We start from the raw sequence: 57,671 nt of genomic DNA, 5'->3' as shown, positions 1-57,671 counted from the left end.
AACGAATGGATCAAGTATTCTTTAATTTAATATCAAATGCAATTAAGAATACAAATAAAGGGAATGGAACAATTAGTGTGAGTGCTAGATTAGACACAGAAAGGAGCGCTGTAACGATTAAAGTACAAGATAATGGCTTTGGAATAAGCTCAAAAAATTTACCGCTAATTTTTGAGCGATTTTATAAAGGGCCACAAGATGAAAAGCATGACTTTCCAGAGGGAACTGGATTAGGGTTAGCCATTGTTAAGGAAGTTGTGCAAAGTCATAATGGGGAGATTTGGGTTAATAGTGAAATAAATAAAGGAACAACCTTTCATATTATTCTTCCAGTGTGGTTGCAAAAACGCTGAATAGCTATTATTAATTTTTTTATAAAAAAATCCGTAAAGTTGGAAATTTCTAAACTGAGAAATTCCCAACTTTTTATTTTGTAAATTTTAAAAGTATGAATTTGTTGATTAGTTATTTGCTAATAGTAGCCACGCAAGTTGCAGTGTCTACATCTGATTGCTTTTTTACTTAAAAGAGTGGAGCAAGTCGATTCTATCCGGAAAAGATTTTTCCATTCTTTACCTCGAATTAACCTTCGTTTTTTAACATGAAAAGACAACTGTAGTGTAACTGAAAAGCTAAATATAGGAGGGTGGTAGTAATGAAGTAAATAAGTATGGCCATAAGGGGAGGACATTTAGTTTTACAGGGGATGAATGGCTGGAATCAAAAAGAACGATTAATTTAGAATTAAGAGGTGTAGAAATGCCGAGAAAAAAACCACGAAAAAGCAAACTTTCAAAGAAGGCAGTTATTTTCTTCAGTATCATTTTACTCGTAGGATCAATACTTCCTTCTCTACAAGGGTTGTTTTATGTTCATGCAGAAACAAACCAAGTAGAAAACAAAGCAGAAGTAAAAGAAGAAAAGAAAGTAATAGAAGAAGAGGAACAAGAAGTAACAGAAGAACAGGAAGATGTAGGATCGGATAAAGGCGAATTGCTAGATGAAGAAGTGGATAATGAATCAAATGATACTAGTGAAGTAACTGAAACGGAAAAACTAAACGAAGAACAAGCTTCCGCAAATGATGATGGAGAATTATCTTCGCCCCTTGAGAGTGAAAAGAATCAAGAGGAAGAAAAGGTAGATATGCCTTCATCGGATCTGTCCTCGGAAGAGAAAGTAGATAAGATAAAAAAAGAAGAAAAACCCAAAAAACAGCAAATGAAAGTATCTTCTGAATCGGTTATCGAAATTCATACAGCAGAGGATTTAAACAATATTCGGGATAACTTAAGGGGACAATACATCCTTATGAATGATATCGATCTTTCGGGCATTAATGGAGATGGATTCTGGGTTCCAATTGGAACACGTTCTAGCCCGTTTATGGGGACATTTGATGGAAACGGGCATACCATTCGAAATATAAACATTTTTAGATATGGTAGTGATGAAGTGGGTCTGTTCTCTTATACGAGTGGGGCCGTGATACGGAATGTCACACTTGATAATGTGGATGTAACAGGAAGAGCTCATATTGGCGCGCTCATTGGAACAGGTATTTTCACAACGGTTGACAATGTAACTGTTGTTTCTGCTGCTATAACAGGTGTTGATTATATTGGTGGACTAATTGGTCATTACACTAACAGCAGTGCAGTTCAGAACAGTTCTACATCAGGAACGATAATTGGCACTGGTAGAACCGGTTATGTTGGTGGATTGATTGGATTTATGCAAGGTAGCACGATTTCCAATGCTTCTTCTACTAGTAGCGTTGAAGGTACGAACAGTGTTGGCGGCCTTGTTGGGAATGCGCTAGGTGACGTTCTCATTAAAGACAGCTTTGCAACGGGAGAGATTACAGGTGACAGACATGTCGGTGGTCTTGTTGGATACACTCAGAGAAGTGAATTCGAAAATAGCTATGCCACTGGCGCAGTATCAGGTTCGGATATTGTCGGTGGACTTGTGGGATTTCATACTGGGAGTACTACAAAAGAAAGCTTCGCAACGGGGTATGTATCTAGCACAGATATAGCTGGAGGATTAATAGGAAGAGCAACCGATAGTCTTATTCAAAACAGCTTTGCAACTGGAACAGTGGAAGGTAGCAACCTTTATATTGGCGGCTTAATCGGATTGGTACATTCCACAGACGTTATGAATAGCTATGCGGTTGGGAATATCATCGAAGGACGAAATTATAGTGGCGGTTTAATTGGGGGACAGGTGAGTGGTACGACGTTAAATGTAGAAAATAGTTATTACGATAAAGAAACCACCGGTCAAGATGATGAAGGAAAAGGTGATGGAAAAACGACTGCAGAGATGCAGAACATTAGCACGTATCTTAATTGGGATTTCACATCGATCTGGGGTATTCATGATGGGCGGTATCCTCATTTGAAATTTCATGCACCACCCGCACCACCGACACCAACTCCAACAGGCATTATTTATGTAAAAGAGGGATCGAGCGGTCATGGTGTAAGCTGGGCTGATGCATTCGGTACACTGCAAGAAGCATTAAATATTGCCACAGCTGGTGACGAAATTTGGATAGCGGAAGGTACATATGTGCCAACAAAAGCATTAGATGAAAACGATGAACGAACGAAAACATTTCAAATGAAAAACGACGTCACAATTTACGGTGGTTTCCCGGCAAATGGAAATCCGACTATGTCTGAGCGGGATCCTAAGGTTTATGAAACGATTTTAAATGGTGAGTATGAACCATCTGAACGCGCTTATCATGTGTTTAATCATAGATATTCTCAATCTACTTTAGATGATACGGCAGTATTGGATGGCGTTACGATTACAAAAGGTTTTGCAGATGGGCAAAATAGTAATCACCAACATGGTGGAGGCATGTATAACAGAAACGCAAATCCGACCCTAAGAAATGTAATCTTTAAAGATAACAGGGCTGAAAATGGCGGTGGAGCAGTATACAATTTTGGTGCTAGCCCGACATTAACAGACGTTTTGTTTACGGGCAACATGTCGTTGGGATCAGGAGGTGCGATGGCTAACGCGGGTGGCAAACCTCATCTAGAACGCGTACAGTTTTTCAGAAACGAAGCAACGTTTGGAGGTGCAATTGCTAACTACTCTTCTAGTAAGCCTATGATCAAAAATGTAACCATTCATGGGAACGGAGCGCTTTACGGAGGAGGCTTGTATATGTATAACAGCTCTCCAACGTTAATGAACGTATTAATGCATGGTAATATAGCCGTATATCACTCTGACTCTCCTAGTAGCGGTAAAGGTGGTGCGGTATACATTGCCGATGATAGTCAAAGCACATTTATCAATTCAACAATTACGGATAACAAAGCAGGTAAATCTGGCCATGGAATATATGCAGGAGGAACGGAAAACGCGCATCCAGAAACAATCATTCAAAACTCAATTATTTGGGGCAATCATGGCGATAGTATTTTTAACAACCATGGAGCAGTTGCACATATTAGTAACAGTTTAATAGAAGGTTCAGGTGGAAGTAGTGCTTGGAAGAAAGATTTTGGAACGGATAAAGGGAATAATTTAGATGTAGATCCGATGTTTGTTGACCCTAGTCTAAACGATTTTAGACTAAAAAAAGACTCTCCATCAATTATGGGAGGGAACAATGAATTTTTACCAGCGGATTTATCAACAGATCTTGATGGTAATGATCGAATCAAAAATAGTATTGTCGATATCGGAGCATATGAGTATCAAGAAGTTATTGTAAAAACAATTGAATCTGTAGAACCTTTAAGTGATATTTTAGTAGAAAATGGTACGACACAAGAAGATATTGGTTTGCCTACAAGTGTTGAAGTCCTGTTAAGTGATGGTACAAAGGTAGTTGTCAATGTACGTTGGAATAGTTCTACACCTGAATACGATAGTGTGAAAGCGGGATCTTATGAATTTGAGGGAGATCTTATTGTAGAAAGTAACATAGAAAATCCAGATGATCTTAAAGCTAAAATAATCGTAACTGTGAAAGCACAATCCGATGATATTAGTGAAGAACCAATTGAAGAACAAACAGATGATGGCGGGAAAAAAGAATCTGATGCACTCAATAAGGATGAAAAGAATGATAAGAAGGATAACAGTTCAAACAACGAGAAGAATAAAGAGCCAGCACTATTTGGAAAGCAGTTACCAAATACCGCTACTTCAATGTACACGTTTATGATTATAGGTTTATTTATTATTCTTTTGGGAATGGGTTTATATTTGTACAAACGAAAAAAAGTTGCGCATTAAACATAAAGTAATCGATGTTTAACTCCTTAAGCAGTAGTTTTGCTTGAGGAGTTTTATATGTGCCAAGAAGCATTGTAAAAGACACTCACAAAATATTATGAGTGTCTTTTATTCCTTGTTATAAACGGTTGACTGTCTTTTTTCCATTCGTTCTGTTATTCGTCACCGATATTAATAGCCGATAATATGGTATCCAGCATCAACATGTAATACTTCTCCTGTAACGCCGCGTGCAAGCTCGCTTAAGAAGAAAAGTGTTGCATCGCCTACTTGATCCTGATCAACATTTCGGCGCAATGGTGCTTTTTCTTCTATGGTTGAATTGATATCGTTAAAGCCAGATACCCCTTTAGCAGAAAGTGTTCGAATTGGACCTGCTGAAACGGCATTTACGCGGATGCCATACTTTCCTACATCTTCAGCCAAGTAACGGACACTAGCCTCTAAGGAAGCTTTTGCAACACCCATTACATTGTAATTTTGAATGACGCGTTCGGCACCTAAATATGTTTGTGTAACAATGCTGCCGCCTTCTGTCATAATTTCCTTCGCTGCTTTTGAAACGGCCACTAATGAAAACGCGCTGATTTCATGAGCTACCAAAAATCCTTCACGAGAAGTGTCGGCGTATTCTCCTTTTAGCTCTTCCCGATTTGCAAAGGCAACAGAATGGACAACACCGTGAATCACTCCAACTGCTTTTTTTATTTCATTAAAAGCTGCTGTAATACTTTCATCACTAGCAACATCACATTCTACAATTAATTTTGCTTCCATGTCATTTTGTTCCAATAACTTTAGTAATTTTTTGTGTGAGCGTTCCTGTCTATTTGTAAAAATAAGGTTTGCACCTGCATTATGTAAGGACTTTGTTATTCCCCAAGCAATGCTTCGCTCGTTTGCCACACCCATAATAACGATGTTTTTGTCTTTTAATAATTGTGACATAGGGCACCTCCATGTTTATTCATTGCTTATATTATACCTTAATGGACATTGTGAATAAAGTATAAATTAGTATTAGATTATAACACCTGGTTATAATTAAGTGGTGTTACATCAAAAAGGCTTATAGAAAATCGGTTCATTTCACTTGACCGTCTTCCCTTTAAATGGCGGAGTGGCAGTTTTTTTAAACGAATATGAGGTGAATAAAAAAATAATAATAAAAAAAGATAATTCCTCTTTACAAATACAAATAATCTGTATATAATAAGATTCGTTGGTTTTCGACAATTGCGTTCGAGAATAAACTACTTTTCTTTGCAAGGCCCGTTGGTCAAGCGGTTAAGACACCGCCCTTTCACGGCGGTAACACGGGTTCGAATCCCGTACGGGTCATCGTACTTTTTAAAACAGCTGTGATGCTAGGCATGTAGAGTATGCGACTGTTAGTTGCAGCACATGCACGAGTCACACGCTGTGCGTCGGAGGATTAGCTCAGCTGGGAGAGCACTTGCCTTACAAGCAAGGGGTCGCAGGTTCGAGCCCTGCATCCTCCACCATTTTTTATTCACCTTCTACATCGTATAATATATGTGATGTAACGAATAATATAGTAAGGTGTTTTGCCGGCCTAGCTCAATTGGTAGAGCAACTGACTTGTAATCAGTAGGTTGGGGGTTCAAGTCCTCTGGCCGGCACCATTTTTTTTGAATAAATATGTGGAGTTCCGTTAATGATATGGAGGGGTAGCGAAGTGGCTAAACGCGGCGGACTGTAAATCCGCTCCCTCAGGGTTCGGCAGTTCGAATCTGCCCCCCTCCACCATTTATATTATTGGGCTATAGCCAAGCGGTAAGGCAACGGGTTTTGGTCCCGTCATTCCCAGGTTCGAATCCTGGTAGCCCAGCTATTAAATATATAGTCTTAAAATCCTAGCGATTAGCATCATATTTGCTCTCGCTTTTGTTTTTTCTCGGTAGAGTTACGTTTGAACATGAGTAGCATTTTTATTGCGCATCGATTCCTTTTTAAACGATTAAGTTTGCGCTGGACGCAATACATACCGATGATATCTCACAGGAGCCATTAGCTCAGTCGGTAGAGCATCTGACTTTTAATCAGAGGGTCACAGGTTCGAATCCTGTATGGCTCACCATTTTGAAAATGGGTGTTAACATTTAAATACGATACATAATATAAAATAAACAAGGTAGTTATTATTGACAGCCTTGTTTATTTGCATTTTTAGGCGATTTTCACGATAATAGAAACAGAAAAATTATTTTACACGTTTCTAACATTGTAAAAATCCTACTGCAATGAGCCTATATTTATATTATAATGAAATTACGCTCAAGCACTCACAAAAAATTAAAATTTTTATAAGCTAATATATAGAATTGTAAAAGGTATCATGACGATATACAAAAGGATGGAATAGCATGAACTCTTCCAGAATCCCTGGTTTTTACAAAAAGACAGTCGAGGAACGTAGAGATATACTCTTACATCAGCATGGTTTAACATCAGATGAAATAGAGCTTCTCTCTACAGAAGGTGCACTGCCAATAGCGACGGCTGATAAAATGATTGAGAATACAATTGGAACATTTTCGTTGCCACTTGGATTAGGATTAAATTTCCTTATAAACGGGAAAGATTATATTATTCCTATGGCAATTGAAGAGGCTTCTGTTGTTGCTTCAGCTAGCTATATTGCAAAAATCGTTCGAGATGCAGGAGGGTTTAAAACCGAATCCACCGGAAGAACGATGATCGGTCAAATCCAAGTAGTCGGATGTGCCGATTTTTATCAAGCAAAAAATGAAATATTAAAGGAAAAGACAGCGCTAATTAAAGCGGCAAATGCTGCTTATCCGAGCATTGTAGCAAGAGGAGGAGGGGCTGTAGATTTAGATGTCCGAATATTAAATGACGATCCTCAAGCTACCTATGGACAAATGCTTATCATTCATGTGTACATTCATACATGTGATGCAATGGGAGCAAACATTATTAATACGATGGTGGAATCGCTTGCTCCAACAGTTGAACAAATCACGAAGGGGAAAGTGTACTTACGTATTTTATCTAATTTTGCTGATCAAGCATTGGCAAAAGCGACATGTGTTATTCCGCCACATCTTTTGGCGGATGATGGATTTACTGGCGAAGAAGTACGTGACGGAGTGGTACATGCGTATGAATTTGCAGCGTCTGATCCGTATCGTGCAGTTACACATAATAAAGGTATCATGAATGGTATTGATCCAGTTGTTATTGCAACAGGAAATGATTGGCGAGCTGTGGAGGCAGGGGCACATGCCTATGCGGCTCGTACTGGAAAATATGATTCGATGACGACATGGTCTGTGGATGAAGAAGGAAATCTTGTTGGTGAGCTTGAACTACCAATGGCGATCGGTACGGTTGGTGGAGCAACGCGCGTACATCCTACTGCAAAGCTAGCACTTCGCTTGCTTCAAACAGAGTCAGCAGAAGAGCTTGCACAGGTCATTGTAGCGGTTGGTTTAGCTCAAAATCTTGGCGCATTAAAAGCTTTGGCGACCGATGGGATACAAAAAGGGCATATGGCACTACATTCTCGCTCTGTAGCAATTGCGGCAGGGGCCACTGGGGAGATGATTGATATCATTGCAGAACATCTAGTAAAAGAAAAGGAAATCCGTGTTGGAAAAGCTAAAGAATTGGTGGAACAGTATATAAAATGAGTGTAGAAAATGCAACAACTTCAGAACAAATAGCTATCGGTATAGCTCATAGTAAACTAATTTTAATTGGGGAGCATGCGGTTGTACACGGACAGCCTGCTATTGCCATCCCATTTCCTTTAGTTGGTGTTGAATCAGTAGTGGAGTATGTACCAGGTGCGATTAAGATAGATAGTACGTTTTATCATGGTCCAATAGCGTCTGCCCCAAAGTCTTTAAAGGGCGTTATTAATAGTATATATGCGACATTAGAATATCTTGAATTACCAAAAAGTGATTTATTAATTCAAATAAAATCGTCCATTCCGCCTGGCAAGGGACTCGGTTCTAGTGCTTCGGTGGCTATTGCTGTGATAAAGTCGATCTTTGCTTATGCAGAGCGCGCTTATACCCAGGATGAATTACTAAAGCTAGCAAATATAGCGGAGACATATAATCATGGTGCACCTAGTGGGATTGATACGTTAACAATTACAACAGAAACTCCTATTTGGTTTGAAAAAGAACAACCAATTCATTTTATTAAGCCTGCAGATGATTTTCACTTTATTGTTGCCGACTCTGGTACAATTGGTGATACGCGCTCTGCGGTGCAATCGGTGGCTGATCTATTAAAGGCAGCACCGAAAAAGATCCAATCTAAATTAGAAAAGATTGGTTCGTTAACACATCAAGCTAAGCATGCTTTAGAAAAGGCTGGGAAGCAAATTCTTGGTCAGTTGCTTGACGAAGCTCAAAAAGAGCTGGAGGCATTAGGAGTGAGTGATGCTAGTTTGAACCGGTTAATTCACATTGCCCGACAAGAAGGTGCATTAGGTGCCAAATTAACAGGTGGTGGGAATGGTGGCTGTATTGTTGCGCTTGCTCAAAATGAAGTGCATTCAAGACAGCTTGCCGACAAACTACGAAAATTCGGTGCACATACAGTTTGGTCATTTGTATTAAAAAAGCATGACTAATTGTCCCATTATAATAAAGAGATTGGCTTGTTTATTGATAAAGGAGATACACAATGAAGGCGACAGCACGTGCACATACAAATATTGCGTTAATTAAATATTGGGGAAAGCGTGATGAAGCTTTAATTTTACCTACAAATAATAGCTTATCACTAACACTTGATGGTTTTTATACAACAACAACGGTAGAATTTCGTGAAGCGCTAACGAAGGATTTGTTTTTTCTTAATGAGGAACCAATTACCGGTGACCAATATGAACGTGTGACAGCCTTCCTCGACTTGATACGTAGTCTCAAGGAGAATACGTACGGTACGATATATGCAGAGGTGCGGTCGATCAATAAAGTTCCGACTGCAGCCGGATTTGCATCCTCTGCATCTGGTTTTGCTGCCTTGGCTGCTGCTGGAACACGAGCACTTGGCATTGACATGTCAGATGCTGAACTGTCTCGGCTTACGCGTCAGGGATCAGGATCAGCTTGTCGCTCAATTTTTGGGGGCTTTGCAGAGTGGGAGAAAGGAGAACGAGCGGATGGGAGCGATTCCTACGCTGTTCCAATTCAACCACAGGATTATTGGGATATCCGCGTTGCTGCCGTTGTTCTAAATGCTACGATGAAAAAAGTGTCGAGTCGTGCTGGAATGAAGCGCACAGTGGAAACATCACCTTTTTTTCAAAGCTGGGTGGACAGTATTCCACAGGATTTAGAACAAATAAAGACAGGAATTGCAAATCGAGACTTCAATCAAGTAGGTCGCATTGCCGAAGCGAATTGTCTTAAAATGCACGCAACAACATTAGGTGCTTCTCCACCATTTTCGTATTGGCATGATACGACAATGGCGGTCATGGACACCATTCAACAATTGCGTGACAACGGTGTTCCGGCCTATTTTACCATCGATGCAGGACCAAATGTAAAGGTGCTTTATTTACCCGAGCATGAAAAAGTTGTAAAAGAAACGCTTCAAACGATACCTGGTGTAACGGATGTTATTTTAAGCAAGCCAGGACGAGGAATAACCTATATTTAGGGGTTGACAAATATTGCCGAATTCACCGTTTAGAGTTAGGGTGCCAGGTAAATTAATGATTGCTGGCGAATTTGCAGTTCTAGAGCCCTATAAAAAGCTGATTGTCATGGCAGTAGATCGTTTTGTTTACGCATCGTATGCACCAAGTGAGATCAATCAGCTTTCCTTAGAAAATTTCAATATGACGAACCTTGATTGGGAGTATGCGAATAAAAAGGTAACAATTGACTCGAGTGATCCGCGGGTTCGATTTGTAGAAGATGCCATGTCCATTGCCTGCGAATATTTGCAGGAACAAGCAATTCCAATGAACTCATTTTCGTTAACGATTAAAAGTGAGCTTGATGATGCATCTGGAAAAAAGTATGGCTTAGGCTCAAGCGCTGCGGTCGTAACTGCGGTGATTGCGGCAATTTTACAAGCGTACTTGCCGGACAAGCCGCCAAAAATGCTATTGTTTAAGCTTGCCGCCATTTCACATGTACGTACACAAGGAAATGGTTCTGGTGCAGATGTTGCGGCATCTGCTTATGGCGGGGTTTTGCAATACGCATCCTTTCAAGCATCGTGGTTAAAAGAAGCTTACCAGTATGCAGAAAGCTTAGTGGAGTTTGTTGAAGAGGACTGGCCGTATCTTTCCATTAAACCAGTTCGTTTTCCACACCGCTTATCCTTTTGCATCGGTTGGACAGGAAAACCAGCATCAACAGGCAGACTTGTTGAAAAGGTTTTACGTCTCAAGCAGGACAACCCAACCCAGTATCAGACGTTTTTGGATGAGAGTGAAGCAGCGGTATCGGCCATTATTGATGGCATGGAAAAAAATAATCTAGCTACCTTTTTAAAAGGTGTAAAACAAAATAGACATGCACTAGCCACGGTGGGCCTGCATGCCAATGTTGAACTAGAAACCCCGTTGTTAAGCCGGCTATGTACACTTACGGAAGCGCACGGCGGGGCAGGGAAACTGTCAGGTGCTGGTGGTGGTGATTGTGGTATTGCTTTTATACCATCAGAGAAAAACACGGAACAACTTTTCGATGCATGGAAAGAAGCTGGTATTACACCACTCGATATAAAGATGTTTCCTCATGGTGCAGCAATAAATGAATAAATGATTGCGAAAAGGCAAGGGTGGCCGTTAATGGTATCCTTGTCTTTTTGCTGTTTAACGGTTTCTTCATATGAACTTCCCTAAGAAGCGAATGTATATATATGCATAAACATGTGCGGTTGAGTCAGTTGTGTATCTTTCGCTAAAATGGAAAGAAGGGGGGAGAAAGATGAAACGAAACATCTCAATTATTGGAGTTCCAATGGATCTAGGACAAAGTCGTCGTGGGGTAGATATGGGTCCAAGTGCTATTCGCTATGCGGGTGCAATCGACCGTTTAAAAGTATTGCATGATCATGTTGATGATCTTGGTGATATTTCGATTCAACGTCCGGAAGAAGAAGGTGAAATAGGTACAAGTAACTTAAAAAATTTAGAACAGGTCATTGCTGGTAATGAAGCATTGGCCGCGTTAGTTGATAAGGAAATTAGCAAGCACCGCTTTCCGTTAATTTTAGGTGGAGATCATAGTATTGCAATAGGTAGTCTTGCTGGTATTTCTAAGCATTATAACAACCTTGGCGTCATATGGTATGATGCGCATGGCGATTTAAATACAAGCGATACTTCTCCTTCAGGGAACATTCATGGAATGCCCCTTGCTGTAAGTATCGGATTAGGGCATGAAAAACTAACAGGTTTATACGGGTATGAGCCAAAGGTAAAGCCCGAGAACATCGTAATTGTTGGAGCACGTTCCCTTGATCCAGGTGAACGTCAATTGATTCGGGAGAAAGGGATTAAGGTTTATTCGATGCATGAAATTGATCGAATGGGCATGCCAAAAGTAATGGAAGAAACGATCAATTATTTACGTGATCGTACAGATGGTGTCCATTTAAGTCTTGATTTAGATGGACTTGATCCAACCGAAGCACCGGGAGTGGGGACACCTGTGCTTGGCGGATTAACCTATCGCGAAAGTCATTTAGCAATGGAAATGCTAGCAGAATCAAATATGATTACATCTGCAGAATTTGTAGAAGTAAATCCAATTCTTGATGAAAAGAATAAAACAGCAACAGTTGCAGTAGCATTAATGGGGTCATTATTTGGTGAAAAGCTTCTATAAATGTCAAAAAGAGTCTTTACAGGTTTAAAAAATGAGCGTATGATATGGGCATCTAACTAGATTTAGAGATGAAGCGCTATAGTTGTTCGAACATAGAGGGGATAGCCCATGAGGATATATCATGAGCGGCTAAAGCTACAGCCGCCTCAATTTTTATTACTTATCATCATTGGATTGATCTTAGTAGGGTCAATTTTGTTGAAATTACCTATTGCATCTCATACACATTTAAGCTGGATTGATGCCATCTTTACAAGTACTTCTGCAGTAACCGTGACGGGCTTAGCCGTTGTCGATACCGGCTCTTCTTTTACCATGTTTGGGCAGCTTGTTATCCTGTTGCTTATCCAATTAGGTGGTCTAGGTATCATGTCGTTTGCCGTACTCCTTTTTATGCTGCTCGGTAAACGGCTTGGAATAAAGCAGCGGTTGATCGTTGGGCAAGCATTAAATCACTCAAAATTCGGCGGCATAATAGGACTTGTAAAAAAGCTCCTTCTTTATTCGCTTATCATTGAATTCGTTGGGGTTATTATTCTTGCTTTTCGCTGGGTTCCTGAATTTGGCTTCGGACATGGATTGTATGTTAGCATTTTTCATGCTATCTCTGCATTTAATAATGCGGGCTTTTCTATTTGGTCAGATAGTTTAGCAGGCTATGCTGCTGATCCGGTAATTAACTTAATGATAAGTCTATTGATTATTGCTGGTGGGCTTGGTTTTACAGTGCTGGCGGATGTATGGCAAAAGCGCTCCTTTCGAGCATTTACACTGCATACCAAAGTAATGATTGTTGGAACGATCGTGGTTAATGTTCTCGCTATGATTGTTATCTTTTTATTGGAATATGGAAACACAGCTACGATTGGTACGAGCCCGATAGGAGAAAAACTATTAGCTTCTTATTTTCAGGCGATTACACCAAGAACGGCTGGCTTTAATACAATAAACATTGGTGAGCTTCATGAATCTACTATTCTAGTGATGCTTGTTTTAATGTTTATTGGAGGAGGATCAACCTCTACTGCCGGGGGAATAAAATTAACGACGTTTATTATTATTGCCTTAACTGTTAGCTCTTTTCTAAGAGGAAGAAAAGAAGTGGAAATTCAGGAGCGTCGAATTGAAATGAACTTAGTTATCAAGGCACTAGCCATTTTAACGATTAGCTTCGCTTTCATTTTTTGTGCAATTTTTTTGTTAAGCTTAACAGAAGAGAAACCACTTCTCCAAATCGCCTTTGAGGCTGTTTCTGCATTTGGAACAGTAGGGCTATCCATGGGAATTACAGGAGATTTATCCGACCTTGGGAAAGGACTCATTGCATTTATGATGTTTATCGGCAAGCTCGGTCCGTTAACCTTAATGTTCTCATTAGCTCGCTCCAAAGAGTCACATGTTCGTTACCCTAGTGAGGATCTTTTTGTGGGGTAATTTGCTCCGGTTAGAATTGATTCCAAATGCACCATGAAAAAAAGACATTCGATTTCACAAGGAAAGTCAATGTCTTTTTTACCCTATTTTTTATCTTTATGTATTTTCTAAGCAGCTGTCGGAAATAGATTACTCTTGGACAACTTTAAATTTTTTTTGATATTCGTTAAGAAGGTCATCTAGTCTTTTACTATATTGGACAACAATATCAGCTGTTAACCCATATAAAGCGCCAAGTGCAATCATTTTTTCCCTACATTGTTCTATTTCTTTTAATAAACTATTGCACACTGTACTATCCTCCTATTCAGTATACTATAATATGGAATTATCCATTATTTTGCAATAGTAAACATTTAATTTTTATAGAAAAAATTTCCTGACATGTTTTCGGGCTGGAAATACAGGCCTATTTATGAACAAATTTAAACTTTTTTTCTTTTTATGAAACCTATTGTGTGATTGACCGTATTACAAATACCGCATAGTTAGCGGAGGTACTAAATATGGAGCTAATGATTAGAGAGAAAATTATCCAGGTGAAAAAAGGGGATCAGGCTGCGTTTGAGGACGTGGTATTATTCTATCAGCACAAGATTTATCAGCATTGTTTTCGGATGCTAGGTAATGCGCACGAAGCGGAGGATATAGCTCAAGAAGCATTTGTTCGAGCATATGTAAACATCCATTCTTATGATGAAAAACGAAAATTTTCCACATGGTTGTATCGGATCGCGACGAATTTAACAATTGATCGTCTTCGAAAACGAAAACCGGATTATTACTTGGATGCAGAAATTCAAGGAACGGATGGATTGGATATGTATTCTCAACTAGCCGCTGATGACCAGCTGCCAGAGGATGAAGTGCAAAGTCTTGAATTGCAAAGCTATATTCATCAAGAGATCGCAGCACTACCACCAAAATACCGTGGTATTATTATGTTGCGTTATTTGGAAGAGTTTTCCCTTCAAGAAATCAGTGAAATTATGGATATCCCCTTAGGGACGGTAAAAACACGCATCCATAGAGGAAGGGAAGCTTTAAGAAAAAAGCTTCGTCATGTGTAAAGGAGTGTGATCCACTTGAATTGTGTAAAAGAAGCAGTGGAATTAATGCATAAATATTTGGATGGAGATCTAACGAAAGTAGAACAGAAGGAATTACGTGTCCATCTCGAGGGCTGTCCGGATTGTCAGCAGCATTTTCATGAACTAAAACGAACGATTACATTGGTTAAATCAACAGAACCGATGACAGCACCAACTGATTTCGTACAAGGTGTCATGGAAAAGCTACCGACGGAAAAGAAGCGGATGAAGTATATTCGTTGGTTTAAAATGCATCCAATTTTAACAGCCGCGGCGATATTTTTTGTTTTCATGTTCTCCGGGGTGTTTTCCGCATGGCACCAAGATTCGAAGCTCGTAGTCTCGAAGCAAGAGAACTTAATTATTGAAGGGGATACGGTTATCGTACCTGAAGGGGTAATCGTTGAAGGGGATTTAGTTGTTAAAAACGGAAACTTAAAGATTGATGGAACCGTTGATGGAAATGTTACGTTAATTAATGGAAAGCTCATTCAAGACGAAACGCCAGGCGAAGGATTAATGGCATCTGTTGGTGAAGTGAACGGAGAGTTTGAGAATGTAGATCGCATCTTCGAATGGGTATGGTATAACACAAAGAATTTCTTTAAAGTTCTATTTTCCTTTGATTAAGTAAAACCCGGGATATCCCGGGTTTTTTGCTGTTTACGAAGGTACTCCGCATTGCTATTGATTAGAGCCGTTCCGTTCGAGCGAGCTTTCTTTTTTCTGTTTTAAGAGAAAGTCGGGAAAACATGAATCCATAAAGCAAAGAAAAAAATACGTACATACAGCCAACAAGTAGACTGAGCTGCCGAGGAGTGAAAATTTCAAGTAAAAAGCCAGCAACTCCCATCATGATTCCAAGGGTTGTATTTGATATCATTTGCGTAAGTCCAAAAAAACTCCCTTGGTAGGAGGCAGGAACAAGCTTCATGATAATCGTACTTAAACAAATATTGCTGATACCACCAGCGAGTGTAATGCCGAATACGATAAAAAGCGTCGACACAAATGTCGGTGATATGCTTAATAATAGATGACCGATTCCTTCAAACGCAATAAAAAGAACGATAAGAGAAATGAGTCTGTTCTTTAAGTGATGTGAAAAAAAGGAGCTAATGATAAAGCCTAAGCCAAGAAATCCATACATCAACCCTACACCAATATCCCCCATGTTAAATACATCTAATGCATAAACACTAATAAGCACGTTATCGATTCCATTTGCTAATGGCATCGTTAATTCCATAAATAGAAACATAATTAGTGCAGAAGAGCCGATTACGAGCTTCCAGCTTGAAGGTCGTTTCTCGTTTGGAGTCTGTCTTTTTTGCTGTTTAACCTTCTTTATTCGGACGTTTGATAGAAGTAAGGCAGAAACAAGAAACGTGAATGCATGAAGAATAAACGGGACATAGCTACCAAGCAGGAAAGCGATAACGCCTCCAGTTGTTGATCCAACTACGAGTACAGCGCCAAGCATAATTTGCTCGATTGCATTGATATATAATAATTTATCTTGTTTAACGATCGCTGGAATGGTTGCCATTCTTACTGGAGCATACATTGCTTCCCCAGTAGCAAGAAGAAAAACACCAAGATAGGCAATCCATAGCACATCAGGATGATGAACAACTAAAGGCAGAAGCGCAATTGGGATGCGAATAACATCGATTGTAATTAAAAGCGCTTTTTTAGAAAATTTATCAGCTAGCATTCCTCCTAATGGTGCCATGACAAGAAATGGAACCATTCGTATTGTAAAGTAAAGGCCAATGGCGATTCCTGATTCTGTGAGCATGTAGAGAAGGGAGAGCAAAGCGACCTGATTAAACCGATTGCCGATTCCGTTCGCCAGTCCTGCCCAAAACAGCTTTTGATAATTGGCCTCTTCCTTCCAAGCCATCCAATTTTTCATTTTATTAATTCCTTTCTAATTTAATGATTATCTAATTTAATAACTATCTAATTAGATAGGGAAAAGAAAACTCGCTAACTGCAAAGAGCGAGTTTAGAGATTCGCTATATCTATCGAATTATATCGGCCAGAGCTCCTTTGGATTAAGCTGATAGATCCCTTTATCACGTGTCATAAATTGACACATAATGAACTCCCGTCGAATGGTAGCGAAATCTTCATGAAACTGTTTGATATAGGTGTTTATTTCCTTCTCTGGATAATCTACTCCCATTCTGAGACCTTGCACGAGATGCTCTAATACAATAAGTTTTTTCTTGCGCTGTGCTGGGATGTTTTTTAGCTTGCCATCCTTTGTAAAGAAATTAGTAAGTACATGCTGTTTATCAGCAGCTGTAATGGAAATGGGGTCCATCGTTTCATCTCCTCCTAACTGTAAGATAGCTTCCGCTAAGGCAGTGAGTTTTTTTTCATTTAAGTTAAAATAAATCGTGTTTTTATCTCGACGCTCAAAAATAACATCGATTTCTCTAAGTTTATTGATGTGATAGGAAATGGTTGCGGGTGTTAATCCAAGCTTTCCTGAAATCGCTTGACCATGAAGCGGTCCCTGTTTTAAGAGTGCGATGATTTGTAGCCTTGTTTTATCGCCAACTGTTTTATGAAATTGCACAATTCGATCGAGCTGCATGTAAAAGCTCCTCCTTACATTCTATCTGATTAGATTATAATCTAATTAGATAATTATCACAACTGTTTTTTGGTACAACATATAGCAAATACCAGTCCGCCATTAGGAAAAAAACGTATAGAAGAAAAAAATATGATATAATAAATATCGGTGAATTAGACCGATGGGGAAGTATATTTAAAGTGGAAAAGGAAGTGTGAACATGCTCGATGGGGGATTCAACTTAATAGATCTGCTTAGAATAGGTGTAGACATCGGCCTCGTCTGGTATGTTTTATATAAATTAATCATGCTAATTAGAGGTACGAAGGCAATTCAGCTTTTAAAGGGAATTGTTGTTGTGCTTGCTGTACGAATGGTCAGCATGCTTTTTGATCTACAGACCATTGATTATTTAACGAAGCAAGTGCTTGATTGGTTTTTTCTCGTCATCATTATTCTGTTTCAACCAGAGCTAAGGCGGGCATTAGAGCAGATTGGGCGAGGGAATTTATTTTCTAGAAGTAATAAGTCCCAGGAAGAGCTTCTCCAACAGATGATTGAGAACATTGTTCAATCCTGTACGTACATGGCAAAGCGGCGTATTGGCGCATTGATAACCATTGAGCGGGAAACGGGAATTGGTGAGTATGTGGAGACAGGTATTTCAATCAACGGAAAGCTTACACACCAGCTGTTAACCAATATCTTTACTCCGAATACGCCGCTACACGATGGCGCGGTTATTATATCAGGAGATAAGATTGTTGCAGCAGCATGCTATTTACCGCTTTCGGAAAGTCCGTTTATTTCCAAGGAACTTGGAACAAGACATCGAGCTGCTATGGGAATTAGTGAGGTTACGGATGCATTGACGATTGTTGTATCAGAGGAAACAGGAAATGTATCAGGTACTAAAAATGGAGAATTGCATCGGGAAATGGATCAAGATGAATTACGCCAGTTTCTATATGATAACCTCGCATTGAACATAAAGACCCCTGAAAAAAAATCTTGGTCTTGGAGGGGGAAAAACGATGGATAATTGGTTTAAAAGCAAATGGTTTGTTCGTGCAATTGCCTTAGTTTTCGCGTTGTTACTATACGTTGTTGTATATACGGAGAACGACGCCTCTGATAAAGATTACAGCTTTTTTGGAAATACGAGTGATACGCAAACAATTGAGCAATATCCAGTAAAGGTTCGCATAGATGGAGAAAGGTATGTTGTGAGTGGTGTACCTGAAAGTGTGGCAGTTACTGTAGAAGGCTCGAATAGTGCAGTTACAAGAGCAGTAAAACAACAAAACTTTGATGTGTTTGTTGATCTAAGAGGACTTGGAAAAGGAGAGCATACGGTAGAAATTGAGTATGAGAATGCGGATGGACTGACTGTATATATTGAACCGAAAACAATCGATGTTATCATCGAGGAACGATCATCGCAAGAATATGAAGTCAATGTTGACTTTACAAATGTAGCGCAGTTACCGGAAGGCTATGAACTAGGCGATTTCGAAGTAAATCCTAAAACAGTAACGATAACGAGCTCGAAAACGGTTATTGATAAAATCTCAATTGTTAAAGTCTTTGTGAATGTAGCCGGCTTAACAGAATCGATTAATAATCGTGAGGTTCCAGTAAAGGTATATGATAGCCAAGGAAACGAGCTGCGTGTGAGAATAGAGCCTGAAAATGTGGTTGTATCGGCCACGATTAATAATCCGAGTAAGCAAGTGCCGGTATCGGTTGCGACAAAAGGAGAGCTTCCAACAGGCTATACGCTTTCCTCGATGAAAGCAAATATGGAAGAAGTAGAAGTGTTTGCCACGTCGAACGTATTAAAAGGGATAGAAAAGATTGAAACAGAAGAAATTAATTTGGCTGACGTGCAACAATCCGGTGTAATTAAAACAAAGCTGAAGCTCCCTAAAGGAGCGGTTGTCAAAAATGTCGGTGATGTTGAAGTAATGATTGAACTTGAGCAGACACGAAAAGTAGATGGAATTAGTTTAAAGGTGGACAACCTTGCAAATGGAAAATCGGTTTCGTTTATAAATCCAGATAATCCCAAGATGGATATAACGGTATCTGGAAAAGCACAGGATGTAGGAAAGCTAACCGCAAATGATTTTAAAGCATCTATTGATGTGGCAGGGCTCGATGTGGGAAGACATCGAGTTCCTGTTCAAATCAATGGACCAGACAATATTACCATTGATGGTGAATATGATGATGTTACAATTGAGATTTCGGAATAATAATTTATTATTTATTCAACATACTTCATAAAACGCTCTCGAAGGTTAATTGGAAATAAAGGAGAGGTACTAGAATGGGAAAATATTTTGGAACTGATGGTGTAAGAGGAATTGCGAATAAAGGGCTGACACCAGAGCTAGCATTTAAGCTAGGGCGATTTGGAGGCTACGTTTTAACAAAAGATACACCAAAACCTAGAGTATTAATTGGTCGAGATACACGTGTTTCCGGGCATATGCTAGAGGGCGCATTAGTTGCAGGACTTTTATCAATTGGCGCGGAAGTAATGCGTCTTGGCGTTATCTCAACACCAGGGGTTGCCTATTTAACAAGAGCAACAAGCTCACAGGCAGGGGTTATGATTTCTGCATCACACAACCCTGTAGAAGATAATGGAATTAAATTTTTTGGACCGGATGGCTTTAAGCTACTAGATGAGCAAGAGGATGAAATAGAAAAGCTGTTAGAAGGGGAGGACACACTTCCACGCCCGATTGGAGAAGACATCGGTGTAGTGAACGACTATTTTGAAGGTGGTCAAAAGTACCTATCATTCCTAAAGGATACGGTAGAAACTGACTTTGCTGGCATCCGTGTTGCATTAGATTGTGCGCATGGTGCAACATCTAGCTTGGCAACCCATTTGTTTGCTGATTTAGAAGCAGATATCTTTTCAATTGGTTCATCTCCAAATGGATTAAATATCAATGATGGCTATGGATCGACACATCCAGAAGCATTACAAGCATTTGTATTAGAAAAAGGAGCCGACATTGGTTTGGCTTTTGATGGAGATGGTGATCGTTTAATCGCAGTTGATGAAAAAGGTCAAATCGTTGATGGCGATCAAATTATGTACATTTGCGGAAAATATATGAATGACAAAGGATTTTTGCGTCATCACACGGTTGTGTCTACCGTTATGAGTAATATCGGATTTTATAAGGCACTTGAAACGCACGGCATGCGCAGCGATAAAACCGCTGTTGGCGACCGCTATGTAATGGAAGAAATGCGTAAAGGTGGCTATAACTTAGGTGGAGAGCAGTCAGGTCATATTATTTTCTTAGACCATACAACGACTGGAGATGGCATGCTTTCTGCAATTCAGCTCGTCAATGTTATGAAGGAAACAGGAAAATCATTGTCAGAGCTTGCAGGTGAGATGACCATTTACCCACAAATCTTAAAAAACGTAAAAGTAGTGGATAAACAAGAGGCATTAAGTAATCCACGTATTCTTGAAGAAATTGAGAAAGTAGAAAAGGATTTAGGTGATCAAGGCCGAGTATTAGTTCGTCCATCTGGTACCGAGCCGCTCGTTCGTGTCATGGTAGAGGCACCAACAAAGGAAGCCTGCCAAAAGTATGTTGATCAGGTGGCCAATGTTATTCAAGAGCTGCTTGGATTAGAGAAATAAGATAAAGCTAGTAAACCGTTCTCTTTATGGGAACGGTTTTTATCATCGGGTGAGAAAATAATCTGACTCGTATTAGGTTATTTTATTTTCATTTTCTATTGATTCGCTCGGATGCTATGATAAAGAAAAAGTACGTATGAGCTTTAGGAGGTATATGAATGATTACGATATTGATTGTGGATGATGATCCGCATATTCGAGAGCTGTTGCGCTTTTATTTGCAGCGGGAAGGCTATAAAACGACGGAAGCGGCAGATGGTGTAGAAGCTGAAGCTTGTCTTGAAAAGGAAAATATTCATTTAGCGCTCGTAGATATCATGATGCCGAACAAGGATGGGTTCGCGTTATGTGAAACAATTCGATCCTATTACGATATTCCGGTGATGATGATTACCGCGAAAGGAGAAATCTCGGATAAAGAAAAAGCCTTTGTAGCTGGCACAGATGATTATATTGTGAAGCCATTTGAACCAAAGGAAGTGCTGTTTCGGATAAAGGCATTGCTGCGCCGTTTTCATATGATAAACGAGGAAATTATACATATTGGCAACATCGTGATTGATCGAAAAAGCTATGAAGTAGAGGCAAATGGGAAGACGATGATCCTACCGTTAAAGGAATTTGAATTGCTTACCCAGCTTGCCCATTATCCGGGGCAGTTATTTTCGAGGGAGCAGCTTATTGAGCTTGTTTGGGGAAATGATTATACGGGCAATGATCGTACCGTTGATGTACATATTAAGCGGCTTCGAGAACGATTTTCGCCACATGTGCACGGTTTTTCTATTATGACCGTAAGAGGGCTTGGCTATAAGGTGGAAGTAGTGGAAGAATCGAATCTGTAAACTGTAATACCCCGTTCATCTGCTGTTCATTTCATGCATATAAGCTAAAGTTTAGAGGATGGAGGATTCGATGTGCGAACACTTTATGTGCGAATTATTTACATGACGATGGCGATTATGATTGCCAGTACGGTGATCGCATTTATTACGACAAATGTGTATTATCATCATTATTTGAAACCCAAAAACGATGATAAAATCACCCAGATAGCGGAGGATACGGTTGAAATATATGAAGAAGTTAGTAATCAAGCGCTTGGACCATATTTATCTTCATTAACTGGTCTTGGGTATCAATTTTATGTCGTAGGAAAAGACGGAAAAGGGGAGCAATATGGAACTGCTTTTCGTACGTATGCCATTGAACCAGGAACGGTAGCATCAGTTATACAAGGTAACGTTTATCATGGGATTAAGCATTATCCGTGGCGGCTATTTGTCACCGGGTTTTTTGACAATGAATTAACGAATACAGTAGGAGTACCGATTACAATCAATGGAGAAACAAAGGCATTGTTCGTTCGCCCTAATACAATGCAGCAGTTTGGAGAAATGCGTTTCTTTCTTGCAGTGTTAATTGTAGTCGCGCTTTTAATTACGTTTTTATTCATTATTATTAGTACGCGCTTTCTAGTAAAGCCAATCAAAAAACTAACCGCAGCAACGAAGAAAATCGCAGCGGGAAATTATCATTTAAAACTAAATGTGAGTCGGAAGGATGAAATTGGCGAGTTAGCGAAAAACTTTTCCTCGATGAGTGCCAGTTTAGCAAAGACCGAGGAGAAGCGGCAGGAATTTGTTTCCAATGTATCCCATGAGATTCAGTCTCCACTCACTTCGATTAAAGGATTTTCTCAGGCTTTGCAAGAAGCGGACTTACCACCAGACTTGCAAGCACATTACTTACAAATCATAGAAAAGGAAAGTACGCGACTGTCTACCTTGAGTCAACAGCTATTAACCTTATCCTTTTTAGATAGCGATGCTGACCAAGCGGAGTTTATCCTGTTTGATGTGAAAGAGCAATGGAAAGACGTAATTCATGCGACAGAGTGGCAATGGCGCCAAAAGGAAATTGAACTGGAGATCGATGCGGAAGAGGCAGTGATGTTGGGTAATCCGAAGTTAATGCAGCAAGTATGGCAAAACTTATTAACGAACGCCATTCGGTATACAAATCAAGGTGGACGCATCGATATTCGTGTCGTGAAAGAACGAGGGAAGATTGTTGTTGCTGTTCAGGATAATGGCATAGGAATTGCGGAAGAGCACATCCCACACTTGTTTGAGCGCTTTTATAAAGTGGATAAAGCGAGAACACGAACAGAGAATAGTACGGGACTCGGATTATCGATTGTCAAAAAAATCATTGAGCTCCATCACGGTACGATTATGGTCGATAGTGAGCAAGGAGAAGGCACTGCCTTCCAAGTTGTATTACCAGAAGCGGGCGAATATGAAAATCAGTCTTAAGTCGGAACGAGCCCCCTGCTGAGGTTGGTTCCACATAACGCATTCATTTGATAGGATGAAGCTAACCACAAATTAATGGATTTGAACCTATCCTAATTTAGAACATTGCTTTATAATGGAGTAGGAGTTTTTTTAGAAAAAAGAAATAATTCGGACGTTAACGATTCAACTTTCACACGCAGTATTTTCCTCCATTGATTGCAGGAGATCCGATTTCCTTTCCTTGTATTCGATTTTTGAGGGTGAAAAACTACAAGTTGCGGATTAAAAAATCTCCAACGGATTTCATTCTAACAAAAGCGAAGGAAAAAGCATGGAGACTCCTGCGGGAATAGCACGTGATCGAAGGCCCCGCAGCGGTGGTTTATCCGCGAGGAGACTGAGTCCGTGCCCGTGGAAAGCGTAATGCTTTTTCCATAGCGGGGGAAATAAAGCCTCTCAAGTTACAAACGTAAAGTCTATCGCTAACCTATTCATTGGAGTTTTACTAGCAATGTCAGTGAAAGTTGAGTAAAGAAAAACAAAAAAAATTAGGGGGAATTTGATGATTAATTTTTCTAAGCCTTCTGTAGAACAGTTTTTTCGTACGTATGCAATTACTAATTTCGCGGTAGCAGCAGATGAAAGCCGACTTATTTTCAATGCGAACCTAAATGGGAAGATGAATCTTTGGGCAATGGATTTACCGGATACATATCCTTATTTATTCGCACATAAAGATGAATCCTGCAATGACATAAAGATCGACCCAGAAAATCGTCATGTAATTGCGGGCTTTGATAAAGATGGCGATGAAAATTATCAGCTTTATGCGATTGCGCCAAATGGTGGGATTCCACAGCCACTCGTAACAGGCGAGCCTTCTGAAAAGTATTTTTTAGCACATGTGAGTAAGGATGGCGAACGTCTCTACTATATGACCTCAGAGGACAATCCGAATTTTTTAAATGCGCGTGTCCGTAATTTAGTGGACCAAACAGATAAGCTTTTAAATACGGGAGAGGTTTCACCAACCTATTTAGAAGCAGTTTCCGATGACGAGCAAGCATTTGTATATACGCGGCATTTTGCCAATACGTATACAACTGGTTTTGTAAAGGTTGGAGATGAAACCGATTCGCTTACTCCAGATCCAGAGAAAGTACATGTTGTATTCGATCCTGTATTTGTAGATAATCGAACGATTTTCTTTGTTACTGACTATGAAAGTGAATATAGTTATGTTGCCAAATATGATATCGAAACGAAGGAATTCTCGAAAGTAGCAGCTCTTGAACAGGAATCCGTTATGTTATTAAAGTGGCATAAGGAAAGTGGAACATTTTATATTGTTACAGAAAAAGGTGTCGTCGACCATTTATATTCTTATGGGCTAAAAGAAGGAAAGCTAACGAAGCTAGAGCTTCCAGTTGATATCGTTGAACAACTCCATATAGCAAAATCTGGCTCCTTATATTTATTAGGGAGAAGCGCAACGGTGCCGAACAATATTTACCACTATACGAAAGAGGCGTGGAAGGCGTTAACGAGAAATGGCGTGCTTGGCTTGAGTCAGGAGGATATGGTAGAGCCTGAGGTTGTAACCTATTCTTCCTTTGATGACACAGAAATTGAAGCATTGCTGTTCCAACCAAAGCGAGAAAACAATAATGGTCACGCTATTTTTTGGCCGCATGGTGGTCCGCAGGCAGCGGAACGAAAAATGTTTCGTTCGATGTTCCAATGCTTCTTGAATCGTGGATATACGATTTTCGCTCCAAACTTTCGTGGTAGTACTGGATATGGTGCTTCCTTCGTTAAACAGGTGGAACAGGATTGGGGGCATGGCCCGCGTTTAGATTGTGTGGCGGGCATTGAGTGGCTATTTGAAAATGGTATAACGGATCGCGATAAACTATTCCTCGTTGGCGGTAGCTATGGTGGATACATGGCATTATTGCTTCACGGGCGCCATCCAGAATACTTTAAAGCAGTTGTTGATATTTTCGGTCCATCCGATTTGTTTACCTTTGTAAACTCAGTACCACCACATTGGAAGCCGATTATGGAACGCTGGCTTGGAGATCCAGAACGTGATAAGGAACGTTTTATTAAAGATTCACCAGTAACGTATTTGGATACAATGGAGAAGCCGATGCTCGTTATTCAAGGGGCCAAAGACCCACGCGTAGTGAAGGAAGAGTCCGATCAAATTGTCGCAAAGCTAAAGGAAAAAGGCCGCGATGTGGAGTATTTAGTGCTAGAGGATGAAGGGCATGGATTTTCGAAAAAAGAAAATGAAATTAAAGTATACAGCTTGATGTTAGCATTTTTAGAAAAGCATCAAGGATAGTATTTCGCTCGTTTAGCAGCTTTCTCTTTCGTCACGGTTGTGATTAAAGAGAAAGCTGTTTTTGGTGAAGCGGTTTATAATGCTGCATGAACTTCTTCGAATGACATTCCATATATTAAATTAACGCTTTCCTTACGAAAACAATTGACCATACAATAAAGAATATATTACAATAATCCATGCCCCTTAAAAAGTAAGGGAAGCATTATTCAAGAAGGAAAGGAGCATCGTGCATCTTAATCTGCATTAAAAAGCGCCAGAACTATTTTTTGATCGGAATAAAAAATAGTTGACGAGGTGGAGGTTTATCGAGTTTTCGGCGGGTACCTCCCGGTTGCACATCCCAATCGACATGCTTTTTCTTAAAACAGTGAGGTGACTCATTGGCCAAAGGAAACAAGCGGGATGCATTTACAATCACGAGAAAGGGGCAGCTTAAGCGGCCCCGTAATAGAAACTTACTGGTCGTTTTTCTGCCCCTTTATCCAAGGAGGAAAAACGCTATGTGCGGAATTGTAGGATATATCGGACAACATAATTCAACAGATATTTTATTAAATGGATTGGAAAAGCTTGAATATCGAGGGTATGATTCAGCGGGAATCGCCTTAAATACAGAACAAAAGGTATCGCTTTATAAAGTAAAAGGACGTATTGCAGCATTACGTGATCGTGTAGATGCTAATGCTTTTGCTAAAATGGGAATCGGTCATACGCGCTGGGCAACACATGGTGTGCCAAATGAAGAAAATGCACATCCACATCAAAGTGCATCTGGTCGATTTACGCTTGTTCATAATGGCGTTATTGAGAATTACCAGGATTTAAAGCGAGACTATTTAAGCGGCGTATCTTTCGCCAGTGAAACAGATACCGAGATTATCGTACAGCTTGTTGAAAAGCTTTATGAAAAAAACCAGGATACAGCAGAAGCATTTCGACAAACGATTAGCCTACTAAAAGGCTCCTATGCTATTGCGATGATTGATGCAAACGATCAGGATACACTTTACGTTGCCAAAAACAAAAGTCCGCTATTAGTTGGCTTAGGAGATGGCTTTAATCTGGTTGCAAGTGATGCAATGGCGACATTAAAAGAAACAGATCAATACCTAGAAATTTTTGATGGTGAAATCGTTTTTGTGCAGCGTAGCTTTGTCGAGGTACAGAAGCTTGATGGTACGGTAGTAGATCGTAAGCCATTTATAGCACAGATTGATGCAGCTGACATTGAAAAGGGAACCTATGACCATTTCATGATGAAGGAAATCGATGAACAACCATTTGTTATGCGCAATATCATTCGTGAATACCAAAATGAACACAATGAATTAAAGGTAGATCACGATATTCGAGCTGCGATGCAGGCGTGTGATCGTGTCTATATTATTGCGTGTGGCACGAGCTATCATGCAGGTCTCGTTGGAAAAGAATTTTTAGAGAAGCTTGCTAAGGTTCCTGTAGAGGTTCATGTCGCGAGTGAGTTTTCATATAATATGCCGCTTTTATCAGAAAATCCGTTGTTTATCTTTATTTCCCAAAGTGGAGAAACGGCAGATAGTCGTGCGGTTTTAGTAAAAATAAAAGAATTGGGATATCCGGCATTAACGATTACGAATGTGCCAGGATCCACCCTTTCTCGTGAAGCCAATTACACCTTGCACCTACATGCAGGGCCAGAAATCGCTGTTGCATCAACGAAAGCATATACAGCTCAAATTGCAGTGCTAGCGATACTCGCTGTTGATACGGCACAGGCAAAGGGGCTAGCCTTGGACTTTAATCCAATGCAGGAGCTTGCTATTGTTGCAAATGCGATGGAAATATTAACAGCACAAAAGGACTTTATGGAGGAGCTCGTTCGTTCCTATTTAGAAACTTCTCGTAACGCCTTTTTCATCGGGCGGTGTGCGGATTATTATGTTTGCCTAGAAGGAGCTTTAAAGCTGAAAGAAATCTCTTATATTCAAGCAGAAGGCTTCGCTGGCGGCGAACTAAAGCATGGAACAATTGCTTTAATTGAAGAAGGGACGCCAGTCATTGCACTTGCAACACAGAAGGACGTAAATTACGCCATTCGTGGAAATGTCCAAGAAGTAGTTGCACGAGGAGCAAAAGCAATGGTCATTAGTATGAAAGGCTTAGAGCAGGATACAGACGCCTTTGTATTACCGCATGTGCATGAATTGCTTACACCGCTTGTTGCTGTTGTACCATTACAGCTATTAGCTTACTATGCTGCATTGCATCGCGGGTGTGATGTCGATAAACCTCGAAATCTAGCAAAAAGCGTGACAGTAGAGTAGGTTTTTGGGTGAGTGAGAATGTAACTGTAAAGTAAAGTCTTTTAAGGTTGTAATCATGTTGCACCGTTTTACCCCTTTAGATTATTTTTAATCTAAAGGGGTGTTTTTATGTCGAAAAGTATTAGAACATCTGAAATGAAGAAATGGATAAAACAAGGCACTATCATTACTGGTTCGCCGGGGGACTGGTAAAAGTACAACGGCTTCTATTGTTGCTAAAGAATCTAAACTGATAAACTCAGTACATATGCACACAGAATCGAATGGTGATTCAATTTTTCTTTCATTTTAAGCTCTTGCTAATCCTCTTTCAAAAGCAGCAAGATGATTTAATGATGCGTCGTGTAGTTGAGTAAATACTGCCTGAACGTCTGAAGGTAGATTTTGCGATAGGAATTTTTCGTACATGCCAATATTCTCTATTTCTCCTTGCACACCTAAAGCATAAGCGTCTTTAATTGTTTGGGGTGTAGTGACAAACATTCGGGAAATATCTTCAGGAATTGGCACTTGGTATCTTGTGAAAAGGGGAAGAAGTAAGCGAATATGTCTTAATTCTGCTTCCTGTATATTTGCAAAAGTACGTACATAACCAAAGTTTAAGAGAATATCATTATATCTTGATTGAGCTAAAAACTCATCTTGTAGTGCAAAGGTTAGCATTTGTGGTAAAGAAAGTGTGGATGCATTTAAAGCACCTTTAGCACCATATTCTGCTTCTGTTTGTCTATGTGGCATCTCCTGCATATTTCTTAGGAAAAAATTAAACCATACCGCATGATTCTGTTCATCATCTGCTGCCCTACGAAAAGCTTCTTTTACAACGTTATCTGAGGTTCGGTCAACTATATCTAGATAAAAATCAACGGTTTCTTGTTCATCTTTGAAGGAGGATATTAATCCTTCCTTATACGTATTAGAGCATTGTTCGATAGTTTGAGGTGTTGGTTGTTCACCTGTAACATTTACATATATTGAAGAAAAAGTTTGTAAATGCCTCCTTTCATCTTTTATAATTTCCAAAATTTGATCCCTTTCGATAATGGTTGGTGCTAGACTGGCTAATTTTTCATAGCAAATAATCGCACTGTACTCTCCACTAATCGCGGTTAGCAAGTCGTTTACTAATCGAGAATCAATGTAATTATTATTCGGATTGAAGTGCCAGTAGCTATTTGAATACATAAGTTATCCCTCCATGTTTGAATATGTCATTACAACATATGCTTTTTACATGGGTATAGGTTCATGGACCTCCCTATATCTTGGATGAAAAAGAAGTTATGTGTTTGCTTTGATTCATAACCCCCACTTGTATCTAAGTACAGATGTGAATCTCCATGTTTCATCAAAAGAATAAAAATAGTGGAAAAGCCCCTTCAGTGAGGTCAAGGAAAGGTTATTAGAATTGAATTTAATGACGTAAATATATACGGAACCAATAGGGATCTTGTTAATAAATGTAATTTAAATGTCGATATAAAAAGAAAAATGGAGGAAAACCCTTTTGATGATTTTATTAGGAATTGTATTTTATATTATTTCTGTTTTTATTTACTTTTTTCCAAGTTATGTGGCTTATAAAAGAAATAAACATAATAAAATTTTCATTTATTTAGTCAACTTTTTTGGAGGATGGTTTATAATCGGTTGGATTTTAGCGTTAATTTTAGCGACTAGGAAAGATGATCGTGACCAGATTGCCGTTAATAAACGTATTTGATGCAAGGGATGAATGAGGGTTATCCACCAAAGAAGTAGAAAAGAAAAGTTATAAATGTATGGAAGTACTCTTCCACACCTGATAATTAGCAAGATAAAGCAAACTTTTCTATAAAATTATTGAACATGTCCTTTTGATTTAATATAATAGGAACAAATGTTTCTATATAGGTGTAAGGGGATAAGAATATGCAACTTCATTTTTACCATGCTAGATTCAATGACGCAGTAGAGGAATATAAATTATCAGAAGAACAGCTATACTATACAGGGTCACCAAAACAAAATATCGCATTATCAAAAGCTGATCAAGATCGATATTCGGTATTAGCTATGGAACAAGAAAGGCTAGTAACGTTTTTCGTTTTACATAAAAATGAAGGTGTAAAACCATATGTAAGTAATAATGATGCCATTTTATTACGATCCTTTTCAACTGATTATCGCCATCAGGGGAAGGGCTACGCTAAAAAGGCATTAATGCTTTTGCCTAGTTTTGTTAAAGAGAATTTTGACCATATAAATGAAATTGTCCTAGCTGTTAATCGGAATAATGAAAGTGCGCAATACTTATATAAAAAGTGTGGCTATGTTGATGAGGGTAAACGGAAAATGGGGAAAAAGGGAGAACTTATCCTAATGAGCTATTATTTATAAGATATTCAGAATTAACAATTCGATGTTATTGAAAGAGGTTAAAGAAAACAGGTGAAATGATGATCATAGAGACAAAATTAGATAATCGCTTCCAGCCTCTAGTAGCACATGTAAAGGACACATCCAATGTTTTGGACTGTTCAGGTGCAGGTATAATGGTTATCCATCACGATAAAATCGTAACAGAGCAGTATTGGGGAAAACATGCAAAAGCTCCTGATGCCAGACCGATACAAGAAGATTCTCAATTTCATGTGGCTTCCGTTCGGAAAAGTTATATCGGCTTTGCTGTTGCATATGCTGTACAGAATCGATATATAGCGTGTATTGATGATAAGGTTACGAAATATATAGCTATACATAACACTGCCGTTTATAAAAATATGACGATTAGACACCTGCTTACACATACCCATGGTTTAAACATCAAAGAAGGAAAACAGATTCGAGAATTTGCTGCGGGACAAAGCTGGGCATATCGTGACATAAATATTGATTTATTGGCAGAGATTGTTGAACAAACGACTGGAAAAACGATTGCTCAAATTGTTAGTGAGCACGTATTTGAGCCATTAGAGTTTAAAGAAACCGGTTGGTATGATGAACAGAATGAGCAGTTGGTGCAAGTTATTAGGAAGCCCAATAATAAATTTTGGTCAACAAGTAAAGGTACAGACGGGGATAAGAAAAATATGTATGTATCGACAAGAGAACTTGCATATTGGGGTTATATCCATTTGAAGCAGGGATTCATAAATGGGAGACAAGTAGTTTCTGAAGATATCATTCGGCTAGCTACATCACTTCAATCACCAAGCTTAAAGAATAAGGAACTGCCCCAAAATGGCTTTTTATGGTTTGTAAAGGATTTGCCTGCGATGAAAAGTGAAATTGGCGAACGTGTGCCTAAAGGCTCCTTTCAAATTTTAGGCTATACAAGTGTCGCATTATTGGTTATTCCGAAGCATGATCTAGTAGCAGTTCGCATGTTTAATAGTTTTGGCTCTACACCTGGATACGATTATTTATCGGATATTAGATCGTTTGGGGATACAGTAATAGCGTGTTTGTAGATTAAATAATTTTGTATAAAGAGTTACGGCAAGGAGCATTCACAAGTGGAATGCTCTTTTTTTTTGGGATAAAACCTACGAATAAACTTTTACGAAAGTTTTATTTTTTTGACCAAATTAAATATTTAGGTTACAATATAAACATAAGTTTATAAAATAAACAAATGTTTGAGGAGGTGTTCCAGTTTGGAGAAAAAGATGCATTCCTTAAATGAAAAGGAGAAAAAACTCTATCAACTGATTAAGAACGATCCGTATTCATCTCAGCAGGAATTAGCTAATGCACTTGGTTTATCGAGGCCTTCCATCGCAAATATGATTTCGGATTTAATCAAAAAAGGGTTTATTTTAGGAAAAGCATATGTTTTAAATGAATCAGAGCAAGTCTTTTGTATTGGCGGAGCGAACGTTGACCGCAAGTTTCATGCAAAGAAAAAGCTGCAGCTAGGTACATCGAATCCAATTCATTCGGAACAGAGTGCAGGTGGTGTTGCACGGAATATCGCTGAAAATCTTGGAAGGATTGGTATGGATGCCACGCTGTTAACTGCAGCTGGTACGGATACGGAGTGGTCCTTTATTGAAAAGGCGTCTTCTCCTTACATGAATTTAGATTATGTAGCAAGCTTTATCGATGAATCTACCGGATCGTATACAGCTGTACTGGATGCCAACGGCGATTTAACCTTTGCTTTAGCTGATATGGATGTGTATGAACGGATAACTCCAGAATTTATTCGACAGCATGCATCTGTGATGAGCCAAGCGAAATGTTTAGTAGCGGATTTAAATATCCCACAAAACACGTTAGAAATGCTTTGTGAATTTGCAGGTAATCATGCAATTCCGATTGTCCTTGTTACGGTTTCGGCTCCAAAAATGGACAGGATGCCAACTAATCTAAAGCATGTAACATGGTTAATTACAAATAAAGAGGAAACAGAGGCGTATTTAAAGAAAGCGCTTACAACGAGGGCCGACTGGGAAAATGCGGTGAACGATTGGCTTCAGCTAGGTATCTCCAATGTAGTTGTAACAAATGGAAATCAAGGTGCGATGCTTGGAAATCATGCAGAAGGCATTCGATTTACGGCTTCCGGTAAACCGAAAAGAATCGCGGATGTTACTGGTGCTGGTGATGCGTTTTCTTCAGCAGTAATTTTCGCATGGCTAGAAGGAAAATCGCTTGAGGATATTGGAAAAGCAGGAACTGCCAATGCAACCAAAACATTAGAATCTACCTTTACTGTTCGTCAAAACCTGACAGAAGCACAACTACAAAAGGATATGGAGGAATTACAATGATAAAAGCATACATTTCACTTTCGGAGGAAGTACAAGCAGCGAAGGCTGAAGGAAAACCGATTGTTGCGTTAGAATCAACTATTATTTCGCATGGAATGCCTTATCCGCAAAATGTAAAGACAGCACGTGAGGTGGAACAAATTATTCGCCAACAAGGCGCTGTCCCGGCAACCATTGCGATTATGGATGGTAAAATAAAAATCGGCTTATCAGAGGAAGAATTAGAGACGTTTGGGAATAGCACGGATGTTGCCAAAGCATCTCGTCGCGATTTAACGTATTTACTTGCTACCAAACAAAAAGGAGCAACTACAGTTGCGGCAACGATGATTTGCGCGGAGCTTGCTGATATTCCTATTTTTGTTACAGGTGGAATAGGTGGGGTTCACCGTGGCGCAGAAACAACGATGGATATCTCTGCTGATTTAGAGGAATTAGGCAAAACAAATGTCGCTGTAGTATGTGCTGGAGCAAAATCGATTCTTGATTTAGGATTAACGATGGAATATTTAGAAACGAAAGGTGTTCCGGTTATCGGCTATCAGACCGATGTATTGCCTGCTTTCTATACAAGAACAAGTGAGTACCCGGTGAATTTCCGATCGGATGACATCAATCGTATTGCTTCTACATTAAAAATTAAATGGGATTTGAATATGGATGGTGGCGCGGTCATTGCGAATCCAATTCCGGAAGAACACGCCTTGCCTGAAGCTGAGATTAACTTAGTGATATCAAAAGCTTTGGCAGAAGCGGAAAAAAACAATGTACATGGAAAAGAAGTGACACCGTTTTTGTTAGCTAAAGTAAAAGAATTAACTAGTGGTAAAAGCTTGGAAGCCAATATCGCGCTTGTGAAGCATAATGCCGTTGTCGGTGCAAAGCTAGCGGTTCAATTCCACCAAATGAAGCAAGAAGGTTAATGGGTAAATCATATTGAAAATAAGGCCACGGCCTTAAAAAATTATATAAACGTATTTCGCATAATGGAGAGCGACTCATTTTTAAAGCGCATTCTTAGGAGGAATGCGCTTTGAACTGTACATTTCCGTTTACAAGGATACACTTTCTGCTCTTTCTAACTGCAATAGTTTTTCCTTCATATCTAGCCCGCCACGGAACCCTGTTAATGCACCGTTTTTTCCAATCACCCGATGACAAGGAATCACGACTAAGACCGGATTGGCACCGATTGCTGCTGCAACCGCACGTACAGCACGGGGATTTCCGATGGAATGTGCAATTTCAGAGTAAGTTACGGTTTTGCCAAACGGGATATGCTGCAATGCTTGCCACACCTGTTTCTGAAAGGCGGTGCCGTACAAATCAATCGGCGCGCTAAATTCCTTTCGTGATCCATCAACATACTCACGTAGTTCAGAAATATACGATGTCAGCTTTTCCTCATTTTCTTCAAGCGGTTCGTTTGGTAGCTGCTTTTGCAAAAATGGATGCATTTCACTTTCCGCTATATGCTGAGGACTTAGATAGCAAATGCCATTCTCTGTTGCTGCTACATAAAAGCGCCACTCCCCTTGCTGAAATGTTGTCCAATAGATGGTCATTTTTCCTTCGCCTCCTGTATCAATCCTGGAATAAAAGCTATAAGTATGTTAGCTTTCCTTTTGAAAGGATAATCGAAATTGTTTTGGTGTTGTTCCGGTTTGTCGTTTAAATAACGTAATGAAATATGAGGTGTTGGGTATCCCAACGTTTACACCGATATTTGCAATGGATTTTTCTGTTTCCACCAGCTCCTGCTTGGCATGTGCTATTCGTACACGTTGTAAATAAGCGATTGGGGATATATGCATGATTCGTTTAAAGGTTTTTTGTAAATGATAGGGGCTGCCATGACACTGATCGGCTAAATGAGCCAGCGTTAATGGCTTGTCATAATGCTCGTTAATATAGGCTTTGATTTTGAGTGTCCAATCCTCATCCGGCATCCGCAAATCACAAGGCTTACATCGTTTGCAAGGTCGAAATCCTTCTGCTATTGCTTGCTGTGCATCTTTAAAGATTTTGACATACTCTTTTTTAGGGTTTCTGGATTTGCAAGATGGACGACAGAAAATACCTGTTGAACCTACACCATATAGAAAGGTGTTATCAAAAGTAGCATCATTTGTTATAATGGCATGCCATTGTTCTTCTGTTAATGAAGCAAACATTTCGTCTCACCCCTTTTATTATTTCTATTATACCTGCATTTTTTGATTAGCAGAATAGCTTCCGAATATCGTAGCAAGATAGTGAAACTTTTCAGGCAATAATTATGATACAACTATAGAAAAGGGAGGAATCAGAATGCACGAGGAATTGACGTGGCAAATAGAAGCTCCAAAAGCATTTTCCTTTGAACAAAACTTGCTTTACCTTGCAGAGGGTGGTGATGAATGTACATATGACATACAAGGTAATCATGTACGGAAGGCAATCGCCCTAGGAGAGGCATATTTTTTAATAGAATTGAGCGAAGCAACGAATGGAAACGTGATCATTCGTGTATTAAAAGGCTCTATTTTTCCTTCCGAAAAGATAAAAGCACAGCTAACTTCCTTCGTACGAGACTGGTTTGATCTTGATACCGATATTTTGCCCTTCTATGAAATGGCTAAAGCGGATGATTATTTGCATTCACTGATCGATCAATATTATGGTCTCCGTAATATCGGGATTCCTAATTTCTTTGAAGCGCTTTGCTGGGGGATTATCGGGCAGCAGATTAATCTTCGCTTTGCTTATAAGTTAAAAAGAAGATTCGTGGAAACATATGGCCAAGCAATCGAATGGAATGGAGCACAATACTGGTTGTTTCCGACTCCTGAAGCGATTTGTAATGTGTCTGTTAATGAGCTTATGTCATTACAGCTTTCTCAAAATAAAAGTGCGTATTTAATTGGAGTAGCACAAGCGATGGTTCGTGGCGAGTTATCGAAGGAAAACATACAAGCTTCACCAAGTCTTCAAGAAGCAGAGCATGAATTAACAAAGCAAAAAGGGGTTGGGGCTTGGACAGCGCATTATGTACTCATGCGCTGCTTTCGTTTTCCCGATGCTTTTCCGGTTGCAGATGTTGGACTACAAAATGCGGTAAAGCAGCTAGGAGAAATGGAAAAGAAACCATCGAAGGAGGAGTTAATCCAATTGGGAGCCCCGTGGGAAAATTGGAAAAGCTATGCTACCTTTTATTTGTGGAGATCGCTCTATGAAAAAATGTGAAAATAAGCTTGCGCATTCGGATGCATTCACATTTGGCTAATGATTTACTTTTTTAATTGGTTCCTGTAAACTAAATTTACTAAATTTTTAATCAAAATCTGAAACTTCACTTTATCCATATACCAATTTTTCAAGGAGGAAAAGCAATGATTAATCGAGTAAATCTCATTACCCTTGGGACGAAGGATATTATCAAATCGCATGCGTTTTTTAAGGAACTTGGGTTTGATACGTCGATTCGCGGGACTGAAGAAAATCCTATTATCATCTTTTTCAGAAATGAAGGAACGAGGCTGGCATTATTTCCTTTACAGGAGCTTGCTAAGGATATTAATGAAGCGGCACCACCTGAGATTTCTACAGGTTTTCAAGGAATTACATTAGCTTACAATGCGAAATCGATGGAAGAAGTGGATCAGGTGATGCAAAAAGCCGAGCAAGCAGGAGCAACGATTCAAAAAGCGCCTAAGAAGCTTGATTGGGGTGGCTATGGCGGATATTTTACCGATCTGGATGGTTATTATTGGGAAGTTGCTTATGGGGAAGACTGGGAATTTGACGATGCAAATATGCTTGTTATTGAAGATCAATAATAGAATATAAGAGGCATTATATGTATGACCGCAGTCAGTTGGGCTGTGGTTTTATTTATTATCACAGCATCTCTCAATAAAGAAAAAACCACTTGTTTCCACCGGTTTTGTCAAAGAAAGTTCCTATTTCTTCTTGAATTTTTTTCTTTTATAAATGTATAGTTAAAAGGCAAGGGCATCCTATTTCATACAGTAGCTATATTGCATTTTAACGTTAAGGGAGTAATTGTTTTGGCCTATTTATTAAGGAAAAATATTTGGAAACCAGCACAAATAATTGTGTTATTTTATATTTTAGCTGTGATTGTTTCAACAGCTTTGCTTAGTTTACCAGTGGCGCTAAAGCCTGATGCTTCTTGGTCTTTTGTTGATGTGCTATTTACTGCGGTAAGTGCGGTAAGTGTTACTGGCCTATCTACTGTTCCTATTGTAGACATGCTTAGTACAACAGGGATCTTTTTCTTTTTATTCATTTTACAATTTGGCGGAATTGGAATCATGACTTTAGGTACGTTTATTTGGTTAATGGTTGGAAAGAAAATCGGTATGAAGGAAAGGCAGTTAATCAAAACGGATCAGAATCAATCGAATTTGTCTGGGCTTGTAAAGCTCATGAAGCAAATTTTAGTTATTATATTAATTATAGAATTTTTTGGCGCGATGGTGTTAGGTACGTATTTTCTGACGTATTTCCCAACTTGGCAGGAGGCCTATATGCAAGGGTTGTTTGCATCTGTTAGTGCGACAACAAATGCGGGCTTTGATATTACGGGAAATTCACTAATTCCATTTGCGGATGATTATTTTGTTCAAATTGTTACCATTCTGTTATTAACATTAGGTGCAATTGGTTTTCCGGTTTTAATTGAAGTGAAAGACTTTTTAAAAACTAGAAGTCAAGGTCATTTTCATTTTTCGTTATATACAAAGCTAACAACAGTTACTTTCTTTTCCTTAATGGTCTTTGGAACGGTTATTATTTTACTGCTCGAGTTTAATCATTTTTTTGTAGGTAAAAGCTGGCATGAGTCCTTTTTTTACGCTCTGTTTCAATCTTCGACAACGAGAAATGGTGGATTAGCGACGATGGATGTCAATCAATTTTCGGAGCCAACCTTACTGGCACTCTGTTTGCTTATGTTCGTAGGTGCATCGCCTAGCTCTGTTGGAGGCGGGATTCGTACGACGACATTTGCTGTTATTCTGCTGCTCATTGTTTCTTTTGCGCGAGGAAGTAAGGATGTAAGGGTGTTTGGTCGTGAGCTTCATGAAGAAGATATTCGGAAATCGGTCGTTGTTGGTTTTCTTGCATTGCTCATCTGTATGGTGGCGACGATGATTCTTACAGCTACCGAACCTTTCACACTAATGGAAATTATTTTTGAGGTAAATTCTGCATTTGGTACGACGGGGCTTTCGATGGGGATCACAGCTGATCTAAGTACAGCCGGTAAAGTAGTCATTATTGCGTTAATGTTTATTGGTCGGATTGGAATCCTGTCTTTTATTTATCTTTTTAACCGCAGGAGAGAAGAAGCGGCATATCATCTTCCAAAAGAGCGTGTGATTGTAGGATAATCTCTACATGTGGATAAGCAACTTGGGGAATAAATTATATTCCCCAAATAGCTAAGCCTCATTATGATTCTTGATTATATTTATTCACTTCAAATAAATCGATCAGCTCAATCGTTGGATGCTTATCTTGGAACCAACGTAAGGAAAAGTCGTTTTTGAATAAAACAACAGGCTGCCCATCTCTATCCTTTACGAGCATATTTCGCTCGTCAAAGAGTGTTTCATCCACTTGTTCGGGATTTAACCAGCGAGGAATACGTTCGCCAATTGTTTCCAGCATTACCTCTACGTTGTATTCATTCTTCATGCGATATTGAAACACTTCATATTGCAGCTCGCCAACAGCGCCTAGAATAAATGCTTCTGTATGATGTTGCTTAAATAATTGGATAGCACCTTCCTGCACAAGCTGCTCAATACCTTTTCGATATTGCTTTGATTTCATTACATTTTTTGCGGTAACTTTTTTAAATTGCTCTGGCGGGAATTGTGGCATTTCATCATATTCAAATGTGCGTTTTCCATTAATCAATGTATCGCCAATTCGATAAATGTTCGGATCGTAAATGCCGATGATATCGCCAGCATATGCCTCCTCAATCGTATCTCTAGACGAAGCAACAAATTGCTGTGATTGAGAGAGCTTCATTTGCTTGCCTGTTCGCGCCAGCTTCACATCCATGCCACGCTCGAATTTCCCTGAGCATATGCGAAGAAACGCGACACGATCGCGATGTGCTGGGTTCATATTCGCTTGGATCTTAAAGATAAACCCTGAAAAATCAGGTTCCTCAGGCTGAATGATGTCTGCCGTTGATCTTCTTGCTCCTGGCGCTGGTGCCATTGAGACAAACGTATCGAAAAACGTTTGGATTCCGAATGGTGCTAATGCACTGCCAAAAAATACAGGTGTCTGTTCCCCAGCAAGTACTTCATCTAATGAGAATGCATCTCCAGCTTCCTCGACAAGTGAAAGCTCTTCTTTTGCATCCTGGAAGGTTGGGTTTGCTGTAAGATCTGAATGATTGTCTAATTCTGTAAATGGAATATAGCTTTCTTCTTCATTGCCATTGAATTGGACAAATTGCTCATGGTGACGGTCAAAAATCCCCAGGAATCTTTTGCCCATTCCTGCTGGCCAATTTAAGGGGCAGGTCTCAATGTCTAATACTTCTTCAATTTCCTCGAGTAACGCGAGCGGTTCCTTTCCTTCGCGATCTAGCTTATTAATAAAAGTAAAGATCGGGATTCCACGCATCCGGCAAACCTTAAATAATTTTATCGTCTGCGCCTCGATTCCTTTTGTCGAATCAATGATCATGACGACGCTATCCACCGCAGTTAATGTTCGATACGTATCCTCACTAAAGTCCTCGTGTCCAGGAGTATCTAAAATGTTGATTTGATATCCTTGGTAAGGAAAGTTCATCACGCTTGATGTAACGGATATCCCACGCTGTTTTTCAATTTCCATCCAGTCCGAGGTAGCATATTTGCCAGATTTTTTTCCTTTTACCGTTCCGGCTGAACGAATTAGATTTCCATAAAGTAATAGTTTTTCAGTTAACGTTGTTTTCCCTGCATCGGGGTGAGATATAATTGCAAACGTCCTTCGTTTTTTCACTTCATCCTGTAAATGCATGTTTTTTCCTTCCAATCTATTTGATTTGTCGTGTTTGGTAATTGATACGTATTGGAAAGATGATTTACATCGGTATAATCTCCTTTATATACGATTTGTTGACACTTTCAAAAGATAGCACGCACCATAGCTTGAAGTCAATCACCACTTAGGGGAAGAAGGCAATTGAACGAGGAGCGATTATTTGTCCTGCCGTTCTTTTAAAATATCTTGTATAATCTCGATGTGAAATGCAGCCCACGCTTTTTCGCGGAAATGAACGAAGGTGCTAACGGTTAACAGTATTAAATAAAGACTACAAAAAATAATCCAGAGCATGTTTCCATTCTTAAAGAGCATTTCCTGTATCTTATCCGAAAAGAGGAAGAACAGCCATGGGATTGCGGAAACGAGAATAGGAATGATACCGGAACCATTATTTTCTTTCACCATTCGGAAATAGATTCGTTTTAATGTTTTACTTTCCAGCGTTTCATAAAATTGTTGTATTTCCTTTGTTTCTTCTAATAACTTATGGTGAGAAACCTGATCGGGAGCTTGTTTTAATTGTCGATATAGCTTATGTACATCCCCACGGAAGGAAAACATCTTCTAACTTACCCCCTTTTTGTAAAAACTGTTTCTTATTTTGTGTGTAAAGTGGCTGATTATGATATATTTCTTCAATTAAACCTTTCGGCAATAATTTGGCAGTCTTCGACCCATACTAGAGTTGAGGTGAAAGCATTGTATACATTATTATCACATACGGATCTAGATGGAGTAGGCTGTGGCATTCTAGCGAAGCTCGCATTTAAAGAGGATGTACGCGTTCGTTATCACTCGGTTGGAAGCATAAACATGCACGTGGAAGCATTTTTGGAAAAAGCGGATCAAAACACGATGTTATTCATAACGGATTTATCCGTCAATACGGAAAATGAAAGGCGTTTAGAGGCGTACTACCAATCTGGTGGGAAAGTTAAATTACTTGACCATCATAAAACATCACTACATTTGCATGATTATGAGTGGGCAACAGTCATCGTTGCGGATGAAGAAAAAAGAAATAGTTCCGCAACATCTTTATTTTATCAATATTTATTGGATCATCAGTTGCTTAAGGAGACAGAGGCGATAACGGAATTCGTCGAGCTTGTACGGCAATATGATACATGGGAATGGGAAAAGAACGCGAACTTTGAAGCGGCTCGCTTGAATTCATTGTTCTACCTTGTATCGATTGATGAGTTTGAGGAGAAAATGGTAGAACGACTTCGAACACAAGCCCATTTTGCATTTGATATGTTTGAGACAAAGTTACTTGATATGGAAGATCAAAAAATAGAACGGTATATAAGGCGAAAAAGACGTGAGCTTGTTCAAAAAAAGATCAAATCAAATTTTGCAGGTATCATACATGCAGAATCCTATCACTCAGAGGTTGGAAATCGGCTTGGGAAAGAGTATCCGCATTTAGATTACATCGTCATTGTTAATATGGGGGCACGACGAGCAGGCTTTCGAACGATTCATGATGCGATAGATGTGGCGGAAATTGCGGCACGGTTTGGAGGAGGAGGTCATGTAAAAGCTGCGGGGTGTCGATTAACAGATGCGGCGTTTAAGGAGTTTGTTGTCGAAGCATTCCATTTGGATCCCTTGCATGAAGATGCGCAACGCAATCGTTTTAACGTGAAAAAGGCATCGTTTGGCACATTGTATCTGACACGGGAAGAGGGGGAATTATTTTTATCTCTATCTGAGGATGGAACATGGAAGATTGCGCAAAATCATCGTGTGCTGAAGGATCGTTTTGATAGCTTTGAGGCTGGCGAGAGCTATATGAAACGTCATTTCGGAGCATGGCTTGCATCTGATGATATATATGTTCAATATTTACAAGCTGCCTTGAAAAGATAGCAATGATAGTGAACCTGTATACAATAAAAAAGACTTCTTCCACTAAGAAAGAAGTCTTTACACAATTATTTTCATGAAATTTCTAGTCGCTCAATTGTTTTTACAATATAGGAAATGGCTTTTTCACCATCTTGTTCCCATTTGCTTTTATCTCGAATGTTTCCATCAGTGTCTAGCGGTTCCTGAAATTGACTAATCCCTGTTGCGGTAAGTAAGGAATTTTCATCCTTATCTAGTCCAATATTTACGACATGTTTAATAACATAAGGGGTGTTAAATTGAATATATGCATCATAATCGTCAAGCAAACCGTTAATCGTATGGAATGGGATTCGTATGTAAATGGTTTCGCCATGTTCCCGCCATAAGATACCGTCAAAAGAACCTTTATCATATTCCCAATTTCCACAAAGTGTGTATCCATTTGATGTAAACATGTGGTGTGCTGCTCCGAAGTAAGCCGTTCTTCCTTCAAGCTCTGTCTTTAATTTTAACAACAATATCTACCTCCTATGCACCTATTCCATAATAGAATAAACGGTTAGCGCATAATTTATACGAGGAAGATAGATAGAAATAAAAAAGAGATTGAGACAAAACAAACGTATTTGTATCAAACTCCGAATAATATCATTATAAAATGGGTTCGCTTTCCTCGGGCACGGCCTCAACTAACTCGGAAAATATAGTACGCTTTTCCGAGTGGATTTTTCGACCTGCAGGACGTACTAGCGCAGACGTTGCCACAGGACGTAGGGTTTTAGTCTGCGTTCCCCTGTTGCTGTTCCCGAAGGAGTCTCACCCGTTTCAACTGTTCGATTAATATTCTTTTAAATGTTCGTTTGGATTTTTTGTATGAAAAAATGTTTGGTCTCAGACTCGGAATTTACATGCTAATTCAGGTTGTCGGATGCTTGAAACCATGGTATACTAAATAAGTTACATGTATTTATAAATATATAATATAATTATCCAATTATATTATATCAAATTGGTTTTTGGAAGTCAACAACAATGCTCAAAAATGTGGGAAAGGGGTTGGGTACTACGATGAATCAGGGTGGTGTCAAGCGTTCAGAGGAACAACAACGATTAGCACAAATTATCGAGGTCATTGACGAGAAAGCAAAAAAGCTATATGACAGAGCGAGTGGAATTAAGGGTAGTGTCGTAGAGTTACGGAAGGATTTCTGGGAGGATGTTACGGTTAATCTAGATGATCCAGATGATATCATCGAAACACAGGCGAGTATAAAGCAACAAGCAGAGCTATTGTCTGAAAGAGAGCGAACACACGGAAACATTGCGAAAGAGCTAACTATACTAAAGCGACTAAAAGATAACCCATACTTTGGGCGAATTGATTTCTTAGAGGACGGAACGAAAGATGAGGAGAAGGTTTATATTGGAATTGCCTCCCTTATGGATAAAGAGGAAACAGATTTTTTAATTTATGATTGGCGTGCTCCGATTGCGAGCTTATATTATGATTTTTCTCCAGGAAGGGCTTCCTACCAAACGGTAGATATGGAAATACAAGGAGACATGACCTTAAAAAGACAATTCATCATAAGGCAAGGTCAGCTCAAAGGGATGTTCGATACAGGAGTTACGATTGGTGATCACTTACTACAACAAGCATTAGGGAACAATGCGAGTACAACGATGAAAAGTATTGTTGCTACGATTCAAAAAGAGCAAAATAAAATTATTCGTAATGAGAAAAGTAAGCGATTAGTTGTACAGGGTGTAGCTGGAAGCGGAAAAACGTCGGCCGCCTTACAGCGCATTGCTTATTTAATGTACCGTCATCGAGAAGAGCTGCATGCGGATAATGTCGTACTACTTTCTCCTAATCCGTTATTTTCAAGCTATACGGCGAACGTACTTCCAGAGCTTGGTGAGGCGAATGTGCGCCAGGTTACATTTTTACAACACATCGAATCAAAAGTAACAGAGAAGGTAACCGTTCAATCTCCATTTCAACAAACAGAGGATCTATTGACGGCGGATGACCAAGAACGAAAAACGCGAAAGAAAATAATCGATTATAAGTCAAGCCCTGCTTTTAAAGAGCTGCTTGATGATTATTTGCATTCCTTAAAGCAAGAAGGGCTACAATTTAAAAACATTGTCTTTCGCAAGGAGATATTGATCTCGAAAGAAGCGATAGCGTCTTATTTTTATGGGTTAGATGATCAACTTTTACTTCCAAATAAAATCGAGCTCGTCAGAAAATGGTTGCTTCTGGAATTGCGTCGTTTTGAAAAGCTGGAAAAAGATAAGGATTGGGTAATGGAGCAAGCGGAGCTATTGGATAAAGCAGACTATTTACAAGCGTATTATTATAATCAGAAGGAAAATGAGGACGATTTTAGCTTGGAAGAGGATTATCTACGAATTGCGATTGTAAAACGATATTTCTCGAAGCTGAAAAAACAAATTAATCAGCTTGCATTCGTTCATGTATGGAAAACCTTTAAAGCGTTATTTACGCAGTGGCAACCAGCAACAGCTCCACTTGATTGGCAGGAGATTTCTGAATATACGGTAGCATCACTTGCGAAGCGTCAGCTTTTGTGGGAGGATGCTGCACCATTTGCCTATCTAAAAGGAAATATACTAGGAGATGTGGGTGATCGATCTGTTCGACACCTTGTTATTGATGAGGCGCAGGATTATACGGCATTTCATTATGCATACATTGTACAGCAGTTTCCGTATACAAGGATTACATTATTAGGTGATGTGAATCAGGCAATCTATGCTAGTACAGCAAAGCAAAATCCGCTAGCTGTAAAGGAAGGCACGAATGATGAACGAATCACGTTAACAAAAAGCTATCGTTCAACAAAGGAAATAGTGGAATTCACAAAGTGCTTTGCTCCTGAAAAAGAAGAGATTGAGCCTTTTAACCGGCCAGGGAAGAAACCCCTCCTTATCGAAGTGGATAGTGAAGCAGCTTGGACAAAAGCGATTATTGCGCAAATAAAAGCGCACCAAAGAATTGGTCATGAGACAATCGCAGTTATTTGTAAGTCTCAAAAAGAGAGCGATATGATGTATGAAGCACTTTATCCAGCGCTTGCAATAAAGCAAATTAATGAGGAAACATATGCCTTTGAAAAAGGCGTGCTCGTGCTTCCTGTTTATTTAGCGAAGGGAATTGAATTTGATGCGGTTGTCATTCCAAATGCTTCTAGAGTGCAATATGAAAAGGAATCTGACAGATCAATGTTTTATACTGCATGTACAAGAGCAATGCACGAACTAACACTATTTTATAGAGGGAAACCAAATCGATTTATAGAAGAAGTACCCCGTAATTTTTATGACACGCACTTAGGTCAATCGTAAAATTGTGGAATTATTTGGTATAATGGTATCGGACAATCAAATGAAATAACATGGATGAATGATAAAAGGGGAGTGAGCGGATGCCAACGATTAAAGTGAATGATGTTCATTTATTTTATGAGGATAGGGGAAGTGGAGAAGCGTTGATTCTGCTTCATGGATTAACAGGAAGTCACCATATGCTGATGCAGGAGCTAGAAAAGTTTCAAGCTGATTTTCGAGTGATCGCCATAGATGCGCGCGGACATGGGAAATCGGATAAGCCTCGTTCTTATACATTAGCTGACCACATTGAGGATGTAATTCAATTAATGGATGCATTAGATATATCGGAGGCGAATCTTTTAGGAATGTCAATGGGGACGTATGTAGCCCAAGGAGTAGCAATTGCTGTTCCGGATCGTATTAAGAAAATGATTCTTATTTCAGGAAGTACGCATGCAAAAAGTGAGGCAACTGGATTATTAGCAGCGCATGCGGATGAAATGGAAGGCTTTACGTTTGAAGAGCAAATGGCTCACTTGGCAACGCACATTTTTCATCAAATGGACGAGGTTGGAAAATGGTTGCAGCGTTTGCCAGGGGGTTTAACTCCGGAAGAGCAAGAAGCAGGAGCAAAAGCGTTAGCGCAGTTTGACTTTCGTCCGCAGCTGCATACTGTTACTGCTGACACGCTAGTGATAAGCGGAAGGTATGATGGCTTAAATCCTCCAGAGGAAGGGCAGGAAATCGCGGACCATATCCCTGAAGCGCGGATGGTGGTTTTTGAGCATTCAGGACACGCGCCAAATATTGAAGAAAAAGAAAAATACATGGAGCTTGTAACAAGCTTTTTGAAACAATGATAATAAAAATGCTAGCAGCCAATTGCTAGCATTTTTTTAGTGTTAACTAACTAAAAAATTTCCTTCATATTAGAATTATGAAGTTCATTCAATTATATAACAAATTTAAATATATTTGTCCAAATATTCTCTGAAAATACGTTCGAAATTAAAGGATTCTGCTAAGTGCATGGCATATAAAGATTCTTCAGCAATTTTTTTTCCCTCAATTTCATTTCCACTTTTAATTTTATACAACCCCTTTATAAATTTGAAAATCAGTCTTTCGAATATAAACGTTTCATCCATATCTAACTGATCAATTATTGTTAAAAAGTCTTTAGCATCTTTAATTCTTCCGTTTTCTAAACATACCATCGTTATATTTTCTAAAGTATTGATGATTGTCTCTAGACTTTGACGATTATTATGAAATTCCTTTGTTTTATTTACAATTTCCTTAGACATAACTATTGCTGTATCAATTGGAAGATAGGCCATTGAATCAGAAAACAAAACCACATCAAACTGTGTCCATAGTTGACAACGAAAAAAATAATCCGTTAGAGATTGTAAATTACTATTAAACTGTACTTCTTCACCCTTCATATTTTTATAGTGGCACTCCAATACGGTTGCAATTAGTCTCGAATAGATATCGCGATTCACTTTAAATGAATCCCACTCGTTATCTATCAATTTACGAAGCATATCTGGATCATTGTTAATGATGGATGTAGAAAGTAACTCTAATGAGGACTTTTCTTTCTGCTTCTTTGAAGACAAATAAACAAATTCATCCATTGAGACTTTTAGCTTTTCTAGGATATGAATAAATTTTTCAAACGCAATATCTGATTCCATTCGTTCAAACCTTGATATGGCAGATTTTGAAACCATATCATCAGCTAATTCAACAATAGATAATCCCCTAGTAATCCTTAACTCATGAAAGACCTCTCCATACTTTCTCAAAAAAAGACCACCTTTTCCCATTTTCGGGAATTTTAAGTTGATTATACAATTAATGTGCAAAAATAACCATATAACCAATCAAAGGAAATTTATTAGGAGGAATTTTAAATGACAAAAAGTACTTTAGAGGCTCTCTTATTACACCTAATGTCAAATATAGAAATGATAAATCCATCAAGTACATCAAAAGAAGAGATGGCACAGGAGATAAAGGCTGATTTAATTTCAGAATGGAAAGAATTCCAGATAGGAAGGGGGAAGAAAAAATGAAAAAATATATGGTAAAGGAACTCTACGGTAACATTTTTATCATATTCATGCTTTTCATAGTTTCATTACTAAGTGTATTAACAGCAGTCATTCTTACGTTTGCTACAAATTCTTTGATAGATGGGGATTTAGGTAGTTTTCTAAAATGGCTATTGATTGATTTAGTCGCTTGGGCCTTAATGTTAATTATTAATTATGGAGAAAGTGTTTATGAACAAAAAATTATTCAAAGAATGTGTACACAAATAAGAGTTGACTTCGCTAAAAACTTGGAACATGCAAACTTCCAAGACTTTCATAAGCTTTCAGATGGTAAGTATATATCTTGGATGACAAATGATTTAAATACAATTGAAACGGTAGGTTTCAAGAATGTATATGCATATATTTCAAGCTTTTTCAGCATAGTTTTAGCCGCAATTGCATTAGTCAATTATCATTATGCTTTGCTCATTGCAACCATAGTACTGGCAACTGTTATGGTTTTTGCCCCTAATTTATTTACAAAATATATTCAAAAGGCAACGCTGAAGTTATCTACTGCAAATGAACAACTAACAAACAAAATGAAAAATTACATCAGTGGATTTGATGTGCTGTATTTTGCTCATAAAAGAAACCAATTTAAACAAAAGTTTTTAGAATCTAGTAGAGCATACGCTGAAGAAAAAGTTAATTACACTAAAACCAATGGAAAATTAAATAATGGAATTGGACTGCTTAATATTGTCTGCCAAATGATTGTAGACTTGGTAACGGGGATACTAGTTATTTTTAAACAAGTCACATTTGGTGCCATAAGTACAACTGGAAATCTAGCTTCTACAATCTTCAACTCATTGGCACAATTAAGTGGACAAAGAATGCAAATAAAATCTGCTTACTCTGTTCTTGAAAAAATTAATGACTTCTCAAAAATATTAGAAGAACAATCTAGGGAATCAGAGAAATTAGCTTCATTAGAAAGCATTGAGTTACGTAACCTGGCGTATGCCTATGGAGATAAACAAGTGTTTAACAATATCAATATGACCTTTGATAGGGGAGGCAAGTACGCAATTGTTGGAGAGAGTGGGTCTGGAAAGAGTACAATACTAAAAATTATATCTGGACAGATTAAAAGCTTTGACGGCGACGTGGTAATTAATAATAAATCAATCAAGACATTTAATCTCGATGAATTAACAAAATTAATTCAATATATCGATCAAAACGTGTTTATTTTTGAAGATAGTGTGCGAAATAATATTACATTGTGGGATTCCTATACAGATAATGAAATATATAGCAGTCTACAAAAAGCAAATGTTGACTTTATCGATGATTTGGATTCGATACTTGAAGAAAATGGAAGGAACTTATCCGGAGGACAAAAACAACGTATAGCACTGGCAAGAAGTTTTATTCAAGACAAAAAAGTATTGTTAATTGACGAAGGAACTTCAGCACTGGATAAGAAGTCAGCAGAATTTATAGAAGAGATGCTTAGGAATGATCCATCACTGACAGTTATTATGGTAACACACAGATTAGATATAGGAGATTATCAGTTGTTCGATAATGTATTTGAATTAGAAAACGCAGACGTAGTGTCAGAAGCAAGTTAATTTATTAAAAGATACTTTTAAAAAAGGACTTGATAAATCAAAATTATCCGGTCCTTTAATATTTACTTTTCTGTGTTGAGTTTCGTTCTAGGTCAGATACCTTCAATGCTAGAGTATAGGATAGCCTAAGACCCATATTAATTTGATTTAAAAGTTGCTTTTCAAATAAACAGAGCCTCTTTTAAATAGGGGATTGATACTGTTCTAAAATCAAAAGGATTTTCAAAATAAAGTAGGAAATAATTTTGGATTGCTGTAAAGGTTAACTCCCGAAGCTACGAGGAGAGTAAATCGATCAGGTTTTTGCTGCTTCTCTATTTTGAATTCCCTTGTATTATGATAAGGGATAATTATATCGAGCTGCTCATTCTAATTAACTTATTTTTTCTGCGATTGCATGATCCAAGATTTTAAAATACGGCAGCAACATTCCTGAAAGCGAGATAGTACAAATGAGTGTACCGATCAAAAAATATAGGGGACGAATCCCAAACCATTCGCTGAGAATACCTCCACAGAATACGCCAATGGGAATAGCTGCGCGAATAAATACAAGTCGAACGGAAGCGATTTTTCCAAAGATATGATTCGGTACAATTAATTGGAAGATTGTCGTATTATGTACCCCAAATATTCCTAAGGCAGCCCCTGCAGTAGCTTCAATTGCAATGGCTAAAATGATGCTTTGATTGAGACCGAGCGCGATAAAGGTAAGTCCACCTACAGTAAGGGAGCCAAGCATAAGCATGCGAATACTTGGAAGCTTGATTTTCCCTACAAGCATGGTTCCTATAACATAGCCAAATGGGAATCCGGCCATAAAGTAACCGTAATCGATATTGCTACCCGTTAATTCTTCGGTGATATAAGGAAGTGTAATTACCATTGTTACACCAACGCCGAATTGTACGATTGCTAGAAAAAATGCGAGCCATGCAATTGCAGGCTGCCGAAAGAAAAATGTAATTCCTTCTGAAAATTGCTGTGCCCATGCTTTTCGTTCCTGTGAAGTGGTAGTAGCTTCCTTAACGATGAGCAGCAACCCACCGCTTGTAAGAAAGAGGGTGCTAATGAAAGCAAGTGTCCATTGTGCACCTGCTAATTCTACTACAATTCCGCCTAGCAATGGACCGAGGAATGTCATTGTTCTTGTCATACCGTCAACAATTCCATTTGCAGTAATGAGTTGCTCCTTAGGAATTATCGTTGGAAGAATCGCTTGCATTGCTGGTGTATAGACAGGCGTGATCAGTCCGATTACAGTTTGGACAGCATAAATTGTCCAAGGCTCTGGTTGATTAAAAATGGTAGCGGTTAGTGGAATAAGGAATATCGTTCCACGAATCCATTGTGAAATAATCATTAGCCACTTTCTGCTCCACAGGTCAATAAACGGACCAATAAATAATTGCAATACAAGGGAAGGTAGGAAATATAATAGCCACATACTGCTTAATGCCAACGTAGATCCTGTCCATTGGTAAATCAGTACCGAGTTGCAAAATGTTCCAAATGCGCCTCCAAGCTCTGAAATAGCATTACCACTTAACAATAGAAGAAACGAACGATTCGTTTTTAATTTCTGCTTCATCAGAATATCCCATCCATCTATTTAATATATCCCATATGTAAGCTGCGCAAGCCCCCACTTCTATCGCGCGCGACAATTAGTGGGAGTTGAAACGACCGCGATTTATTGATTTGTTCAATTAACAATCTAATGGGATGATTGAATCCTTCAATGACTGAGGTTTCACTGATCTAAATAAAATGTGAGTTCATTTGAAAGTGTTTCTAATGCTTTTTGATTTAGCTTGTATGTTGATTTTGTTACTTGAACAAGCTTTGCTGCACGAAGAATCTTTAGATGGTGGTGGACGGTCGTTTTACCAACCTCCATTTTAGTAGAAATCTCTTGGAGTGTTGCCTCTCCTTCATACAAATGTTTCACTATGCGAAGTCTTGTTTCATCACCGAGTGCTCTTTGTTTAAGAAGTAGCGTATTACTAGGTGTAAAGCGATCATTCGGTGTGATGCTTTCATTCGCAACTGGATAGTAGAATACTTTTGTCGCTTCAATGTCTGCCTCAATGGTCCAAGGACGATACATATATTGCGGAATCAACAGGACATGTTGAACACTTGGTTCAGGCTGGTAGTTCACTCCTCCAGTTGCCCAATGAACAAACTGTTCGGGTGTCATTGAATGAAGCATCTTTTGCTTTGTATTATAGTCCTGTTGCAAAATAGCTTCGATCGATTCCTTGCTTTGCTGGATAACTGCTTCATACCAGCCTGTCATAACAGAGACAAGATGCTTTTTTAAAACGGCGGTATCAACCTGTGAGATAAAGTCAATATAGGAAGGTAAGAAAGGATTTTCTGTTGTTAATTGCTTCATTTGCTGCCGGGCGGAATCGATCCCGTTTGCTGTTTGCTTCCGCAGCGCTTCATGTTCTAGTCCAATATAAGGAAGGCAATGAAAGCATAATTCAACTGGAGATAACTGCTCGATAAATTCAGTGAAACAGTTGATGCTTTTGAAATCTTTTTGGTGAAGTAAATTAAGGAGCGCTTTCCACGTGTTATTTTTTTCAACAAAATGGAGCTCTTGGCTTAATTCATATGAAAAGCTATTTTTGAGTGCTTTCAAATCTGCAGTTGACTTGTCTAGTGTGTGAAGTAAAGGTGTATTTGTTATTGCCGCTATTCCTAGTGCGGTCTCCCATAATAGAGAGGTAGTCAGTTGAACCGTGTATGTTTCTCGTTTTCTACTTGTGGCATGAATAATATCCAATTCTATTACCTCCATCCTTTTCATTTATTCTATAATATTCGGATGGTCAATTCAATAAATATTGAATAAAATATTCAATTTTATTTGAATTTTAATAAAAAAACTTAGCAACGATACATTGCTAAGTATGTGCTATAAATTTAATAAACGGATTATGTATTTTCTCTGGATCTCTCAAAGCCTAAGAAGCGGGTGCCTTGAAAGTGAAGCATTCCAACATCACCTTCTGCAAGCTGACCAAATTCCTTCCCGTAAATTTTAAATTCTGATCGGTCACCACTATCAAATTCCATTGTTACAAAATATGTCGTAGTTACGTGACCCATGTTGTTTTCGCCTGAATGAATGTGTCGGTTTACTTTAGTGCGTTTTGTTTTTACAACTGCTGGAACGGTTAATTTTGGCGACTGTTCGTTCTTATTCCATTGTTTTACTGCTCCGACAGATCGAACGATAATTATTATGATCATAATGACAAAGATAATACCGATAAAAAGCGGGACTATATTAAACATAAAGTCGCCAGAAGGATTTATATCATTCATAACTGGATTCTCCTTTTGTTCGTGTTTTTTCATTTCGAAAATGAGTGGATATATATGGAATAGTATAGCATAGGATCCATTTCCCCCTCCTGCAAATTTGCAGGAGGCACTATTTGCAGGCTAAACTGCCGATGAATACGTGATATTATTCAACGGACCATCATGAAGCGACGAAGGAAACGGTGCTGATCGAACGCATAAGATGACATATGACGACATTAAATTTTCTTGTGTTTCAAAATAAACAAAAAATTTGCCGAAACCTGTTGTTTTTTTAGACTAAAGGTAGTATGATGATTCCACTGATATATTGCATATTTTAAAAGTGGTGTGCAGATCGTAGGGGGAACATTGGAATGAATTCAAAGCTACCATTTTCATCCTATTTCATAGTGGGTGTTATGTTATTTGCTTTATTTTTTGGTGCCGGAAATTTAATTTTTCCAGCACAGCTTGGTCAAAATGCTGGAGAAAATTTATGGCCGGCTGTAATTGGTTTTTTAATAACAGGGGTAGGGCTGCCGTTGCTAGGGATCTTAGCGATTGGATTTTCTGGAAGTCGTGATCTGCAAGAATTAGCGAGTAGAGTACACCCTGTTTATGCTGTTTTATTTACATCGGTATTATATTTAACGATTGGCCCGTTTTTTGCAGCTCCTCGTACAGGTGCGGTTGCTTATGATATTGGAATTGCCCCATTTGTGAGTGAGTCCTTTCATCCAATCGGTTTGTTTTTATTTACCTTTATATTCTTTGCGGTTAGCTTATGGCTTTCTTTAAATCCTGTGAAGCTTGTTGATCGTGTTGGAAAAATATTATCACCAGGGATTATAGTTCTATTAGCGATATTGCTTGTGATGGTTTTTGTAAAACCGATGGGAGCATTTCAGTCTGCGCAGCCAGGCTATGCAAACGCCCCGTTTATGAAAGGTTTTACAGAAGGATATAATACAATGGATGCCTTGGCCTCACTTGTATTTGGTATTATCGTCATCAAAGCTGTCCAATCGATGGGCGTAAAAACAACGCGCGGCATACTTTCTGCAACTACAAAGGCCGGCGCTGTGGCGATTCTTCTGCTTGCTGTCATCTATATAGGAATTGCTTATCTTGGAGCAACCAGTATGCAGCAGTTTGGCTTATTTGATACGGGTGGCCCTGTTCTTAGCAATGCAGCATCACACTACTTCGGAGTGGCTGGCAGCTTTATGCTAGCAGTTATTATTACGCTCGCTTGTTTAACGACTAGCATTGGCTTAATGACTGCGTGTGGAGAATATTTCCATACACTATTTCCGCGTATTAGCTATAAGAAATTTGTTGTGTTCTTTTCATTGTTAACTTTTATTATAGCTAATTTTGGGCTTGCCAATATTATTAATTATTCGATTCCGGTGTTGATGTTTTTATACCCATTAGCAATTGTACTGATGCTATTAACTTTTCTTTCACCGCTTTTTGCGCATGCGCGGTTCGTATATGTATCTACCATCGCGGTGACTTTTTTGATTAGTATTATTGATGGGTTGAAGACGTTTTGTGACTTATTTAAAATCGATTATTTCGACTGGCTTGCACCGATTATCTCATTTTATGAAAAGACCCTGCCACTTTATAGTGATGGGCTCGGCTGGCTCGTTCCAGTATTAATTGTTATTTTCGTTACAGGGATTATTAGTCGCATACAGCGTGCAGTTACAGTAGAGGCATAATACGAACCCGGCTTCCAGAATGGATAGCCGGGTTTTTAGTATACTTTATAACGTTTATAAAAGCGTTTATATTTGTAAGAAAGTATTCTTTAAGCTTTGTTAAAGGATTGGAATTCCTCAATTGCGCGCAACCAATTTTCTCGCATTGCTAACGATGCTTTTGTGCGATCTTTTTCCTTTATATAGTTTATGATATGCACATGATCTTGTACCGATTTTTCGGTCAATATAATAGAGTTATGAAAAAATAATCGTCTCACATGAGCTTGAAGTGAATCGATAATTTTATGAATGTACGTGTTGTTTGCTGCGTCGACAATCATCTGATGGAATTCTTCATCAATTTTCAGTGCGGTAAAGTAGTTCTCTGTACGAATTGCCTCTGCAAACCGATGGTTCGTTTGCTCTAACTGGAAAATTTGTATATCTGTGAGTTCTGGAATGGCAAGCTCGGCAGACATCGATTGCAATGCGGCCAGAGGCGGGAGTAATTCATTGATTGATTCCTTATCGACTTCGGTAACCTGTGTTGCTTTCCCAGGATACATCTTTACAAAGCCTTGTACCTCTAAAAGTTGTAATGCCTCTCGGACAGGAGTTCTACTTACTCCAAGTGCTTCCGCTAGTTCTTTATCATTTATCTTTTCACCTGGTGTTAACGTTCCGTCAATAATCCACTGTTGAAGCTGCATGAGGACGTTTTCCTTTGCTGATTTACGAATTAGTTTTGCAGAATTGGAAGGTATAGGCATTTTTATTCATCCTTCTACTAATATAGTAATATACGTCTATATGTAGTATACATGAAACCGCTGTATATGGACATAGACTTGATTATGCAAACGCTATAAAGGATTTAACATAGAGTATAAAAATGAAGAAATAGTAAGAGACTAGCAAATAAACAGTTAGTATAGGAAGCATTTATTCGGAATTAATAGCTAACATAGCAAAAATCCCGTAGTAAATCGAAATATGCCCAGAATAGTTAGGAAATGGCGGTTTGACAAACAACAAGTCGTTCCTTATAATTTTTAATCGTGTATATATGAGCAAGCTGGTGGTTTCTGTCAATGATTATTTTAGCTTTGAATAGTCACTTTCTGCCCAACGGTCTAAAAGGCAAACGTATTATTTTGGACACTTGCTCCTAATTTCAATTAGGAGGAAAAGCGTGAAGTATAAAGAAAATAATCATTTAGATTGGCCAGTTTTTATAATTAGTGGTGGATTTTTAGTTTTATTTATCGTCGTATCTTATTTTAATAGTGATGGAGTAGACAAAGTGATCACATCGCTTTTTAACTACTCCGCTAACTTTTTTGGTGCATATTGGCAGGTCCTGCTTTTAGCCAATTTTGTTGTTGGTCTTGGATTAGCTTTTTCTAAATATGGAAAAGTTCGACTAGGGAAACAGGACAAACCAAAGTATAGTTATTTTCGCTGGGTATCCATGATTTTGGTTACACTGTTAGCAAGTGGTGGTGTGTTTTGGGCTGCTTCTGAGCCAATGTATCATTACATGACGAAGCCACCTCTATTTGGAGAAGATGGTTCAAATAGCATTTTTAATGCATTCGCACAGTCGTTTATGCACTGGGGTTTTAGTGCATGGGCGATTTTAGGGACATTAGCTTCCATTGTAATGATGTATGTGCATTATCATAAAAAGCTACCACTTCGTCCGAGAGGATTGTTGTATCCTATTTTCGGGGAAAAAATATATGGTAAAAGCATCCTTGGTACTTCGGCAGATGCGTTTGCTATTATCGCAACGGTTGCTGGAACATTAGGGCCGCTCGGTTTTTTAGGACTACAAATTTCATTCGGACTTCATCACTTATACGGAGTGCCGAATACACTTACATTAAGTGTTATCGTCGTTCTGTTTTTGGCTGTTATTGCTGCAATATCTGCTGCAACAGGAGTCGATCGGGGAATTCAAACATTAAGTAGATATAATGTTGGATTTACTATCTTTTTAGCGATTATTATTTTAATAATCGGTCCAACAATGTTTATCATCGATGCGTTTGTTGGTGGAACAGGCGTCCATTTGCAGCATTTCTTTACGATGAGTCTTTATCGCGGAGATGCAGATTGGCTGAGTTATTGGACCATATTCTTTTGGGGTTGGTTTATCGGCTATGCACCAATGCTGATTGTATTTATTAGCCGAATATCTCGTGGGCGTACGATTCGAGAATTGATAATTGCGGTATCGATTGTAGCTCCTATCGTGAATAATTTCTGGTTTTCGGTTGTAGGTGGAACAGGTGTGTTTTTTGAGATGGAGAATCCAGGTTCAGTTTCCAAGGCATTAGATGAAGGAGGCATGTCTGCTGCTGTGATGGCTATTTCTGATCAGCTTCCAATGGGATTATGGATTGGCATTGGATTTTTACTTGTATCTGTTATCTTTGTTGCAACAACGGTGGATACTATGTCATTTACAGTTGCGGCGACTTTAACAGGGAATGATAACCCGAAGCGTTGGTTACGTGTGTTTTGGGCAATCATTTTTGGATTAACGACAAGTATGATTTTGTCAATCGGAGAAAACAGTATTGCTTCGATTCAAAATTCGATTGTCATTACTGCTGTTCCCGTCTCATTCCTGTTATTACCACCATTATGGAATGCGCCACGAATTGCTAGGAAGATGGCAATGGAGCAAAGACTTTTTAATAAAAAGTAATAAGAAATATGCAGGCGGGCTCTCTTAAAGCAGGAGAGCCCATTTATTTGGGAACGGAAATATATAATTTCCTAGCATTCTATCCAATTTCCAGGCAAATGCTGTATCCATATGATACCATGGAATGTACTATATCGAAGGGATAAGGATTTTTGCATGGATGTAGATATACTGTACGAGGATAATCATTTATTAATCGTACATAAGCCTATGAATATACCGGTACAAGGAGATCATTCGCGAGATTTAGACTTGCTCTCTATCTTAAAGCAGGATTTAAAGCTGCGATATCAAAAGCCTGGCAATGTTTATTTAGGACTCGTTCATCGATTGGATCGTCCGGTTAGTGGTGTGATTACTTTTGCTAAAACGTCGAAGGCAGCCGCTAGATTATCACGAATGCTACAACGGCATGAAATGGAAAGAAAGTACTTGGCGATTGTTCGAGGAACACCAGTAAAGCAAAAAGGGGAATTAGAGCATTTTTTATGGAAAAATAAACAGAAAAATATTGTGTATGTCGTAGAGCCGACACGGAAGGGTGCGAAGAAGGCGCGACTTAGTTATGAGGTGTTGGGACGAAAAGCAGGAATGAGCCTTGTATCGGTTCAACTGCATACTGGAAGATCTCATCAAATTCGAGTGCAGCTCGCTGCAAACGGGACGCCAATTTATGGTGATCAAAAATATGGTCAAACAGTAAACCAACCTGGACAACAGCTTGCCTTATTTGCGCATACGCTCTCGTTTCCGCATCCAGTTCGTGATGAAGTAATTGCAGTAGATGGGATTTATCCAGAGACTTATCCGTGGAACCTATGGAAGCAACCGTTGATAAACAAAGAAATTGGATAACGATACAGTAGATGAGACAAAACAATAGCATCGCAGTTTGAAAATGGATTCGCTTTTCCTCGGGCACAGCTCGGAAAAGATAATGCGCTTTTCCGAGTGTTTTTTGTTGTATAGGACGTATTAGCGATCCAGAATCCCCCAGCTTGAGCGTGAAATACCTGGACTCGAGCGAGAATCCCCAACTCGAGCGAGAACACTCCAAACTCGAGCGAGAACAGCCCCAATTCGATCAAGAAACGCTCCGACTCGAGCGAGAATCCCCCAAACTCGAGCGAGAACACCCTAACTCGAGCGAGAACCCTCTAAATTCGAGCGAGAACAGCCCCAACTCGAGCGAGAACAGCCCCAATTCGATCAAGAAACGCTCCGACTCGAGCGAGAAATGCCTCAAACGGATGACGTACAATATCTTGTGTAAAGAAGTATAAAACAAAAAGGTAAGGTAAATC

48 protein-coding genes and 6 tRNA genes (1 of these 54 running past the window's edge) are annotated in these 57,671 nt (G+C 38.9%); 39 read left to right on the top strand and 15 right to left on the bottom strand.

All coding sequences use genetic code 11. The features are described from left to right. Both SPK86_RS14190 and SPK86_RS14185 read left to right on the top strand, forming a co-directional pair. Positions 1-353, top strand: the end of a protein-coding gene (locus SPK86_RS14190) for an ATP-binding protein (protein WP_330949667.1). It extends 2,884 nt beyond the left edge of the window; the window shows 353 of its 3,237 coding nt (coding positions 2,885-3,237); its start codon lies beyond the left edge, outside the window; the stop codon is at positions 351-353. Positions 354-759: 406 nt separating this feature from the next. Next, positions 760-4,275 carry a GLUG motif-containing protein gene (locus SPK86_RS14185; protein WP_330949666.1) on the top strand — a complete coding sequence of 1,172 codons (3,516 nt, stop codon included), beginning with the start codon at positions 760-762 and terminating at the stop codon, positions 4,273-4,275. A 171-nt stretch (positions 4,276-4,446) separates the two neighbouring features. On the opposite strand, the gene fabI is transcribed toward SPK86_RS14185, so the two are convergent. Next, complete coding sequence (fabI, locus tag SPK86_RS14180; RefSeq protein ID WP_330949665.1) at positions 4,447-5,223, bottom strand: enoyl-ACP reductase FabI; 777 nt, start codon at positions 5,221-5,223, stop codon at positions 4,447-4,449. Between the two features lie 321 nt (positions 5,224-5,544). Between fabI and SPK86_RS14175 the strand changes: the two genes are divergently transcribed. From SPK86_RS14175 to SPK86_RS14120, 12 genes are all read left to right on the top strand, one after another. Continuing rightward, a tRNA-Glu gene (locus SPK86_RS14175) sits at positions 5,545-5,616 on the top strand. A gap of 88 nt (positions 5,617-5,704) precedes the next feature. Continuing rightward, a tRNA-Val gene (locus SPK86_RS14170) sits at positions 5,705-5,780 on the top strand. 65 nt (positions 5,781-5,845) lie between these two features. Next, a tRNA-Thr gene (locus tag SPK86_RS14165) sits at positions 5,846-5,921 on the top strand. Between the two features lie 39 nt (positions 5,922-5,960). Further along, a tRNA-Tyr gene (locus SPK86_RS14160) sits at positions 5,961-6,045 on the top strand. A gap of 10 nt (positions 6,046-6,055) precedes the next feature. Further along, positions 6,056-6,127: transfer RNA gene (locus SPK86_RS14155), tRNA-Gln, on the top strand. Between the two features lie 173 nt (positions 6,128-6,300). Then, positions 6,301-6,376: transfer RNA gene (locus tag SPK86_RS14150), tRNA-Lys, on the top strand. A gap of 286 nt (positions 6,377-6,662) precedes the next feature. Next, the gene (locus SPK86_RS14145) at positions 6,663-7,952 is read left to right on the top strand and encodes a hydroxymethylglutaryl-CoA reductase, degradative (protein WP_284141609.1); all 1,290 of its coding nucleotides are present in this window, start codon (positions 6,663-6,665) and stop codon (positions 7,950-7,952) included. Continuing rightward, entirely contained in the window at positions 7,949-8,911 is a 963-nt protein-coding gene (mvk, locus tag SPK86_RS14140) for a mevalonate kinase (protein ID WP_284141608.1), read from the top strand. Before SPK86_RS14145 ends, mvk begins: the two co-directional genes overlap by 4 nt. 53 nt (positions 8,912-8,964) lie before the next feature. Then, positions 8,965-9,948: a diphosphomevalonate decarboxylase gene (gene mvaD, locus SPK86_RS14135; RefSeq protein WP_284141607.1), complete on the top strand. Its 984-nt coding sequence runs from the start codon at positions 8,965-8,967 to the stop codon at positions 9,946-9,948. A 13-nt stretch (positions 9,949-9,961) separates the two neighbouring features. After that, complete coding sequence (locus tag SPK86_RS14130) at positions 9,962-11,062, top strand: phosphomevalonate kinase (protein WP_330949664.1); 1,101 nt, start codon at positions 9,962-9,964, stop codon at positions 11,060-11,062. A gap of 169 nt (positions 11,063-11,231) precedes the next feature. Beyond that, a complete protein-coding gene (rocF, locus tag SPK86_RS14125) occupies positions 11,232-12,134 on the top strand; it encodes an arginase (RefSeq protein ID WP_330949663.1) in 903 nt (300 codons plus the stop codon). A gap of 108 nt (positions 12,135-12,242) precedes the next feature. Then, positions 12,243-13,568 (top strand): TrkH family potassium uptake protein, encoded by a 1,326-nt coding sequence (locus SPK86_RS14120; RefSeq protein WP_330949662.1) that lies wholly within the window; start codon positions 12,243-12,245, stop codon positions 13,566-13,568. 129 nt (positions 13,569-13,697) lie between these two features. Here the strand turns inward: SPK86_RS14120 and SPK86_RS14115 are convergent, their stop codons facing one another. Continuing rightward, positions 13,698-13,859, bottom strand: a complete 162-nt coding sequence (locus SPK86_RS14115; protein ID WP_284141603.1) for an aspartyl-phosphate phosphatase Spo0E family protein — start codon at positions 13,857-13,859, stop codon at positions 13,698-13,700. Between the two features lie 215 nt (positions 13,860-14,074). Between SPK86_RS14115 and sigW the strand changes: the two genes are divergently transcribed. After that, a complete protein-coding gene (gene sigW, locus SPK86_RS14110) occupies positions 14,075-14,638 on the top strand; it encodes an RNA polymerase sigma factor SigW (RefSeq protein ID WP_284141602.1) in 564 nt (187 codons plus the stop codon). A 6-nt stretch (positions 14,639-14,644) separates the two neighbouring features. Beyond that, positions 14,645-15,289: a zf-HC2 domain-containing protein gene (locus SPK86_RS14105; RefSeq protein ID WP_330949661.1), complete on the top strand. Its 645-nt coding sequence runs from the start codon at positions 14,645-14,647 to the stop codon at positions 15,287-15,289. Positions 15,290-15,350: 61 nt separating this feature from the next. Here the strand turns inward: SPK86_RS14105 and SPK86_RS14100 are convergent, their stop codons facing one another. Both SPK86_RS14100 and SPK86_RS14095 read right to left on the bottom strand, forming a co-directional pair. Next, positions 15,351-16,577 carry an MFS transporter gene (locus tag SPK86_RS14100; protein ID WP_330949660.1) on the bottom strand — a complete coding sequence of 409 codons (1,227 nt, stop codon included), beginning with the start codon at positions 16,575-16,577 and terminating at the stop codon, positions 15,351-15,353. Between the two features lie 118 nt (positions 16,578-16,695). Next, positions 16,696-17,268, bottom strand: coding sequence for a DUF2087 domain-containing protein (locus tag SPK86_RS14095; RefSeq protein WP_330949659.1), 573 nt, complete (start codon positions 17,266-17,268; stop codon positions 16,696-16,698). 202 nt (positions 17,269-17,470) lie between these two features. Here SPK86_RS14095 and cdaA point away from each other — a divergent pair, with 202 nt between their 5' ends. The 7 genes from cdaA to glmS all read left to right on the top strand — a co-directional run bounded on the left by cdaA (position 17,471) and on the right by glmS (position 27,885). Continuing rightward, a complete protein-coding gene (gene cdaA, locus SPK86_RS14090; protein WP_284141598.1) occupies positions 17,471-18,292 on the top strand; it encodes a diadenylate cyclase CdaA in 822 nt (273 codons plus the stop codon). Next, positions 18,285-19,508: a CdaR family protein gene (locus tag SPK86_RS14085; RefSeq protein ID WP_284141597.1), complete on the top strand. Its 1,224-nt coding sequence runs from the start codon at positions 18,285-18,287 to the stop codon at positions 19,506-19,508. Before cdaA ends, SPK86_RS14085 begins: the two co-directional genes overlap by 8 nt. Positions 19,509-19,582: 74 nt before the next feature. Then, positions 19,583-20,929 carry a phosphoglucosamine mutase gene (gene glmM / locus SPK86_RS14080; protein WP_330949658.1) on the top strand — a complete coding sequence of 449 codons (1,347 nt, stop codon included), beginning with the start codon at positions 19,583-19,585 and terminating at the stop codon, positions 20,927-20,929. 158 nt (positions 20,930-21,087) lie between these two features. Beyond that, on the top strand, positions 21,088-21,774 hold the full coding sequence (locus SPK86_RS14075; RefSeq protein WP_330949657.1) for a response regulator transcription factor: 687 nt from the start codon (positions 21,088-21,090) through the stop codon (positions 21,772-21,774). Positions 21,775-21,846: 72 nt separating this feature from the next. Further along, a complete protein-coding gene (locus SPK86_RS14070; protein WP_330949656.1) occupies positions 21,847-23,247 on the top strand; it encodes a sensor histidine kinase in 1,401 nt (466 codons plus the stop codon). 544 nt (positions 23,248-23,791) lie between these two features. Beyond that, positions 23,792-25,579, top strand: coding sequence for a S9 family peptidase (locus SPK86_RS14065; RefSeq protein WP_330949655.1), 1,788 nt, complete (start codon positions 23,792-23,794; stop codon positions 25,577-25,579). A gap of 503 nt (positions 25,580-26,082) precedes the next feature. Then, positions 26,083-27,885, top strand: a complete 1,803-nt coding sequence (gene glmS / locus SPK86_RS14060) for a glutamine--fructose-6-phosphate transaminase (isomerizing) (protein ID WP_330949654.1) — start codon at positions 26,083-26,085, stop codon at positions 27,883-27,885. A gap of 288 nt (positions 27,886-28,173) precedes the next feature. Here the strand turns inward: glmS and SPK86_RS14050 are convergent, their stop codons facing one another. Further along, entirely contained in the window at positions 28,174-29,070 is an 897-nt protein-coding gene (locus tag SPK86_RS14050) for a ferritin family protein (RefSeq protein ID WP_330949653.1), read from the bottom strand. A gap of 325 nt (positions 29,071-29,395) precedes the next feature. Here SPK86_RS14050 and SPK86_RS14045 point away from each other — a divergent pair, with 325 nt between their 5' ends. The 5 genes from SPK86_RS14045 to SPK86_RS14025 all read left to right on the top strand — a co-directional run bounded on the left by SPK86_RS14045 (position 29,396) and on the right by SPK86_RS14025 (position 33,565). Next, entirely contained in the window at positions 29,396-29,608 is a 213-nt protein-coding gene (locus SPK86_RS14045) for a superinfection immunity protein (protein WP_330949671.1), read from the top strand. A gap of 188 nt (positions 29,609-29,796) precedes the next feature. Continuing rightward, positions 29,797-30,264 (top strand): GNAT family N-acetyltransferase, encoded by a 468-nt coding sequence (locus SPK86_RS14040; RefSeq protein ID WP_284141388.1) that lies wholly within the window; start codon positions 29,797-29,799, stop codon positions 30,262-30,264. A gap of 56 nt (positions 30,265-30,320) precedes the next feature. Continuing rightward, entirely contained in the window at positions 30,321-31,337 is a 1,017-nt protein-coding gene (locus tag SPK86_RS14035; RefSeq protein ID WP_330949652.1) for a serine hydrolase domain-containing protein, read from the top strand. 186 nt (positions 31,338-31,523) lie between these two features. Continuing rightward, the gene (locus SPK86_RS14030; RefSeq protein WP_443089788.1) at positions 31,524-32,642 is read left to right on the top strand and encodes a carbohydrate kinase; all 1,119 of its coding nucleotides are present in this window, start codon (positions 31,524-31,526) and stop codon (positions 32,640-32,642) included. After that, complete coding sequence (locus tag SPK86_RS14025; protein ID WP_284141439.1) at positions 32,642-33,565, top strand: pseudouridine-5'-phosphate glycosidase; 924 nt, start codon at positions 32,642-32,644, stop codon at positions 33,563-33,565. The genes SPK86_RS14030 and SPK86_RS14025 overlap by 1 nt, the downstream gene beginning before the upstream one ends. 129 nt (positions 33,566-33,694) lie before the next feature. On the opposite strand, the gene SPK86_RS14020 is transcribed toward SPK86_RS14025, so the two are convergent. Together SPK86_RS14020 and SPK86_RS14015 are read right to left on the bottom strand one after the other, a co-directional pair. Continuing rightward, positions 33,695-34,207 (bottom strand): methylated-DNA--[protein]-cysteine S-methyltransferase, encoded by a 513-nt coding sequence (locus SPK86_RS14020; RefSeq protein WP_284141390.1) that lies wholly within the window; start codon positions 34,205-34,207, stop codon positions 33,695-33,697. Between the two features lie 48 nt (positions 34,208-34,255). Next, the gene (locus SPK86_RS14015) at positions 34,256-34,816 is read right to left on the bottom strand and encodes a bifunctional transcriptional activator/DNA repair enzyme AdaA (RefSeq protein ID WP_284141391.1); all 561 of its coding nucleotides are present in this window, start codon (positions 34,814-34,816) and stop codon (positions 34,256-34,258) included. Positions 34,817-34,952: 136 nt separating this feature from the next. Here SPK86_RS14015 and SPK86_RS14010 point away from each other — a divergent pair, with 136 nt between their 5' ends. From SPK86_RS14010 to SPK86_RS14000, 3 genes are all read left to right on the top strand, one after another. Beyond that, entirely contained in the window at positions 34,953-35,867 is a 915-nt protein-coding gene (locus SPK86_RS14010) for a DNA-3-methyladenine glycosylase family protein (RefSeq protein WP_330949651.1), read from the top strand. A 149-nt stretch (positions 35,868-36,016) separates the two neighbouring features. Then, positions 36,017-36,460: a VOC family protein gene (locus SPK86_RS14005; protein WP_284141440.1), complete on the top strand. Its 444-nt coding sequence runs from the start codon at positions 36,017-36,019 to the stop codon at positions 36,458-36,460. A gap of 231 nt (positions 36,461-36,691) precedes the next feature. Next, the gene (locus SPK86_RS14000; RefSeq protein ID WP_330949650.1) at positions 36,692-38,038 is read left to right on the top strand and encodes a TrkH family potassium uptake protein; all 1,347 of its coding nucleotides are present in this window, start codon (positions 36,692-36,694) and stop codon (positions 38,036-38,038) included. 61 nt (positions 38,039-38,099) lie between these two features. Here the strand turns inward: SPK86_RS14000 and SPK86_RS13995 are convergent, their stop codons facing one another. Then, positions 38,100-39,680 carry a peptide chain release factor 3 gene (locus SPK86_RS13995; RefSeq protein WP_330949649.1) on the bottom strand — a complete coding sequence of 527 codons (1,581 nt, stop codon included), beginning with the start codon at positions 39,678-39,680 and terminating at the stop codon, positions 38,100-38,102. Positions 39,681-39,860: 180 nt separating this feature from the next. Further along, complete coding sequence (locus SPK86_RS13990; protein ID WP_330949648.1) at positions 39,861-40,268, bottom strand: hypothetical protein; 408 nt, start codon at positions 40,266-40,268, stop codon at positions 39,861-39,863. A gap of 138 nt (positions 40,269-40,406) precedes the next feature. Between SPK86_RS13990 and SPK86_RS13985 the strand changes: the two genes are divergently transcribed. Further along, complete coding sequence (locus SPK86_RS13985; RefSeq protein WP_330949647.1) at positions 40,407-41,582, top strand: DHH family phosphoesterase; 1,176 nt, start codon at positions 40,407-40,409, stop codon at positions 41,580-41,582. A 71-nt stretch (positions 41,583-41,653) separates the two neighbouring features. Here the strand turns inward: SPK86_RS13985 and SPK86_RS13980 are convergent, their stop codons facing one another. Then, positions 41,654-42,079 (bottom strand): YugN family protein, encoded by a 426-nt coding sequence (locus SPK86_RS13980; RefSeq protein WP_284141397.1) that lies wholly within the window; start codon positions 42,077-42,079, stop codon positions 41,654-41,656. A gap of 517 nt (positions 42,080-42,596) precedes the next feature. On the opposite strand from SPK86_RS13980, the gene helD reads away from it, so the two are divergent. Both helD and SPK86_RS13970 read left to right on the top strand, forming a co-directional pair. Beyond that, positions 42,597-44,939: an RNA polymerase recycling motor HelD gene (helD, locus tag SPK86_RS13975; protein ID WP_330949645.1), complete on the top strand. Its 2,343-nt coding sequence runs from the start codon at positions 42,597-42,599 to the stop codon at positions 44,937-44,939. An 80-nt stretch (positions 44,940-45,019) separates the two neighbouring features. After that, positions 45,020-45,784 (top strand): alpha/beta fold hydrolase, encoded by a 765-nt coding sequence (locus SPK86_RS13970; RefSeq protein WP_330949643.1) that lies wholly within the window; start codon positions 45,020-45,022, stop codon positions 45,782-45,784. 105 nt (positions 45,785-45,889) lie between these two features. On the opposite strand, the gene SPK86_RS13965 is transcribed toward SPK86_RS13970, so the two are convergent. Beyond that, positions 45,890-46,738, bottom strand: a complete 849-nt coding sequence (locus SPK86_RS13965) for an Rgg/GadR/MutR family transcriptional regulator (RefSeq protein WP_330949642.1) — start codon at positions 46,736-46,738, stop codon at positions 45,890-45,892. Positions 46,739-46,846: 108 nt separating this feature from the next. Here SPK86_RS13965 and SPK86_RS13960 point away from each other — a divergent pair, with 108 nt between their 5' ends. Then, positions 46,847-47,008, top strand: coding sequence for a hypothetical protein (locus SPK86_RS13960; protein ID WP_330949641.1), 162 nt, complete (start codon positions 46,847-46,849; stop codon positions 47,006-47,008). Next, a complete protein-coding gene (locus SPK86_RS13955; RefSeq protein WP_330949640.1) occupies positions 47,005-48,615 on the top strand; it encodes an ABC transporter ATP-binding protein in 1,611 nt (536 codons plus the stop codon). Before SPK86_RS13960 ends, SPK86_RS13955 begins: the two co-directional genes overlap by 4 nt. Before the next feature lie 373 nt (positions 48,616-48,988). Here the strand turns inward: SPK86_RS13955 and SPK86_RS13950 are convergent, their stop codons facing one another. The 3 genes from SPK86_RS13950 to SPK86_RS13940 form a co-directional block, all read right to left on the bottom strand. Further along, positions 48,989-50,206, bottom strand: a complete 1,218-nt coding sequence (locus SPK86_RS13950; protein WP_330949639.1) for an MFS transporter — start codon at positions 50,204-50,206, stop codon at positions 48,989-48,991. 162 nt (positions 50,207-50,368) lie between these two features. Then, complete coding sequence (locus SPK86_RS13945) at positions 50,369-51,412, bottom strand: ArsR/SmtB family transcription factor (protein WP_330949638.1); 1,044 nt, start codon at positions 51,410-51,412, stop codon at positions 50,369-50,371. Between the two features lie 152 nt (positions 51,413-51,564). Further along, positions 51,565-51,957 (bottom strand): DUF2500 domain-containing protein, encoded by a 393-nt coding sequence (locus SPK86_RS13940; RefSeq protein WP_330949637.1) that lies wholly within the window; start codon positions 51,955-51,957, stop codon positions 51,565-51,567. A gap of 356 nt (positions 51,958-52,313) precedes the next feature. On the opposite strand from SPK86_RS13940, the gene brnQ reads away from it, so the two are divergent. After that, positions 52,314-53,669, top strand: coding sequence for a branched-chain amino acid transport system II carrier protein (gene brnQ / locus SPK86_RS13935; RefSeq protein WP_284141401.1), 1,356 nt, complete (start codon positions 52,314-52,316; stop codon positions 53,667-53,669). An 89-nt stretch (positions 53,670-53,758) separates the two neighbouring features. Here brnQ and SPK86_RS13930 read toward each other — a convergent pair whose 3' ends face one another. After that, on the bottom strand, positions 53,759-54,421 hold the full coding sequence (locus SPK86_RS13930) for a GntR family transcriptional regulator (protein ID WP_284141402.1): 663 nt from the start codon (positions 54,419-54,421) through the stop codon (positions 53,759-53,761). A 422-nt stretch (positions 54,422-54,843) separates the two neighbouring features. Between SPK86_RS13930 and SPK86_RS13925 the strand changes: the two genes are divergently transcribed. Together SPK86_RS13925 and SPK86_RS13920 are read left to right on the top strand one after the other, a co-directional pair. Further along, entirely contained in the window at positions 54,844-56,367 is a 1,524-nt protein-coding gene (locus SPK86_RS13925) for a BCCT family transporter (protein ID WP_284141403.1), read from the top strand. Positions 56,368-56,523: 156 nt separating this feature from the next. Further along, positions 56,524-57,222, top strand: a complete 699-nt coding sequence (locus SPK86_RS13920) for an RluA family pseudouridine synthase (protein WP_284141404.1) — start codon at positions 56,524-56,526, stop codon at positions 57,220-57,222. Positions 57,223-57,671 lie beyond the last annotated feature (449 nt).

The organism is Virgibacillus sp. MG-45 (assembly GCF_036409425.1).
GTDB lineage: Bacteria > Bacillota > Bacilli > Bacillales > Amphibacillaceae > LDC-1.
Note: the sequence above shows the minus strand (reverse complement) of the source record. Positions and strands in the feature narration are given on the sequence as shown.

Coding starts and splice junctions, on each gene's coding strand:
- SPK86_RS14185 (WP_330949666.1), top strand. CDS start 760: ATGCCGAGAAAAAAACCACGAAAAAGCAAACTTTCAAAGAAGGCAGTT.
- fabI (WP_330949665.1), bottom strand. CDS start 5,223: ATGTCACAATTATTAAAAGACAAAAACATCGTTATTATGGGTGTGGCA.
- SPK86_RS14145 (WP_284141609.1), top strand. CDS start 6,663: ATGAACTCTTCCAGAATCCCTGGTTTTTACAAAAAGACAGTCGAGGAA.
- mvk (WP_284141608.1), top strand. CDS start 7,949: ATGAGTGTAGAAAATGCAACAACTTCAGAACAAATAGCTATCGGTATA.
- mvaD (WP_284141607.1), top strand. CDS start 8,965: ATGAAGGCGACAGCACGTGCACATACAAATATTGCGTTAATTAAATAT.
- rocF (WP_330949663.1), top strand. CDS start 11,232: ATGAAACGAAACATCTCAATTATTGGAGTTCCAATGGATCTAGGACAA.
- SPK86_RS14120 (WP_330949662.1), top strand. CDS start 12,243: ATGAGGATATATCATGAGCGGCTAAAGCTACAGCCGCCTCAATTTTTA.
- sigW (WP_284141602.1), top strand. CDS start 14,075: ATGGAGCTAATGATTAGAGAGAAAATTATCCAGGTGAAAAAAGGGGAT.
- SPK86_RS14100 (WP_330949660.1), bottom strand. CDS start 16,577: ATGAAAAATTGGATGGCTTGGAAGGAAGAGGCCAATTATCAAAAGCTG.
- SPK86_RS14095 (WP_330949659.1), bottom strand. CDS start 17,268: ATGCAGCTCGATCGAATTGTGCAATTTCATAAAACAGTTGGCGATAAA.
- cdaA (WP_284141598.1), top strand. CDS start 17,471: ATGCTCGATGGGGGATTCAACTTAATAGATCTGCTTAGAATAGGTGTA.
- SPK86_RS14085 (WP_284141597.1), top strand. CDS start 18,285: ATGGATAATTGGTTTAAAAGCAAATGGTTTGTTCGTGCAATTGCCTTA.
- glmM (WP_330949658.1), top strand. CDS start 19,583: ATGGGAAAATATTTTGGAACTGATGGTGTAAGAGGAATTGCGAATAAA.
- SPK86_RS14075 (WP_330949657.1), top strand. CDS start 21,088: ATGATTACGATATTGATTGTGGATGATGATCCGCATATTCGAGAGCTG.
- SPK86_RS14065 (WP_330949655.1), top strand. CDS start 23,792: ATGATTAATTTTTCTAAGCCTTCTGTAGAACAGTTTTTTCGTACGTAT.
- glmS (WP_330949654.1), top strand. CDS start 26,083: ATGTGCGGAATTGTAGGATATATCGGACAACATAATTCAACAGATATT.
- SPK86_RS14050 (WP_330949653.1), bottom strand. CDS start 29,070: ATGTATTCAAATAGCTACTGGCACTTCAATCCGAATAATAATTACATT.
- SPK86_RS14045 (WP_330949671.1), top strand. CDS start 29,396: ATGATTTTATTAGGAATTGTATTTTATATTATTTCTGTTTTTATTTAC.
- SPK86_RS14040 (WP_284141388.1), top strand. CDS start 29,797: ATGCAACTTCATTTTTACCATGCTAGATTCAATGACGCAGTAGAGGAA.
- SPK86_RS14035 (WP_330949652.1), top strand. CDS start 30,321: ATGATGATCATAGAGACAAAATTAGATAATCGCTTCCAGCCTCTAGTA.
- SPK86_RS14020 (WP_284141390.1), bottom strand. CDS start 34,207: ATGACCATCTATTGGACAACATTTCAGCAAGGGGAGTGGCGCTTTTAT.
- SPK86_RS14015 (WP_284141391.1), bottom strand. CDS start 34,816: ATGTTTGCTTCATTAACAGAAGAACAATGGCATGCCATTATAACAAAT.
- SPK86_RS14010 (WP_330949651.1), top strand. CDS start 34,953: ATGCACGAGGAATTGACGTGGCAAATAGAAGCTCCAAAAGCATTTTCC.
- SPK86_RS13995 (WP_330949649.1), bottom strand. CDS start 39,680: ATGCATTTACAGGATGAAGTGAAAAAACGAAGGACGTTTGCAATTATA.
- SPK86_RS13990 (WP_330949648.1), bottom strand. CDS start 40,268: ATGTTTTCCTTCCGTGGGGATGTACATAAGCTATATCGACAATTAAAA.
- helD (WP_330949645.1), top strand. CDS start 42,597: ATGCTCAAAAATGTGGGAAAGGGGTTGGGTACTACGATGAATCAGGGT.
- SPK86_RS13970 (WP_330949643.1), top strand. CDS start 45,020: ATGCCAACGATTAAAGTGAATGATGTTCATTTATTTTATGAGGATAGG.
- SPK86_RS13960 (WP_330949641.1), top strand. CDS start 46,847: ATGACAAAAAGTACTTTAGAGGCTCTCTTATTACACCTAATGTCAAAT.
- SPK86_RS13955 (WP_330949640.1), top strand. CDS start 47,005: ATGAAAAAATATATGGTAAAGGAACTCTACGGTAACATTTTTATCATA.
- SPK86_RS13950 (WP_330949639.1), bottom strand. CDS start 50,206: ATGAAGCAGAAATTAAAAACGAATCGTTCGTTTCTTCTATTGTTAAGT.
- SPK86_RS13940 (WP_330949637.1), bottom strand. CDS start 51,957: ATGAATGATATAAATCCTTCTGGCGACTTTATGTTTAATATAGTCCCG.
- brnQ (WP_284141401.1), top strand. CDS start 52,314: ATGAATTCAAAGCTACCATTTTCATCCTATTTCATAGTGGGTGTTATG.
- SPK86_RS13930 (WP_284141402.1), bottom strand. CDS start 54,421: ATGCCTATACCTTCCAATTCTGCAAAACTAATTCGTAAATCAGCAAAG.
- SPK86_RS13920 (WP_284141404.1), top strand. CDS start 56,524: ATGGATGTAGATATACTGTACGAGGATAATCATTTATTAATCGTACAT.